Here is a 56,329-nt window from a genome sequence, read left to right on the forward strand (position 1 = left end):
GACCCAGCGGTCGGGACGAAAAGCTGGCAGCAATCAAACAAAAAGCGGAACATCCGCCTTGACACACCAAATCCCCATGTGAGCAATCCAGACTGGTTCCGCGGAGGCATGCTGGATTGCTTCGCTGTGCTCGCAACGACAACGGATGGAGATAAACTGCGTCTGCTGCTTCCCGATACGGAAATGCTGTAGTCTAACCGACTGACGCCAGACTTTCCGGGGACTCGACATCGATGCCGCACGACTCTCACGCCCGAAGCGCTTGGCCGCTATTCCGGTCGCTCGCGGCCTATTCGCTGCCTGGCGATCTCATGGCGGGGCTGACGCTGGCGGCCATCGCGATCCCCGAGCAGATGGCCACGGCGCGGCTCGGCGGCTTCGCGCCGCAGATCGGCTTCTTCGCCTTCATGGCGGGATCGCTGGGCTTTGCGATGCTCGGCGGCAACCGCTTCCTGTCCTGCGGCGCGGATTCCACGATCACGCCGATCTTCGCCGGCGGGCTCGCGGCGCTGGCCGCCGCCGGCTCGCCAGACTATCAGGGCCTCGCAATCGCACTGGCGCTGATGGTCGGCGCGATGATGCTGGCCGGCGGCGCGTTCCGCCTCGGCGGCATCGCCAATCTGCTATCGGTGCCGGTCATGGTCGGCTTCCTCGCCGGCATCTCGGTCCACATCATCGTGTCGCAATTGCCGGGCGTGCTGGGTCTGGAATCGCCGAGTGGACCGACGCTCGATCGCATCGGCGTGCTCGCAAGCGAGCTCGGCCGCAGCAATCCCTTCACACTATGCATCCGCTTCGGTGTGCTGGCCGTGGTCTTCGTCGCCGAGAAGCTCAGCGCAAAAATTCCGGGCGCGCTGATCGGGCTCGTCGCCGCGACCTTGGCCACAATCGCCCTCAGCCTCGAGAGCAAAGGCGTTAGCGTCGTGGGCGTCGTGCCCGGCACGCTGCCGCGGCCGACCTTCCCCGACCTTGCACCGGAGCAATGGGTGCGCCTCGTGCCGCTGGCCTTCGTGATCACGGTCGTGGTGATGGTGCAGACCGCCGCGACGACGCGCTCGTTCCCGTCCGATCCCGACAAGCCCGCCGATGTCGATCGCGATTTTCTCGGCGCGGGCGCCGGCAGCGTACTGTCAGGCCTGTTCGGTGCGTTTCCGGTCAATGCCAGCCCGCCGCGGACGGGCATTGTCGCCGAGACCGGCGGACAATCGCAACTCGCGGGCCTCGCCGCGGCTGCCATCGTGCTGGCGCTGCTCGCGTTCGGAACGGGGTTGCTGCAGCACGTTCCGGACGCAGCCCTCGGCGGCATCCTGCTGTTCGTCGCGCTGCGCATCATCCGCGTGAAGCAGATCGTCACGATCTATCGCCAATCCCCAAGTGAATTCCTGCTGATCGCTGCCACCGCGGCGCTGATCATCGTGCTGCCGATCCAGCAGGGTGCGTTCCTCGGCATCGTGCTGTCGCTGCTGCACGGCATCTGGAGCACGACCCGCGCGCGGCTGGTCGAGTTCGAGCGCGTACCGGGCACCACGATCTGGTGGCCGGCGCATCCGCACATCACCGGCGAACGCATCGTCGGCGTCGCCGTGATCGGGCTGCAGGCGCCGCTGTCCTTCCTCAACGCGCCGGGCTTCCGCAGCGACGTGACTAAGGTGCTCGGCGCGACGCCCCCGCAACTGCTGGTGCTGGAGGCAAGCGGCATGGTCGAGATCGACTTTACCGCCGCGCAGATCCTGCTCGACGTGTTCAGGGCGTGCAGCGAACAGGGCGTCACGGTCGCGCTGGCCCGGCTGGAATCGGTGCGCGCACAGGACGCGTTCGAGCGGTTCAAACTGTTCGAGGCCCTGCCCCGGGAGAACGTCTTCCACAGCGTCGACGAGGCCGTGCGCAAGCTGGCGAAATAATCCTGCTTACGCCCTCCGATCCTCATCTTGAGGAGCCCGCGAAGGCGGGCGTCTCGAAGGATGGCCACGGGCGAGATCCGGGCCTTCATGGTTCGAGACGCGCCAAGACGCGCTCCTCACCATGAGGGTCTGGATGCAGTGGAGATCGCGAAAGCTGCCATCACTGCACCAGCGTCGGGTGATCGCGCTGTATTGTTTCGCGGATCCAGCTGGCATGGATCGCGCGAAACAGGATCTGCGCGGTCTTGAGGTCGCCCGCTTTCATGCAGAGATCGACGATGCGACGGACTGCGTCGTCGCGCATCAATCCATCGGAGACCTTCATCGCGATTTCCATCGCGACTTTCGCCGCCCGCTCGTAGCGCACGCTCTCGTGCTTGTCGTTGCGCGCGGAACCTACCGCGCTCGCCGCAGCGGCGTCACAGATCGCACGGATGCGCTCGGCGGCCTCGATGTCGCCGAGCGGCCGCTCGATCGCTTCGTCCCAGACGTCCTGTCGCGTCTTGCGCGCGAACCACTTCATCGCCCCGCCACCCATGGTTTTCCAGCCGCCGCATCGTCGCGCTTCAAACCGCGCCCAGCATAGAGAACCGTGGTGAGATCGGCGAGGCGGTTTTTTCCGACACACTCCGCGGCTCGCGACATGTTCAGGACGTCCGACGCGGCCCGATCGCCTCGAACTGCGCCTTCTGCTCGTCGTTCAACGTGGCATAGAAATCTTCGAGCGCAGCGCGCACCGATTTGACGCCATCCAGCATCAGGTCGAGCCGCTTGTGGATCGCGGCCATTCGCGCTGGCGGCGTCATCACGTCGTTGGGCTGGCAAGCCGCCTTGAGCGATGCGCTGACCTTCGCGCTGGTATCCTGGAGCACCTGCAGCGCAGCGCGCTGGGTGCCGTCGGGATGAAGCCTCGCCTCGATGTCGGCGCCGGGCCAATCGAGTGCGGCAGACGCTCCACAATTCTGGACCAGCGATCCACCGGCATTGTTGGAAGCCGTCGCGCGACGCTGATCCTCGGCCAGCGCATTGAAGCGCGCCTTCTGCTCGTCGGTGAGCGAGCCATAGAATTTATCCAGTGCGGGCTGAACGAGATCCACGGCTTTCTCCATCGCCTCGATGCGCTGCTGCATCGCCGCCAGCCGACCGGGCGCCGTCGCCGCGACCTGCGCCGGACAGGACGCGCGGATCATCTCCGCCGCCTGGATCGAGGCATTTCCGAGATCGTCGAGGCTTGCCCCTTGCGCATCGGTCGGCTGCACCGCAGCTGCGATCTGGTCGATCGGCAGACCGACGATTTCGCGGCGGTCGCTGCCGCAAAGCTGGTCGAGCGCAACGCCTCGCGCTTGCCGTCGTCCCTGCGGACGTTGCGGCAGATAGGCCGAGAGACCGTCATAGCCATAGGGCCCGAAGATGCCGGCATAGACGTCGGGATAGCCGTAGCCCCAGAAGCCGAGACCGTCGCCCCAGATCGTGTAGTCGTAGAGGTCGTTATAGGCGAACGGCCAGAACAGCGGTCCGACCCAGCCATAGCCGCCCTCTGCATGTTGCCACCATCCGCTGCTTGCGCCATGCCAGCCGGCGAGTGCGGCAGCGGCTGCGATCTGGGCCCGCGCCGCCGGATTGCTGATCAGACGGCCGTTGCGGAAGGCGCTGGAGTGCGCGTTGAGCGCATTGCGGAAATTCGCGGGACGCACGGCCGCATTCCGCATCTGACCGAAGTTCGGGCCACCATGTCGGGCTCCGGTTGCGAACCGCATCCCGCGATGCCCGCCGCCACCATGCGCGTGCCCGAAACCGTGACCACCGAAATGGCCACCACCATGATGACCACCTCCATGATGACCACCTCCGTGACCGCCGCCATGACCACCTCCGTGACCACCTCCGTGCCCACCACCGCCCTTGCCCAGAGCCGTGCCCGCCAGCATGCAGGCCAGCGCCATCACGGCAATTCCAATGACCGGTCGCAACATCGCATCCTCTCGCAGAGCCGCGCCATTGAGGCATCGGAAGTCTACGGGAATTGGAACCGGCGCGGCTGCGGAAAGTTCCGCGACCGCGACGCGGCAGGCGCGCTAGACCTCCGGCACAATCTTGCCGGGATTGAAGATGTTCTGTGGATCGAGCGCCTTTTTCAGCGCCCGCATCGCGTCGATCGCCTCGGGGCCGAGTTCCGCATTGAGATATTTCTGCTTGCCCTGGCCGATGCCGTGCTCGCCGGTGCAGGTGCCGTCCATCGCCTGCGCGCGCTCGACCAGGCGATGCATGAACTCCTCGCCGCGCGCCATCTCATCGGAATCGTTGGTGTCGCAGACCAGCGAGCAGTGGAAATTGCCGTCACCGACATGGCCGACGATCGGCGACAACAGATTGAGGCGCTTGAGATCTTCCTCGGTCTCGTTGACGCAATCGGCCAGGCGCGAGATCGGCACGCAGACGTCGGTCGCGACCACGCCGATGCTGTCCCCGGGCCGCAGCGCCTTGACGGACCAATAGGCGTCGTGCCGCGCCTGCCACAGTTTTGTGCGATCCTCCGGCTTGGTGGTCCAGGAGAAATCGCCGCCGCCGTACTCCCCGGCGATCTCGGCGAAGGCCTTGGACTGCTCGGCGACCTCGATCTCGCTGCCGTGGAATTCCATCAGCAGCAGCGGCGTCTCCGGCAGCGTCAGCTTCGAATAGGCGTTGCAGGCCCGCACCTGCGCGGCGTTGAGCAGCTCGATGCGCGCCACGGGAATCCCGGTCTGGATCGCCAGGATCACGGCCTGACACGCCCCGTGTACAGTCTCGAACGACACCGCACCGGCCGCGATCGTATCAGGAATGCCGCGCAGACGGATGGTCAGTTCCGAGATGATGCCGAGCGTGCCCTCGGCGCCGACGAACAGATGCGTCAGGTCGTAGCCGGCGGATGATTTCTTCGCGCGCGTGCCGGTCGTGATGATCTCACCGTCGCCGCGCACCACCTTCAGCGCCAGCACGCTGTCGCGCATGGTGCCGTAACGCACGGCGTTGGTGCCGGAGGCGCGCGTCGAGGCCATGCCGCCGAGGGAAGCGTCCGCGCCGGGATCGATCGGGAAGAACAGGCCCTGATCGCGCAGATGCTCGTTGAGCGCCTTGCGGGTGACGCCGGGCTGGATCACGCAGTCGAGATCCTCGGCATGGACCGCCAGCACCTTGTTCATGTCGCGCAGGTCGATGGAGATGCCGCCGGCGGGTGCGTTGACCTGGCCCTCGAGCGAGGTGCCGGTGCCGAAGGCGATGACGGGCACGCCGTTTTTCGCGCAGATCCGCACCACGTCCTGAATGTCGGCAGTCTCCTGCGCCATCACCACGCCGTCCGGCGGCTGGTTCACAATCCATGTGGTGGTATGGCCGTGCTGCTCGCGGACGGCCTGCGAGGTGATGAGGCGGTTGCCGAACCGTGCGGCAAGCTGCTCCAGCGCACTTGCAAGGGCTTTCGGCGCCGGCCGCGGCGGATTATTGGTGATGGTCGTACCCACGGACGTTCCTCCCGACGAGACGAACCGTGGCAAAGGACATCTCACCGGTCAAGTCAAGCGGCCGGGCGCATAGCTGGGGAAGGAAACATGCCGGAGACTGCTGCCACAGTGCCATTCCGCGCCTCGATCATGCAGATCGAGCCGCAATGGATCGACTACAACGGCCACCTCAACATGGCCTATTACAACGTGATGTTCGACCGCGCGGTCGACCAGATGTGGCTGACGCTCGGGATCGGGCCGGGCTACATGAAGGAGCGCGGCGGCTCGACCTTCACCGCCGAATGCCATGTGCGCTACTTGCGCGAAATCCACCTCGGCGATCCCGTGCAGGTGTCGGTCTGGCTGCTGGAAGCCGACGACAAGCGACTGCACACGTTCCAGGAGTTGCGACACGCGACCGAAGGCTGGTCGTCGGCGACCTCCGAAAACATGTCGCTGCACATCGACATGGGCTCACGAAAGGTGGCGGCCTTTCCACCAGACGTCCGCGAGCGCATTGCGGCGGTGGTCAAGGCCCACAGTGCCGTGCCGCGGCCCGAGGGCATCGGCCGAAGCGTGGCGATGCCCTCGAAGCGGTAGTGCATGATCCGGAAAAGTGCGAAGCGGTTTTCCGGCAAGATCATGCACCAAATCGAACCGCGCTAGACCCTGGTACGGCCGCGGGCCAGTCCGACAACAGCCGAGACCAGGAACAGCACGACCGCGATGAAGAAGATGATCTTGGCGATTTCGATCGACGCGCCGGCGAGGCCGCCAAAGCCCAGGATACCGGCGATCAGGGCGATAACCAGAAACGTCACAACCCAGCTAAGCATGATCCGAACCTCTGTTTCGATGTCTGTCTGCGATCGGCGCGGCTGACGCGCCTCACTTGCAGGACCAATCGCCAACTCGGAACAATGGTTCCGGGCCGCTGAAGCCGGAAATTCGCCTGACCGACAGGAACAAATTGGCTTTCCACGCACGTGGAAAACCCTTCCCCGCCGCCCCATATAGGGATCGATCCCTGTTAAGAAGGCTCCCCTTTCACCACCCCGCGGTGCCAACGTGGGGCCAAATGATTCGCATGACCGAGCCGAGCAAGATCACGTCCCAGAGCGTCCCCGACCACCAGCCCGCAGCCGGCGGCATCGCCGCGCGCGCGCGCGCCTCGGTGGGACCGAAATATCTGTCCGGGCTCAATCCGGAGCAGCGCGAGGCGGTAGAGACGCTGGACGGCCCGGTTCTGGTGCTGGCCGGCGCCGGCACCGGCAAGACCCGCGTGCTGACCACACGCATCGCCCATATCCTGAGCCAGGGCCGCGCGCGCCCCGCCGAGATCCTGTCGGTGACCTTCACCAACAAGGCCGCCCGCGAGATGAAGCACCGGCTCGGCCAGATGCTCGGCCATGCCGTCGAAGGCATGCCGTGGCTCGGCACCTTCCACTCCATCGGCGGGCGCATCCTGCGCACCCATGCCGAGCTGGCGCAGCTCAAGTCGAACTTCACCGTGCTCGACGTCGACGATCAGGTCCGGCTGCTCAAGCAGCTCCTGCAAGCCGACAATATCGACGACAAGCGCTGGCCGGCGCGCATGCTGGCCGGCCTGATCGACGGCTGGAAAAACCGCGGCCTGACACCGTCGCAGGTGCCGTCAGGCGAAGCCGCCGTGTTCGCCAACGGCAAGGGCGGCAAGCTCTATGCGAGCTACCAGGAGCGGCTGAAGATCCTGAACGCCGCCGATTTCGGCGATCTGCTGCTCGAGGACATCCGCATCTTCCGCGAGCACCCCGATATCCTGCGGCAGTACCAGCAGCGCTTCAAATTCATCCTGGTCGATGAGTACCAAGACACCAACGTCGCGCAGTACCTGTGGCTGCGGTTGTTGTCGCAGGCGCCATCGAAGCCAACCACACCCGCTGTCATTCCGGAGCGGCTCGTAGAGCCGAACTCTGACGTGCAATTGCACGTCGGAGAATCCAGAGATGAGTCCGACAATCGAGATTCCGCGCCTTTGGCACATCCCGGAATGACGACTCCTTCCCCCGTCAAAAACATCTGCTGCGTTGGCGACGACGACCAGTCGATCTATGGCTGGCGCGGGGCGGAGGTCGACAACATCCTGCGCTTCGACCATGATTTCCCCGGCGCCAAGGTCATCCGCCTCGAGCGCAACTACCGCTCGACCGGCCACATCCTCGCCGCCGCCTCGCACCTGATCGCGCACAACGAGGGCCGGCTCGGCAAGACGCTGCGCACCGAGGACCAGGACGGCGAGAAGGTCACGGTGACGGGTTCTTGGGATTCGGAAGAGGAAGCCCGCGGCATCGGCGAGGAGATCGAGCAGATCCAGCGCCAGGGCGACAAGCTCAACGAGATCGCAATTCTCGTGCGCGCCTCCTACCAGATGCGCGAGTTCGAGGATCGTTTCGTCACGCTCGGCCTGCCCTATCGCGTCATCGGCGGCCCGCGCTTCTACGAGCGCGCCGAAATCCGTGATGCGCTGGCTTATTTGCGCGTCATCAACTCACCGGCCGACGATCTCGCCTTCGAGCGCATCGTCAACACGCCCAAGCGCGGCCTTGGCGACGCCACCGTGCAGATGCTGCACGACCACGCCCGCAAGCGCCGCATCCCCTTGTTCGAGGCGGCGCGCGCCATGGTCGAGACCGACGAGCTGAAGCCGAAGGCGCGCGGAAGCCTGCGCGAGGTCGTCGCCCAGTTCGACCGCTGGCGCGCCCAGCGCGAGGTCACGGCTCATACTGATCTGGCCCAGATCGTGCTCGACGAGAGCGGCTACACCGAGATGTGGCAGAAGGACCGCTCGGCGGACGCCGCGGGCCGGCTCGAAAACCTCAAGGAGCTGGTGCGCTCGATGGAGGAGTTCGAGAACCTGCAAGGGTTTTTGGAGCACATCTCGCTGGTGATGGACCGTGACAGCGGCGCCGATGAGGACGCGGTGTCGCTGATGACGCTGCATTCGGCCAAAGGCCTGGAATTCGACAACGTGTTCCTGCCCGGCTGGGAGGAAGGCCTGTTTCCGAGCCAGCGCACGCTGGACGAACAGGGCCGCGCCGGTCTCGAGGAAGAGCGCCGACTCGGCCATGTCGGCATTACCCGCGCCCGTCGCCGCGCCAAAATCTATTTCGCGACCAACCGCCGGATCCATGGCACCTGGTCGACCACGATCCCGTCGCGCTTCCTCGACGAACTGCCGGCGGCCAATGTCGAGATCACGGAATCCAAGGGCGGCTCGGCCTGGGGCGGCACCGGCGGCTACGGCGCCTCCCGCTTCGACGACATGGAGGCGTTCGGCTCCACCTATTCGACCCCGGGCTGGCAGCGCGCCCAAGCCAATCGCAATCGCGGCGGCGGCGGGGGCGGCAATGGCGGCCGCGGCAGCTTCGAGGAACAGGCCTCGTCGTTTTCGTCCCAATCGTCCTCGCCAGATTTCGGCAGCTTCTCCTCGCGCCGCCGCGGCCCGATGACGATCGAGGGTGAGCTGGTCGCCAAATCCACCGGCACGACCTCGGAATTCTCCCTCTCCGACCGCGTCTTCCACCAGAAATTCGGCTACGGCCACGTCACCAAGATCGACGGCAACAAGCTCACCATCCATTTCGACAAGGCAGGCGAGAAGAAGGTCGTGGACAGCTTTGTGCAGCGGGCGTGAGCGATTGCGGCGCGCTCACTAAGCGCTAGTTGGCCCGGACTAGTTTTACGGTCAGATGATTCTTTGGGGGAACGTCATGCTGACCGCGAGCCGCGATATCATTCGGCGCCTGGAACGAGAGGGGTGGAAGCTCGTGCGTGTTACCGGCTCCCACCACGTGTTCAAAAGCCCCGTCTCAGGGGAAACGCTCGTCATTCCGCACCCCAAGAAGGACTTGGGAAAGGGATTGGTCCGTGCCATCTATAAGGGCGCGGGCTGGAAGCCCGACTGAGGTCGAAATGGCTCACTACATTGCCATCATTGAGGACGCCGGTCCGGACCACGCCGTTGGCGTATGGTTTCCCGACCTGCCCGGCTGCATTTCTGGCGGCGACGATATCGACGAGGCCTTGCACAATGCGCCGGAGGCGCTCGAGCTCTATGCGCAAGACCTGAACGAGGACGGCCGCCCGCTTCCCCGGCCGAGAACCCTAACCGAGCTCAGGGCCGATTCGAACGTCGCCGACGATCTCAGGAACTACATGGTCGCCCTGATCGAATTGCCGGCCCGCGCAGACGCTGCGGAGTGAGGACTGTTCGCCGCACTGGCCGGCCTGTCGACAGTTCTGGTCCGAACAGCCCTTGACCATCGCGAACTTCCCCGTATCAGATGCAGCCATGGTCCGGGGCTCCATTACACTGATCTTGCTGGCATTGGGTATGCCGTCGCTTGCGGCGGCGGAGACCATGAGCTTTGGCGATTCACTCGGGCTCCTGGCCAAGAGTTGCGGTGCGGAAATCGTTGCCAATTGCCGCGGCGTCAACCCGGACTCGACCCGCCTGAAGGAGTGCCTTTCCCGCAATCGCGACGTGCTCTCGCAGCAGTGCCAGGGCGACTATCTCGGCGCCTTCGATGCCATCCAGAAGCGCGTTGCCGCCCGCGTCACTGTGGCGAACGTCTGCCAGCGCGAGATCGTCAAGGTCTGCGGCGGCTCGACCAAGGAGACCAGCAAGGCGATCCCCTGCCTGATCTCGACGCCCAAGGGCATCAGCAACAACTGCCTGAAGGCGGTCGACGACGCGGGATATCGGTGATGCGCGCGAACATGCTTTCCACCGCCGGAATTGGCATCGCGCTCGGTCTTTCCCTGCTCGCGGGCGCGGCAGAAGCGCAGACGCCGCCGCCGACCCGCGACGACATCGTCGCCAAGCTCAACCATTTCGAACAACCCGCTGAGATCGATATCCCCGCGCTGAAGGTGCAGGTGATGGAGCGGGCCAAGGCCAGGATCAAGAACGATCCGGGTCCGGTGAACCGGCCGCTGATCGCGCCGGATCTGGCCAATTTGCCGACCTTCAACGCGCAGATCCAGTTCGACGCCGACACGCCGATCATCCAGCCGGCGTCCTACCAGGCCGTCGGCCGCATTGCCGACGCGCTGGTCCATGCCTCGCTGCTGCCCTACACCTTCCTGATCGTCGGCCATGTCGAATCCAACGTGAAGACGCGCGAGGCTAACGCGATCCTGAGCCAGCGCCGCGCGGACGCGATCCGCGACGTGCTGGTGAACACGTTCAAGATCTCGACCAAGCGGCTGCATCCGATCGGCCTCGGCGAGGAGCAGTTTCTCGACCGAGCCAGGCCGACCTCGGCCGTCAACGGCCAGTTGCAGATCCAGACCTTTGCCAAGCTGCCGGAGGACGAGCCTGCGCGCCCGGCTGCGGCGCCTGCGCCTGCGACGAAAAAGCCGGCCAGGAAACACTGAGCGCATGCGCCCCGGCGCCTGACGGAACCCTTTGAAGTGTTGCCGTTTTGTGACCTGTCTCACAGCGCGACAGACCGGCTTTGCGCGACAATAACGCCGGTTTGTGCACCGCGCTATCAGGTGCTATAGGCTTTTTTCGCCCTTCCCGACCCCATGCTGCACGAGACCGAGATGGCCAGTTATTTTCAACGCCAACTGGCCGACTACGTCGAATATCATCGCGATCCCTGGAACTGCGCGATGCACGTGGTCGGCATCCTCCTGCTCTTCACCGGCGCCGTACTGCCGCTGACCCTGGTGCACGTCCCGCTGTTCGGGATCGAGGTGAGCCTGGCCGTGATTTTTGCCCTTCCCGTGCTGGTCTATTGGCTGATGCTGGACGCCGGGATCGGGCTCGGCATCCTCGCCTCGATGATCGTGCTGCTTTCTGTCGCAACCGCGATCGGCAATCAGGTCTCGATCGTCATGATGTGGTCGATTTTTGCGGTGCTGATCGGGTCTGGCGTCGCATCGCAGATCGTCGGTCACAAGGTTTTTGAGGAGCGGCAGCCGTCGATGGTTGACCACCCCGCCCATTTCTTGCTCGGACCGATGTTTGTCATGGCGAAATTATTCATTGCATTGGGCTTCCGTCGCGACCTTGCCGCGATTATGGCGCCTCTTCCGACCAATTCCCTTTCAACCCGATAGTTCTAGACGCGAAACAGCAACCTTCTGCATGGCTCTCGTACTGGTTACCGGTGGCAGCGGCTTCATCGGACATCATCTCGTAGAAGCGCTCCGCGCCCGTGGGCAGCGGGTGCGTGTTCTCGATGTGCGTGCGCCGGCCACGGCGAATGCCGACGTTGAATATGCCCATGGCTCGGTGCTGGACGGCGCCGCGGTCGATGCCGCGATCGCGGGCGTCGATCAGGTCTATCACCTCGCCGGCCTGCCCGGCATGTGGGTCGCCGACAAGCAGGCCTTTCACGACGTCAATTGCCGCGGCACAGAGATCGTGCTCGCGGCGGCGATGAAGCGCGGCGTCTCCCGCTTCCTGCACTGCTCGACGGAATCGATCCTGTTCCCGTATTCTGACCTGGGCGGTGTTCCCGCCGAAGAAGCGCTGCAGCCGGCCGATGCGATGCCGGGCGCCTACACGCGATCGAAATCGCTGGCCGAGCATTGCGCCGCGAAGGCCGCGGCTGAAGGTTTTCCGCTGGTGATCGGCACGCCGACCATGCCGATCGGTGCTGCCGACCACAATCTGACGCCGCCGACCGCGATGCTGTGGTACTTCCTCCAGAAGAAGGTGCAGCCGCACCTCAACTTCCTGGTCAATCTCGTCGACGTCCGCGACGTGGCCATGGGCCTCGTGCTGACCATGGAACGCGGCCGCATGGGCCAGCGCTACATCCTCGGCGGCGATTGCGTTCCGCTCGGCCAGATCCTGCGAATGATGTCCACGATGAGGGGCCGCCGGCAGTTCCCGGTCGTCGTTCCCGGCAAGATTGCCGAGCTCTCCGCGATCATGCTCGAATATCTATCCGATCACGTCACGCGCCGGCCGCCCAACGGCACCGCCGAGGGCGTGCGCATCGCGCTCGCGGCGAGCGACCTCTCGATCGACAAGGCGCGCACCGAGCTCGGCTACTCGCCGCGCCCGGTCGAGCCGGTCCTGCGCGAAACCATCACCCATCTTCTCGCCCGCGGCGGCGCGCTTGCCTCCAGCGCCATCGAGCATCACGCGCTCTCCTCGCGCGCCAGCTGAGCTGCCGCCAACCCAAAGAACCTTTCCGCATGTCCTTCGATTTCAGCAAGCTTCTCTCTGTCGCCTGGGGTGGTTGGACCACGACCTGGCCGACGCAACTGCTCGCCCTGATCTGGCTCGCCTGGCTCGCAAGCTGGGTCGGCGCCTCGTTCTGGCAAGGCCGCACCCAGAAGCAGGTGATGACGCTGGAGTCCGGGCGCTATCGCATCCCGATCCTGGTCGGCGGCATCCTGTTCACACCGTGGACCGCGGAAGTGCTCGGTGAGAAGCCGCTCTGGGTGTTCAGCAATACCGCTGTCTATATCACGGCCCTGATCGTGCTGGCCGGCATCTCCTTCACCTGGTGGGGACGGCTGCATCTCGGACAATTCTGGTCCAACACCATCACTCACAAGCAAGACCACCGCGTCATCGACACCGGCCCGTACGGCATCGTGCGCCATCCGATCTACACCGGCCTGATCCTCGGCATGCTGGTGACCGGCATCGCGGTCGGCACGGTGACTGCGATGCTCGGCGCGATCCTGATCTCGCTCGGCATGTGGCAGAAGGGCCGGATGGAAGAGGTGTTCCTGTCCAAGGAGCTCGGCGAAGACGCCTACGGCGCCTATTGCCGCCGCGTGCCGATGATCATCCCGTTCCTGGCGCCGCGGTGAAGTAGCAGACCGCGTCCACCATTTTCTCTGCCAGCGTTAGTGCCAACTCCGTCATCCTGAGGCGCGAGGTTTGCGATGCGCATGCATCGCGAGCCGAGCCTCGAAGGATGCGCGGCCAAGATGCAGCCGGCCGGCCATCCTTCGAGGCTCCCCATGCGTCGCTTCGCGCCCCATGGCTCGCACCTCAGGATGACGGTGATGGATTAGCGCGCTCTGAACATTCCGCCGAGGAACTGCCCTCCTTCCAGCCCGTTGACGCCTCGACACCTGCACTGACCGCAGAGCATCGAGCATGTCCGACGCCTACGATTATTTTCGCGAGCACGCGATCGCCGCCGTCCGCAAGGCGCGGGCACTGCCGCCCGGGCAGTCGAAGCAGAAGCAGCGCACGGTGGCGCGAGTCTATCAGCTCCTGTCCAGAGAGGCTGCGCTCGCGCCGAACATCCATCATCTGGATGATTTTCGCGCTGCGCGCGGGCTGGAGCGGCAGATCGGCCGCTGATCTCCGGGCACCGCCCGTCGGCATTCGTCCCATGCAAATTCGAACGGCTGCCATTCCACGGAAATAGAGCCCGACGGCGTGCCACACAGGTTGACGTCTGCCCCGTCAGCCAGTTGGATGCGCGCGCAAACAGGGGCTTCTCATGACTTTTTCCAGCATCTTTGCGCAGTTCGTTGCGCTCCTCGGTGGCATCGCGCTGCAATGGCGGAAGCTGTCGGGCACCGTGCCCGCGCCGGCCTGGGGTCAGTCGCCCGCCATTCCCCAAGCAAAGCCGCAAGGCGCCATCCCGACATTGAAGATGCCGACGGCGCGCGGCTGGAGCGAGGGACAGAAGCCGACCGTCGCTCCCGGGCTCAAGGTCAATGCGTTCGCTACCGGCCTCGACCATCCGCGCTGGATCGAAGTGCTGCCCAATGGCGACGTGCTGATTGCGGAAGCGACGCAGATCGCGGGCGCGCCGAGGTCGGTGTTTCATTACGCGATGCAGGCGACGATGCGGCGCGCCGCCGCGCTCGGCGTCAGCGCCAACCGCATCACGCTGCTGCGCGACAAGGACGGCGACGGCGTCGCGGATTATCGCGGCGCGTTCATGGAGAACCTCAGCCAGCCGTTCGGCATGGCGCTGGTCGGCGACACCTTCTATGTCGGCAACACCGATGGCGTGATGGCCTTCCCGTACGTGGCGAACGCCGACCGCATCACCGCGCCGGGCAAGCGCCTCACCACATTCAAGCCGAACGGCCACTGGACGCGCAGCCTGCTGGCAAGCCCCGACGGCAAGAAGCTTTATGCCGGCGTCGGCTCGCTCAGCAACATCGCCGAGATGGGCATGGAGGTCGAGCAAGGCCGCGCCGCGGTCTACGAGCTCGATCTCGTCGCCGGGACGCACCGCATCTTCGGTGCCGGCCTGCGCAATCCGGTCGGATTGGCCTGGGAGCCAAACACGAACGTGCTCTGGACCGTCGTCAACGAGCGCGACGGCCTCGGCGACGAGACGCCGCCGGACTATCTGACCTCGGTGCGCGACGGCGGCTTCTACGGCTGGCCCTATTGCTACTGGGGCAAGACGGTGGACGATCGCGTGCCGCAGGATCCGACGCTGGTCGCCAAGGCGCTCACGCCGGACTATGCGCTCGGCGGACACACCGCTTCGCTCGGCCTGTGCTGGATACCGGCGGGTACACTGCCCGGCTTCCCGGACGGCATGGCGATCGGCCAGCACGGCTCGTGGAATCGCAGCAAGCTGTCCGGCTACAAACTGGTGTTCATCCCGTTCGAGAACGGAAAGCCCTCCGGTCCCGGTCGCGACATCCTGTCGGGCTTCCTGGCCCCGGACGAGAAGGAATCCTACGGCCGCCCGGTTGGCGTCGTGATTGGCCCCGATAAGAAGTCGCTGCTGATGGCCGACGATGTCGGCAACGTGATCTGGCGCGTGACGGGCGCTTAACGGTTACGTTCCAACGCTGAGCGTGGCGCGCTGCTTGCGGAGCAGCGCGATCACGGACAGCGCCGTGATCAGGCCGGTCTTGGGATTCTCGGACGGGATGTTCTCGATCGACATCGAGAACCGCGCCGAATCCGCCTCGACCTCGAGGCGGTGAACGTTGCGTGTCACGGTCGGGTCGGCCCAGATCTGCACTGAGGTGCGATCCGGCCCGACACCCGCGAGCGACAGCGCGACCGCGACGTTGAGATTGGCCGGAAAACCCTTTGCAGCCACGCGCGCGGAGCCTTCGAACAGCTTGAGCGGCTCGCGCAGATTGTCGATATCGATATTGTTCTCGACTATGAACGGTGCGCCCTTCAGCCCGTCGATCGGCTTGCGCGTCACCATCTTCACCGAATGAATGGTGCCGATGGCGGCAGCGTTGACGGCGTCGAGGCCGATCAGTGCGCCGGTCGGCACGAGGATGCGGCCGCCATTGGCGCGGGCGAGGTCGACGAGATCAAAATTATCGAGCAGCCCACCGACGCTGACGACGACCGCGGCCTTGCCGCGCTTCACCGCGGGCTCGACGATCGCGCGCAACTGGCTGCTCGGCGCGCATTCGACAACGATGTCGGCGGCGTCCCCGAGCTGATCGATCGGCATGATTTGCGGCGAATGACGCAGGCCGGAGAGGAATGTCTGATGCTTTGCGGGATCGCGCACCGCCACGGCAGAGAGAGTCAGGCCCTCGATGCCCTGATCGAGCGCGGTTGCGATCTTGGTGCCGATCGAGCCGAGCCCTGCGATGGCAACCCGCAATTCGTCCGAAGCTCGCCGTTCAGTCATCGCATCCACCCTCTCGCCAGCCGATGTCATACCCGCTCAGGCGCCGCGCGCATAGCTGCGCAGGCGCGTCTCGAGCACCGACAGCATCGCGTCGCGGGCCGGGTCGCGCGAGCCGCGCAGCCATGCGGCAGCGAGCGGCAACCGGCCGACGGGGCCGATCTGCTTGGGCCGCAGCGGCACGAAGCGCACGCCTGATACCGCCATCCGCGTGGTCCAGCGCGGCACGATCGCAACCCCGAGCTTCGTTGCGACGAGATTGATGATGGTCTGCTTCTCGTCGGCGACCTGCACGATGCGTGGCGTCAATCCGGCCTGCTCGAACAGTTTTATCGTGAGGTCGTGGCTGTGCGGCCGCGAGCGGCGGTCCGGCACCAGCATCGCCTCGTCGGCGATCTGGGACAGCGTGATCGCCTTGCGTTCGGCGAGCGCGTGGCGCTGCGGGAACGCCACGATGGCTGTCTCCTGCAGGAGATCGCGGAATTCGAGCCGCTTGTCCCGCTGATGGGGCGGACGCACGAAGGCGAGATCGAGCGCGCCCGTCAAAATCTTTGGCAGCAGCCGCACCGTCTTGTCCTCGAGAAGCTGCACCGCGACCTCCGGATGCTTTGCGCGAAAATCGCGGAGTAACGTCGGCAAAAGTCCTGCTGCGGCACTGTCGATGGCACCGACCCGGAGTTTTCGAGCAGCCCCCGCGCGCGAGCGATTGCGCAGATTGCTCTCGACCGCCTCGACGCGGGCGAGGATGGCACGGGCATCGCGCAGCAGAGTCGCGCCATCTTCCGTCAGCGACACCGCACGCGTCGTCCGCGCGAACAGCCGCGTGCCCAGATCCTCCTCAAGCAGCCTGATCTGGCGGCCGAGCGCGGAAGGCAGCATCTGGAGATGCTGCGCCGCGCGGCCGAAATGCAACTGCTCGGCCGCCGCCACGAAGCATCGAAGCTGATGCAATTCCATTCCCTATCCTCTCGTCCCGCTCCCCCGAGACGATTATATCATTTTTTTGTATAAACCAGCGCCAATTGAGTCCCGGGCCTTCCTCCGCCTAGGCTCCTTGTCGGCATGGACCACCGGGTCTGCCGATAACGAGAAAAACGGGACAGGGAGGCTGGGATGGCGAGCGAGATTCAGACGCGCGTGCTGCGCAAGATCACATGGCGCATCGTTCCGTTCATCATGCTGCTCTACTTCGTGGCCTTCATCGACCGCGTCAATATCGGCTTCGCTTCGCTGACGATGAACAAGGACATCGGCCTGTCGCCGACCGTCTACGGTTTTGGCGCCGGCATCTTCTTCTGGGGCTACTTCCTGTTCGAGGTGCCCTCCAACATCATCCTGCACAAGGTCGGTGCGCGGATCTGGATCGCGCGGGTGATGATCACCTGGGGCATCGTCTCGGCCGCGATGGCCTTCGTGCAGGGCCCGACCAGCTTCTATGTGCTTCGCTTCCTGCTCGGCGTCGCCGAGGCCGGGTTCTTTCCCGGCATCATCCTCTATCTCTCCTACTGGTTCCCGGCGCGCCAGCGTGCCGCGGTGACCGCGCTGTTCATGGCGGCGGCGCCGCTCTCGACCGTGCTGGGCTCGCCAGTCTCCGGCGCGCTCCTGGAGATGGACGGAATGCTCGGCTTCAAGGGCTGGCAATGGCTGTTCGTGCTGGAAGCGTTTCCGGCCGTGCTGCTCGGCTTCGTCGTGCTGGCATTCCTCACCGACCGCCCGGAGAAAGCCAAATGGCTCGCGGATGACGAGCGGCGCTGGCTGGTCGAGACCATGAACGTAGAGAGCACCAGCAAGGCTGCGACCTCGAAGCATAGCATCTGGCGCGGGCTCGCCGATCCGCGCGTGCTGGCGCTGGCGCTGATCTATTTCGGCACTTCGGCCGGGCTCTACACGCTCGGCGTCTGGGCGCCGCAGATCATCAAGCAGTTCGGCCTGTCCACGCTCCAGGTCGGGTTCCTCAATGCGCTGCCGGCGAGCGCCGCCGTCGTCGCCATGGTGCTGTGGGCGCGGCATTCGGACCGCACGGGCGAACGCACCTGGCACGTCGTGCTGGCCTGCCTGCTCGCGGCCGCGGGACTTGCGTTTGCCGGACTTGCGACCGGCGTCGTGACCGTGCTGGTCGCGCTGACACTCGTCAATATCGGCATCTCCTCGGCAAAACCGCCGCTCTGGAGCATGCCGACGCTGTTCCTGTCGGGCCCTGCGGCCGCAGCCGGCATCGCCACGATCAATTCGATCGGCAATCTCGGCGGCTTCGTCGGTCCCGCCATGATCGGGTGGATCAAGGAGCAAACCGGCAGCTTCGTCGGCGGGCTCTACTTCGTCGCCGGCCTGCTCGTTCTCTCCGCGGTCCTGACCCTGCTATTGTCGCGCGTGAAGACCGCGCCCGTCGAACTCGTCACACAATCCCATTGATATCTGAAACGGAGCACCCCATGCGCACCCATTCGATTGCAGCGATCCCCGCCGACGGCATCGGCCCCGAAGTCATCTCCGCCGGCGTTCGCGTGCTGGAGGCGCTGGCCAAACGCAGCGGCGATCTCGCCTTCAACATCAAAACCTTCGACTGGGGCTCGGACTATTACAAGAAGCACGGCCTGATGATGCCGGCTGACGGCCTTGCCGAGCTCAAGAAATTCGACGCGATCTATTTCGGCGCGGTCGGCGCGCCCGACGTGCCCGATCACATCACGCTGTGGGGCCTGCGGCTGCCGATCTGCCAGGGCTTTGATCAATACGCCAATGTGCGGCCGACCAAGATCTTGCCGGGCGTCGCCTCGCCGCTGCGCAATGTCGGCGTCGGCGATCTCGACTGGGTGATCGTGCGCGAGAATTCGGAGGGCGAGTATGCCGGCATGGGCGGCCGCGCCCACAGGGGTCTCCCCGAGGAGGTCGGCACCGAGGTCGCGGTGTTCACCCGAGTCGGCGTGACGCGGATCATGCGCTACGCGTTCAAGCTCGCGCAGTCGCGGCCGCGCAAATTCCTGACGGTCGTGACCAAGTCGAACGCTCAGCGGCACGGCATGGTGATGTGGGACGAGATCGCCGCCGAGGTCGCGGCCGAATTCCCTGATGTCACCTGGGACAAGATGCTGGTCGACGCCATGACCGTGCGCATGACGCTGCATCCCAAGAGCCTCGACACCATCGTGGCGACCAACCTGCACGCCGACATCCTCTCCGACCTCGCCGGCGCGCTGGCCGGCAGCCTCGGCGTGGCGCCGACCGGCAACATCGATCCGGAGCGCCGCTTCCCCTCGATGTTCGAGCCGATCCACGGTTCGGCCTTCGACATCACCGGCAAGGGCATCGCCAACCCGGTCGCGACGTTCTGGACCGGCGCGCAGATGCTGGAGCATCTCGGCGAGAAGGACGCTGCAATTCGATTGATGGCGGCCGTCGAACGCGTCTGCGCGGCCGGCGTCCTGACGCCCGATGTCGGCGGCAAGGCGACGACACGGGAAGTGACCGACGCCGTGATCGACGCGATCCACGGATCGAACGCTTAAGATCGCAGCCTCTAATTGAGGTTAGTCTTGCGGCAGATTCGCTGCACTTCTCCCGCTTGCGGGGGAGGTCGACGCGCGAAGCGCGGCGGGTGAGGGCCCTCTCCTCTCGGGGTTCTCGATCGCGGAGGCACCCTCTCCCCACGCCGCTCCCGCACGGGAGAGGGAGCGCACCGCCGCCGTGGTCGCGATGAGACCAGGCTTCTACCTCCGCCCAGCAGGCGGAGTTGCCATCGCCGCAGCCGGCGCGGGCGGCGCCAGATGGCGCGGGACGATGATGGACTGGCCGGGGGTGAGCTGTGCGTTCTCCGCCAGCGAATTGCTCTGCGCGAGCGACCACAGCGGCACGCGATTGGCTGCGGCGATACTCTCCATGGTGTCGCCCCGGCGCACCGGTAGACGCACGCCGCTATCCCACAATTCGACCAGCGTATTCGCAGGCACGAGATAACGCAGCGGCACGGCATCGATTTGAGTCTGGGGCGGGATCCGCGGCAATTGCGTGACCATCTCGATGATCTGACGATGAATGTCGTCGGACTTCTCGATGTTGATGTGCGAGACCCGCGAATTCTCCTTCAGGTCGTAGCTCGCATAATGACCGCGATAGCCCGGCACGGCCACCACGTTGCCACCGCCGAGCACGCTGTCGGAGAGGAAGATGTTGATGAAGCGCTCGACATTGAGCGGCACGTCGCCGGTCGCATGCGCGGGATCGATGGTGATGACGAGGCTGATCGGGATGTTCTCCTTGGCCGCCATCTCGGAGATGACGATCGAGCACAGCCCCCCCATCGAATGCCCGATCAGCACGATCGGCGCCGGTGCCTCCTTGTAGCTGGAGATAGCGCGGTCACCGATCCATCGGCAGATGGTGAATTCATAGACGTTGGCCGAAAAGCCGGCCTGCGTCAGCTTCTCTTCGAGCCGGTCCATACCGGTGGAGAAGAACGGCCCCATGGCGCCGCGGAAGAGGTAGATTTTCGGCGGCGCCAGTGGCTCGAACGGTGGGGGCGGTGGCGCGGCGGGCGCGGCCGCAATGGGCTTCGATTTGGCGGGTGAGGCAACGGCCACGCCGGGGCTTAGGGCGAGCAGCGCAACCGCTGCCAGCACGACTGGTCGCCTCAAATCCATCATCAGTCCAGCAGTCCCACCACGAGAGGCAGCAGCCTCCCCCGGGGGCTTAATGACCACCGATTGGGTGGATTTTGGGGCACGGAACCGGCCCCTGCGGAAACTCGACCACGCGCCTCGCTTTTGCCGGGGCCGTCCGCGAGCTTAAAGCGGCAGAATCAAGCTGCACCACAAACCGGAGCTGGCCCGCAACGCGTTCGAGGAAGGGCTGCGTTATGATTCGCCGGTGCAGACGTTCTTTCGCACCACCTCGCGCGATGTCGAGATCGGCGGCGGCGTGATCCCCGCACACCGCAAGGTGCTGCTGTTCATGGCCTCCGCCAATCGCGACCCCGCGCGCTGGGACAGACCAGACCGCTTCGACGTCGAACGGCTCGCGACCGGGCATGTCGGTTTCGGCGCCGGCATCCACGCCTGCGTCGGCCAGATGATCGCACGTCTGGAGGGCGAATTGATCTTCAGCGAGCTCGCAAGGCGCGTGAAGACCATCGAGCTCACGGCAGAGCCGAGGCGCAGACTTAATAATTCCCTGCGTGGGCTTGAGAGTATGCCCGTGCGGGTGACGGCCGCCTAGAACGGATTGACGTAATTGGTGATCGCAATCTGGCGCAGCAGCACCTTGCGGATGATATGCGCCAGCTTAACGTGTTCGGTATGAATCGCCGCATCGCCGGTGCTGCCGGCCGGCAGTGCTGCGCAGTCGCTTCGTCGAGCGGTCCAGAGCGTGCCGTCATTGTCGAAAGTCGCGATGCGCTGCTCGACGGGGATAAGTCGCCGCCGCCTTGCGTCGCGACGCGCGTGACGAAATCGGTAATGGACCTTTTGACCGCGCCGTCGTTCCAGGACGGCAGCGGATCAGACTGGGCGAGCGCGAGAGGGGCCGCGACGACGACCAGCCACGCCACGAAGAAGGCTTGCCGGACGCCAACACGGAGCAACGCAAACATTGAATCGTCCAGTCGAATTCGAGGCCACGCAAAACGAAGTCATCCGGCCCGCCCGTGGGCGAGCCGGATTCGATGCAGCGTCGCTTATTTTATCCCGCGCTGCTGAAGCTGCTGCTCGATGAGCTGATTCACGCCCGAGCGGATCTTGTCGATGCTCTGCGCCCGTTGACCGGCCTTCGCCCTGTTGTCCTTGATGTCGTCGAGTTGCTCCTCGAGGATCGTTGCCGGCACGAAACTCGGCGGGAACGAGCGTGGCGGAAACTCCTTGAACGTCATTACAAAGGCGCCGACGTCGTCCATGGCACCATAGACCTGTCCGACGTGGTTCAACTGCCAGTCCCAGAAGGTGTTGGACGTGATATCGGCGCGTTCGAATGGATCCTGCAACAGATTGAAAATCTTCTGCAGGCGCAGTTTGGTGAACGGTTCCGCCCACACCTGCATAGTGCCCGGAGATCGCTGTTCGGCGTAGACGTACTTGTAGTCGCCCTTGCGCAGCGCCACCAGCAGGCCGTCGTCGTCCGCATAGAAGAACTTGTCGCGCGCGCTCTTGGTCCCGTTGTTGTTTCCGGCGGTACCGCTGACACCGCGCAGGAAAGCGGTCTGGTCGAACCCGTCGAGGTGCACTTTGTAATTGACGCCGTTGGCGGTGTAACCGGCCTTGAGTTTGTTGACGATATCGGGCTCGCCGGCCGCCGCGCAAAGCGTGGGTATCCAGTCGTTGTGGCTCATCAACTCGTTGGTAACCGTGGCGGGCTTGATCACGCCGGGCCAGCGGACCAGACATGGCACCCGGAAGGCACCCTCCCAATTGGTGTTCTTCTCCGAGCGGAACCAGGTCATGGCACCGTCCGGCCACGAGTTCATGTGGGGGCCGTTGTCGCTCGAATAGACAACGATGGTGTCGTTTGCGAGCCCCATGTCGTCCAGCGCCTTGAGCAAGCTACCCACGGTGTCGTCGTGCTCCAGCATGCCGTCGATGTACTCGCTGTCGCCGTGGGTGTAGCGGCCCCGGTGATCGGTGCGCACATGCGTGCGAAGATGCATGCGCGTTGCATTGAACCAGCAGAAAAATGGCTTGCCTGCCGATTTCTGCCGATTGATGAAATCGATCGCCGCGGCCGAGGTTTCGTCGTCGATCGTTTCCATGCGCTTCTTGGTGAGCGCTCCGGTATCTTCGATGGTCTGCTTGCCGATCTTGCCGAAGCGCGGATCGACGGTGGGATCGTCGCGGTCGGTCGCCTTGCATTTTAGAACGCCCCGCGGGCCAAACTTGGCGAGGTAGGACGGTTCCTTCGGATAGTCCGGCAGTTCCGGCTCTTCCTCGGCGTTGAGATGGTAGAGATTGCCGAAAAACTCGTCGAAGCCGTTCACGGTCGGCAGCGACTCGTTGCGATCGCCGACGTGGTTCTTGCCGAACTGCCCGGTTACATAGCCGAGGTTCTTCAAGAGCCCGCCGATCGAGGGATCGAGCTGGCTCATGCCCATCGGGGCACCGGGAAAGCCGACCTTGGTCAGCCCGCTGCGGATGCCATGCTGGCCGGTCAGAAAGGCGACGCGACCCGCCGTGCATGACTGCTCGCCATAGTAATGGAGAAACTTGATCCCCTCACGGCCGATGCGATCGATGCTCGGCGTCTCGTAGCCCATCAGGCCATTCGAATAGGCGCTGATGTTCGCGACACCGACATCGTCGCCCCAGATCACCAGAATATTGGGTTTGCGGCCGGACGCCGGCGCAGCAGGCGCCGGTGCCGGAGCGGCCGGCGCGGCTTTCTGGGCTTGCGCCAAGGCACTGGAAGTCAGCGCCGCCGCTGCCACCAGGGTGGATGTTCCAAGCAGGATATTGCGACGATTGACGGCACGGCTACCGGTATCGTCGGTGACGCCTTCGCTATGGTTTTTATTCTTATCTTCGCTGGACATTTCAACTCTCCGCTGGTTGCACGACGGCAAAATCAACAGGTAGGTGAGCTCCTGACGACGCACCTGAACCCGAGGTGGCTGGTGGAGGTATCGATCGCCTCGGCATGCCGCGCCGCCGGGCGATAACGGCGGCAATAGTTTGGCGCGCACAGATGCGAACCGCCCTTGATCACCTTGCGCGGAATTTTGATATTCGGTTGGCTATGGTCGAAGCTCGCCTCTTCGCGACCGCCGCGCGGGTTTTCCGGAATGCAACACGACTTCGGCGCGTCGGCCTCGTGCTTCGGAGAATACCAATCGGCCGTCCATTCCCAGACGTTGCCGATCATGTCGTGGACACCGTAACCGTTCGACGGAAAAGCCGTCACCGGCGAGGTGCGCTCGTAGCCGTCGGCGTTGAGGTTCTGTCCGGGAAATTCACCCTGCCAGGTGTTGGCCATATGTGCGCCGCCGGGCAGAAATTCGTCACCCCAGGCAAACTCGGCGCCGTCGAGACCGCCACGCGCACAAAATTCCCATTCGGCCTCGGTCGGCAGATCCTTGCCCGCCCATTGCGCGTAGGCGAGCGCGTCGGAGAACGACACATGCACGACCGGATGGTGATCGAGCACATTGATGTTGCTCTTCGGCCCATAGGGGTGGCGCCAGTCGGCGCCTTTCATGAAATCCCACCACTGGCTCCAGTCGCGCAAATTAGCCACCCGTGGCGGCGGCGAGAACACCAGCGAGCCGGCGTAGAGCATGTGCGGCAGCGCGCCGGGATAATCCTTCGGGTCGGGCGGAATCTCGGCAAACGTCCGGTGGCCAGTCGCCCTGATGAATTCCTTGAACTGGAGGTTCGTCACCGGTGTGCGGTCGATCCAGAAGCCATCCACCGTCACGAGGTGGACCGGCGCCTCTTCGGGATAATGATGGTTCGATCCCATACGGAACGTGCCGCCGGGAATCCGAACCATCTCATTGGTCCGGCTATCCTGCAACGGTCGTTCGTTCAGCCCGATCTCGGTACGCAGCAACGTCATGGGCACCGGCTCCAGACGATGGCCCGCTACCGGCAGTAATCCCAGAAGCCCTGCGTGCGCGACGGGTCCGTGTAGTACCAGCACATGCCAGGAGCGGGAGCAGCGCCCGCCCAAGCAGCGGCCGTAGCGGCGGTTACAAAGCCGATCGCAGCGCCGGCAGCGATGGCTCCGCCCCTGGGCCAATAGTACCGACCGGGCCGTGCCCAGCGTACGCCGCCACCGGCATAGCCCGGACGCACTACGGCGCCCCGGCGCACCACGGTGCGGCTTGCCACGCCGCCGCGCGGCCCTACGACGGTGGTCCGGCGCACCGCGCCGCCACCGCGACGCACAACGACGTCGATGAGAGAACTCTCCTGCTTGATCTGGTATCCCAGCACACCGGCTGGGCCGGCATTGATGGCGGAGGCCGTCGGCCCGGTGACCGCAAGGACCGTCAGGCCAAGAGCGATTGCTACGCTCGAACGGCGGATTACCGTTATTTTTACAAGACTTCTTACGACCGATCGCATTTCAGACGCCCTTCCATATTTCAGTCTTAAGTTGAACCACCGCGCGTATTGGCCAGTATCCTTTCCCGACTTCTTTTGGATTGCCATGGGTTTTCAGCGTAACAGAAGTCCGCGAGCATGTGATGTACGATTTGTGCCATTTTTTAGCACTCGCTCTAAAATTGAGATGTCGTTGTCGCGTCGGAATGTCGCATAGAAATAACCGGACTCCGATTTGCGATCATGCATTGCGCCTTGGGGAATCGAGGTAGGCAAATGCGACATCGTGTTACCGCCGCACTTGCGGTCGGCGCGCTGCTTTGCCTGAACGATGCACCGGCCAACGCGGCCGAAGGCGGCATCGGCGCCTACCTATGGGATCGCGCTCGAACGGCGCCGGAGTGGGCAGTAACCAAATATCTCAGCAAGCAATTCACCATCGGCCTGGTCGGCTATTATTACCAGCAACTCACGCCCGACACCGGCACGGGCCGCGGGCCTTGGATCGTTCGAGGGACGGGTGGTCGCGCTCGGCGGCGCCATTGGCTACACGTTTGAAATCGGCAAGCTGCCGGTCTCGACGCGGCTCAAGGTCTTTCGCGAGTTCGACGCCGTCAACCATCTGGAGGGAACGGCGGGCTTCTTCACGGTGTCGTTGCCGCTCGCCATCGATGCCTCGGTTTCATCCGCCACCACGGGGAAAGCCATCAAGGCGAGGTTCTGAGGTCGGACAGAACCGATGGGGCAGTCCACACCGATACAAGTCCGCGGTCCGCGGCTCTCAGAGAAACATCGTGCAAATCGACCGCGGACGCATGCGCGGTCAACTCACCCACACCCGCACGCGACGAGCATCACGGCAGGTACGAAGGAGGCGCGTCGCGGTCATCTCGTTTTCGTCGGGCCGGTGGCCTTTCTTCAGCGAAGGCGATTGTGTGACGTTCGCTCCGCTATCCAAAACGGCGATCCAGCTAGTTCCTGGCCGGAGCCATTGCCGCCGCCGACCGTGCCGGCCTGGGCCTGCCGGGCTCGGCAACCGGAGCGGGTGCGCGCGAGTGCATGATTGCGGCGTCGATCTCGGCAATCACGCGGCGCTGGATCGCCTCGTTCTTGTCGATCGAGATGTGGCCGACGCCGGACCCGCGGACGTCGACATTGTCGAGCTTGCCGCGGAAACCGTCCGCGCGCTTCACCGGTTCGCCGGGGCCGTCGCCGATATAGATGTTGATGTAGCGCTCCGCGCCGGTCGAGAGCTTGGTCTTGAACACGGAGTCGAGCCCGATCGCGAGCTTCACGGGAACGCCAAGACGGTTGAGCTTGGCGATCATGTCCGGCAGCGCCGTCGCGCCGGAGGAGTGCCCGACCAGCACGATGGTCTTGAGCCGCCCGGCCTTGTAGGCGATGGCGGCTTCATCCGCGAGCGAGGACCAGGACACAAAATTCGAGACGGTCACCGGGATGCCCTGCGCCTGGAGCCGGGCGCCGATCGTGTCCAGACCGAGCGAGAAGATGTTGAGCACGCCGCGGAGCAAGTAGACATGCGTGGTCGCGGCCGCGGACTGGCTCGGAGCCGCGTGGGCGGTGGTCGGGCTCATGGCAACAGCTGACAGCAGGAGCAGGCTCATCGCCCACACACGGAGAGCGGACAACTGGCTGGTGCCGGCGGTGTGACGGCCGTTCGGTCTCATCGATCTTTTCCCCGGGGAATACGCTTCGCGATTGGCCGGAATCGTAGCCATGGCCTGCTCGCAGACGCAACAAAGAGCCGCGTGAACGACGATCTTAGCAGCAAGCCGTGACCATCGCGCAACACTTGCCCGAAACCTGCCACGGAAGGGCCTGCTTTGAGACCATCTTTCTCTCGGCAATTGCAGCCGGGCAAGGGCATTCCTATCTGAGGGCTCCGCTGACCCGCCCTTCCCGGCTGGTTCCAGCCTCCCCTCCCCAGCATTCAGCCCCTCAGACTTGCGGCCATCATGTCCTCCATCATTTCCGTCGCCAATTTGTCGAAGACCTATGGGTCCGGCTTCAAGGCGCTCAACAACGTCAATCTCGACATCAAGCCCGGCGAAATCTTCGCATTGCTCGGTCCCAACGGCGCCGGCAAGACCACGCTGATCTCGATCATCTGCGGCATCGCCAATCCGAGCGAAGGCAAGGTTCTGGTCGGCGGCGAGAACATCCAGACCTCCTATCGCAAGGCGCGCTCGCTGATCGGGCTGGTACCGCAGGAATTGCATACCGATGCCTTCGAGAGCGTGTGGGCGACCGTGAGCTTCTCCCGCGGCCTGTTCGGCAAGCCGAAGAATCCTGCGCATATCGAGAAGGTGCTGAAGGACCTCTCGCTGTGGGACAAGAAGGACAGCAAGATCATCACGCTCTCCGGCGGCATGAAGCGCCGCGTGATGATCGCGAAAGCGCTGTCGCACGAGCCGCAGATCCTGTTCCTGGACGAGCCCACCGCCGGCGTCGACGTCGAGCTGCGCAAGGGCATGTGGGAAGTGGTGCGCACGCTTCAGCAATCCGGCGTCACCATCATCCTGACCACGCATTACATCGAGGAAGCCGAGGAGATGGCCGACCGCATCGGCGTCATCAACAAGGGTGAGATCGTGCTGGTCGAGGACAAGGCCACCTTGATGCAGAAGCTCGGCAAGAAGCGGCTGACGCTGCATCTGCAAGGCAAGCTCGATGCGCTGCCGGAGAGCCTTGGCCAGTACGAGCTCGACCTCTGCGATGGCGGCGCGACGCTGGTCTACGACTACGACACCAAGGGCGAGCGTACCGGCATCACCAGCCTGCTCGGCGACCTCCGCACCGCCGGCATCCGCTTCAACGATCTCGACACGACCCAATCGTCGCTCGAGGACATCTTCGTCGACCTCGTGAGGGCGTCATGAACTACCGGGCTGTTCGCGCCATCTATCTGTTCGAAATGGCGCGCACCTGGCGCACGCTGCTGCAAAGCATCGTCTCGCCGGTGGTCTCGACCTCGCTGTATTTCGTGGTGTTCGGCGCCGCGATCGGCTCACGCATCAGCCAGGTCGAGGGCGTCAGCTACGGCACCTTCATCGTGCCGGGGCTGATCATGCTCTCGGTGCTGACGCAGAGCATCGCCAACGCCTCGTTCGGAATCTACTTCCCGAAATTCACCGGCACGATCTACGAGATCCTGTCGGCGCCGATCTCCTATTTCGAGATCGTGCTCGGCTATGTCGGCGCGGCCGCGACCAAGTCGATCATCCTCGGCCTGATCATCCTCGCCACGGCCGGCCTGTTCGTGCCGCTGCACATCCATCATCCGGTCTGGATGCTGGCCTTCCTGGTGCTGACGGCGGTGACGTTCAGCCTGTTCGGTTTCATCATCGGCATCTGGGCCGACGGCTTCGAAAAGCTGCAGATGATCCCGATGCTGGTGGTGACGCCGCTGACCTTCCTCGGCGGCAGCTTCTATTCCATCGACATGCTGCCGTCCGCCTGGCGCACGGTGGCGCTGCTCAATCCGGTCGTTTATCTGATCTCCGGCTTCCGCTGGAGCTTTTACGAGATCGCCGATGTCAGCGTGTCTGTCAGCGTCGGCATGACGACGGCGTTCCTGATGATCTGCCTGGTCCTGATCTGGTGGATTTTCCGGACGGGATATCGGTTGAAGAATTGACCCTGGCCGTCATTCCGGGGCGCGCGCGCCCCGGAATTGCCAGCGGCTACCGATAGCAGTGGAAGCGGTGGTACCCGTCGTAATAGCCGCGGCAGCGTCGATGGCCGCGATGGGGAATGCCGAACACACCCTCGACCGCGCCAACGGCACCGCCGACACCGGCGCCGACGACGCCTCCGACTGCACCGCCCACCGGGCCGGCAATACGATTGCCTTCATAGGAGCCTTCCTGGGCGCCGCGCACGATACCCTGGGCGTGGCCAGCTTGCGGCAGCGACAATAGCGCGAGGAGGATGGCGGCGGCTGCGAGCAGCAGGCGGAGGGGCAGACCCGCCGGCAATGACGCGGCGGCGATGCGGGCTTTGTTCATCTTCAATCCCAAGGAAAATATAAAGGGTAACGGCGGCGGGCGCCGCCAGTCGAGCGTGGCCACAGTCAACGCACCGAGCGGCCAAATGGTTGCGCCATTGTGACGAATTGTCGGCGTTGTGAACGCATCCCCGCTCGCGAAAATGTCAGCACCGCCGCTGGCTTTGCGGCACAAAGCGGCCTTGCTTACGCCGGGCGTCCCGTTAACGATGGGCGAGGCAGGCCGCTGGAACGAAAGCCGGATTGCAGGCATAGTGCACGCCGGGGACGGAGAGCCGCGGCGCCTAGCGTGAACAGGCCGGAGGCCAGAAGTCAGATGCGTTCGTTTTTTATTGTTTTCACCTCGCTGATGCTTTTGACCGCGGGCACCGCGCAAGCCAAGGTCGAGATCACCATCGACAAGGACAATCAGCAGATGACCGTCGCCGTCGACGGCGTCGCCCGCTACCACTGGCCGGTGTCCACAGGCATCCCCTCGCGCGAGACGCCAAACGGCGCGTTCCGCACCTTCCGCATGGAAGAGGATCACTACTCCAAGGAATTCGACGACGCGCCGATGCCGCACGCGATCTTCTTCACCAAGGTCGGGCATGCCATCCACGGCACGGACTCGGTCGGCCGGCTCGGCTCGCCCGCCTCCCACGGCTGCGTACGGCTGTCGCGCCAGAATGCCACGACGCTCTACGCGCTGGTGCAGCAGCAGGGCGTGCTTAACACCACGGTGACGCTGACAGGATCGGCGCAGGTGGCGCTCGCGCGCAATCCGCGCGGCCGCAACCCCACAGCGGTGGCCCGCGCACCGCAGCCGGCCGAAGAGCAGTACGCCACATCAGGCGATCCCGTGAACCTGACGCCGCCGGCCGCACCCGCCCGCCGCTACATGCCGCAGGACGACAATTACATCTATCCCGCCGACGGGAGTGACAACGGCGCGCGCTATCCCGCGCCGCGCGCGACGAGCCGCCCGCTCTACGACGCGCAGGTCTATCAGCAACAGCCGCAGCAATACTACAATCAGGGCAACGGCCAGCAGGGCAACTACTACCAGCCGCAGCCCCGGCAGGTTTATCAGCCGCGCGGCTATTACTACCAGAACTGACGCTATCTGAACGCGGCGTTGCCGCGCTCGACGATTTTTCGCGCCGCTTGGACGAAGGCACGGGCGACCGGCTCGAGGAGCTCGGGCCCGGTCGCGGCGAGATCGTCCGACGGCGTGTGGAAAGTCCGATGGCGGCCGGCCATGCCGAGGAAATTGGCGTAGCCCGCCGCATGCACGTCTCGTAATTCGCCGACCGCCTGCTTCTCAGTCACCAGCCGTTTTGCGTCGACCTTGGCGAAGGCTTCATCAGTCAGCGCGACGGCGGATTTGCTCAGCACGAGATAACGCTCCTCCTCAGGCCGATCGGTGCCGGCGCCCTCCGCGAAGGCGTAGCAGGCGTTCGATGAGCCGAAGTGAATCCACGCCAGTGTTTCCTTCGGCGCGGGCGCTCCGTTCTTCAGGAACAGCTCCATGCCGCCATGGCCGATCTCATGGCCGATCTCATGGCCGATCTCATGGCCGATCTCATGGCCGGCGGTCGCGATGAAGACGACATGCGCCGGCCATTTTTCGGCAGCGACCGTGCGCGCCAGCGCAAGGAAGTTGGCAATGCCGGGGCCACGTTCGCACACGCAGCTGTACAGCCGGTCATCGGCGTCGAAACGACGATGGTCGGCCGCCCGGCGCCGATCTCGGCGATGATATTGCGGCTGGCGACATCACGCTCATAATGGCCTTTGACGTCCAGTGTCACTGGCGCGCCTGACGCAAGCGCCCGCTCGAACGTACCGCGCGCCTTGGCGCCGACCACGACCACCGGCACCGGCCGAGGCGCATCTTCCTGCGTGACGTTGTAGGCGAAACGGTCATCCGCGGGATTGCCGATCGTCAGCAGGATGGCCGCCGGCTTCTTCGCCGCGGCCTCCGTGATCGCCGTGCGATGGACAGGACCGAGATAGGCGCCACGATCGAACGGCAGATCGAGCAAAAGGATTTTTCCGCCGACATCACCGTCGCGGGCGAGCGGTGCGGCGAGGTGAAAGCTCGCTCTGTCCTCCGGCGGCCACCAGAACGGCGTCGCCTCGACAGACGTGCCGGCCACTTCCGCGCTGCCCTGCTCGACGACATACTGCCGGCCAAGCACGACGGGCTGGGATCTGACCTCGAATCCGGCGGCCTTGAGCTCGGCGGCGATCCACTCGCCGGTGGCGCGATCGCCGGGCGAACCGAACCGGTGCAGACCTAAGGACGCATAACGCGTCACGTCTTCATAGAGGCTCGCACCCGAAAGCACATCCTTGGCTGCCGCCTGCCCGGCCATAAGAACCGCCACGATCGCGATGAACATATGCCGCATGTGGGTTGCTCCCGGTGCCGATCATTTTTTCTTGGCGGCCAGTTTCGGCCCTCCGCGGCCGTCGTCAACCGCCCTCGACGAATCAAATCACTGCCGCGCTGGATGGACGCGGGCAGGATCCGACAGGAACCGCGGGGACAGAAGCGCCTCGCAATCGGGCCCAAGCGCGGAAATCGCGCCAGCCTGTGCACGGATTGAGCACTCGGACGACGCAGGAAAGCAACAGTCCCCAACCTTCAACGCTGCGGCGTTCCGGCCAAATTGACAACCAGTAGGTCGCCCGTATTGTCATTCTGATTGTTTCTGGGACATGACATGACACGCGAGCAGATTTCGGATTTCTGCGTTACCGCCCTGGCGAATATCCTGCGAATTTCGAGGGACCGAGTTGACATCGGCACGAAATTCAATCGTCTCGGCCTCGATTCGGCGATGTTGGTCTACCTGATGATGGAACTCGAGGAGAAGCTCGACCTCGAACTGTCGACGGACGACTTTTACGACCATCCGACCGTTGAGGCCTTGTCGCGATTTCTCGCTGACAAGCGTGCAATCCGCCCCGCCGCCTGAGGGCGGCTGAAGTCGGCGCAATCCACATGGAAACCTTCCGCTCGCTGGTGGCACTGCTGGCCCGGCGTGCGGCGGAGCAGGCCAGCGACCGTGCCTATGTCTTCGTCTCCGATCGCGGGACGGAGGAAGCTGTGCTCACCTTCCGCCAGCTGCATGACTCCGCATCTACGCTTGCGTCGCGCCTGACCGCGGCCGCACGGCCCGGCGACCGCGCCATCCTGGTGTTTCCGCCGGGCATCGAATTCATGGTGGCGTTCTTCGGCTGCCAGATGGCCGGCATCATCGCCGTGCCGATGATGATGCCGCGGCGAAACAGCGCGCGCGATGCCAGCGCCGCTATCCTCGCCAATTGCACGCCGGTGCTGGCCCTGACCAATTCGGCCGTCGCGCTCCCTGGTGAACTGAGAGCACGCTTCGCGCAGGAGAACATTCGCTGGATCGAGGTCGATCTCGCCGTGGCCGACGGTGAGACATTCGAACTTCCCGAGCCGGCGCCTGACGACACCGCCTTCCTGCAATATACCTCCGGCTCTACCTCCGAGCCCAAAGGCGTGATGGTGAGCCACGCCAATCTGCTCGCCAATCTCGAGATGATCCGGATCGCGCTCGGCAACACCCGGCAATCGACTTACGTCAATTGGGTGCCGCTCTATCACGACATGGGGCTGATCCTGAACGCGCTGCAAGCACTCTATGTCGGCGCGACCTGCGTGCTGATGGCGCCGAACGCGTTCATGCAGCGGCCGCTCGGCTGGCTGCGCGCGATCTCGCACTATCGCGCGGAAGTCGCGTGCAGCCCGAACTTCGGCTTCGACCTCTGCGTCAACCGCTTCCGCGCCGATCAGATGGAGGGCATCGAGCTGTCCTCGCTCAGGATCGCGCTGAACGGCGCAGAGCCGGTGCATGCGGGAACCATCGAACGGTTCATCCAGACATTTGCGCCGCACGGCTTCGATCCGCGCGCGATGTATCCCGCCTACGGCATGGCGGAAGCGACGCTCCTGATTTCCGGCGGACACCGCGGCGGCGGTCATGTCACACGCAGCGTGAGCCGCACGGCGCTTCAGGCGCACGCGGCGGAGACGCCTTCCGATGCGGAAGACACGCAAGTCGCCGTCGGCTGCGGGCGCGCACTCACCGGCGAGCGGATCGCCATCGTGAACGCGGACGACCGCACACGCCTGCCCACCGACCGCGTCGGTGAGATATGGGTGAATGGCGCCAATATTGCCCGCGCCTATTGGCGCAACGACGAGGCGACGCGCGAGGGGCTCAATGCGCAGATTGCCGGCGAAGGCGGGCCGTGGCTGCGCACAGGCGACCTCGGCTTCGTCGACGTCACAGGCGAACTGTTCGTCACGGGTCGGATCAAGGACCTCATCATCATCCGCGGCATCAACCACTATCCGCAGGATGTCGAGCGCACGGTGCAATCGCTCGACGGAGCTTTGCGCGAAAACTGCGGCGCGGCGTTCTCGGTGCAGGACGAGAGCGGCGAAGAGACGCTCGTCATCGTCCAGGAGATCGAGCGCACCGCGCGCCACTCGATCGACACCGATGCGATCAAGGGCCAGATCCGCGAGGCTGTCGCCGACCACCACGAGCTCTCCGCGCGCCACATCGCGCTGATCCGTCCCGGCGCGCTGCCGAAGACCACCAGCGGCAAGATCCAGCGCAAGCTGGCGCGCAGGCTCTGGCTCGACGGTGGCTTCGAGGGGATCGGCTGAGCCGGCTCAGAAATCGATCTTCGCACCCTCCCCGTCGCGCAGGCTCGCTGCGATTCCCTGCTCGAGCTTGCGCGCGAGGATCGCGCGGTAGTGGATGAAGTCGGCAAAATTGGAGCGGTCGCGCGTGAGATCGTTGTCGACGCGATAGCTGATGAAATTGCTGCGCGGCCGGCCCGCGACCACCTGTTTCAGTGCGGCGTCGCAGGCGCTGCGCTCCAGGGCGGTTTCCGTACCGGGCTTCGGCACCGTGGTTGCGAGGGTCGGCGGCACGATGATCACGACGGGCACATCGACCGGCAATATCCTGACGGTATCTGCCAGCACAGCGATCTCGGGAAATGTCGCCCGCATCCCGGCGGACAAGGACGGCGCCGGATCCCTGGGCCAGCCGACTTCCTTGAATTGGCCCGGCGGCCAGATATCCTCGTAGCTGACAAAGCCGTCGGGGTTCATCCGTGGTCGCCGGCCGAGCCCGATACTGATCCGTTGAAAAGCCTGCTCGATCGCCTGCCAGGAGATCAGACGTGCAGCGTAAGTGACGACGCTTCTGTCATAGAGCCAGTCGGGAAACGGGACGCCGCCGACCTCCTTCGCCCGCGCATGCTCGCACCAGCCGGGGTCGGCCACGATCACCAGTGCGCCGACCTCCCGGTGATTCCGGAGGAAGAAGTCCAGCACCGCAAGCTCCTGGCGGGGAAATGCGCCGGTCATGTAGAGCTGCACGAATCGCAGGCCGGTCGCACGCGACAATTCCGTCGGCTCGATCATCTGCGCTGTCGAATTGCCCAGGATCGCAGCATTGAAATCCGGATTCCTGGCGCGGCTCGCGGCCGTGATTTGGGTGAGCCGATTGTCGACGCCGTCGATGCCGAGCAGGCCGAGCTTGCCGCTGTCATAGGGATCGACCGCCACCATCAGTGCGAGCACCAGCAGCGCAGCGCCGATCAGCGTGCCCAGGCACGCGAGCAGGCTCCGGCCCCAGCCGGGGTCGGTCTCAGAACTTGAAGTAGACGAAGTCATGGAGATCCCGACCACCCATGTGGAGCAGCAATGCGAATAGCCCAAGACCGAGCAGACCCGCGAGCCACGGATTGGGACGGCGCGTGAGCACCGCCACGATGTCCTGGCTCGCCGGCAGCAGGAAGGCGAACAGCGGCGCTGCAATCAGCGGCCACAAATGCTTTCCGCGCTCGAGCGGCAGCGGCGAAACCAGTCCGGCAAACACATGCCAGGCCGCTTCCACCGATCCCGCACGGAAGATCACGCCGGTCGCGAGCACGAACAGCACGGTAAGCGCCCAGCCGAGCCATGACGGCAAATCCGGGCCATAGCGGCGCCACAGCGTGCAGGCGACCAGCGCAAGCCCGTGCAGCACGCCCCACAGCACGAAGGTCCAACTCGCGCCGTGCCACAGGCCGCACAGCGCCATCGTGATCATCATCGCGGCGAAAAACTGGACGGGAAGCCAGCGCCGCGGCAGCAGGCGCAGATTGACCAGCGGATAGAACACGTAATCGCGCAGGAACAGCATCAGGGTGATGTGCCAGCGCTGCCAGAAATCCTGGATGTTGGTCGAGCGCAGCGGCGCATTGAAATTGTACGGCAGCTGCACGCCGAACAGCAGGCCAAGGCCGATCGCGATGTCGGAATAGCCGGAGAAATCGAACAGGATCTGGAAGGAGAAGCAGAAGGCGAGCCAGGCATCGCCGCTCGGGAGCGACCCGTTCGCTGCCTGGGTGTAGATGGGATCGAGCAGATGCGCGATGCCGTCGGCGATCACGACTTTCTCGAACAGGCCGATCGCAATGAAGCAGGTCGCGACGCAGAATTGACGCTGCCAGCCCGGCACGTAGACCTGCCTGCCGAACTGATGCATCACCTCCGACCAGCGCGCGAGGGGGCCGGCGATCGCCTGCGGGAAGAAGGCGATGTAGAGCGCGTAGCGGTCGAGCGCATAGAGCGGCGCTCTGCCGCGCTTCAGATCGACCAGATACATGATGTGGTGGAAGGTGAAGAAGGAAATGCCGAGCGGCAGCCCGATGTCGAGCGCCGGCAGCGTCATACCGAGCACGAGGCCGAGATTGGCGAGAAGGAAGTTGGCGTATTTGAACAGCGCCAGCACCGCGAGATCGAGCACGATCACGAGCGTCAGCAGCGTCGGCCACTTCACGCGCCCATAGGCGACCGAGGCAAGCCAATTGATCGCGATCGAGCCGATCAGGAGCAGGATGAAGGACGGGCTGCCCCAGGCATAGAAGGCGAGCGACAGCGCTACCTGCACACCGATGCGCAAATGCGGATAGGGATCGGCCAGGCGGTAGATCAGCAGCGCCGCCGGCAGGAAGACCAAGAGAAAGGGATAGTCGTTGAACAGCATGGGTTCAAAGCTGAGCCATCGCCGGCGTTGCGCCGGCCGATGATGCTCAGCCCGTTTCCAGGTCGGGCGTCGCGTCGCCCGGCTGCCGCGACATGCGCCGGGCGATCTTCGCCTCGCTGGGCACCTTGACGTCCCAGGCTAGTCCGAGCGCTTCCAGTGCGCGGATGAAGATAAAGCCGGGATCGAACTCGAACCAGCGCAGGCCGAAGGCCGCGGAATACGGAAAGGCATGGTGATTGTTGTGCCAACCCTCGCCCCAGGCGAGCCAGGCCATCACGCCGAGATTCCTGCTGTTGTCGTCACGGGTGACGAAGGGCTGCACGCCAAAGCTGTGCATGATGGAGTTGATGGCGGACATGGTCTGCTCGACCACGAACATGCGCACCACGCCGCCCCAGAGCAAGCCGGTCAGCGCGCCCCACAGGCTCATGGTGGCAAGGCCGCCGATCGCGGCCGGCAGCACCAAGCCGAGACCGACCCAAGTGTAATAGTAGCTGTTGACGGCAACCAGCCTGCGATCCGCCATCAGATCCGGGACATAGTGCGCGACGTTGGGATAATCGTGCGCGATCATCCAGGTCAGGTGCGCGTGCAGGAAGCCGCGCAGGCGGCCGAACGGGCCGTCGCCATGCAGCCGCGGCGAATGCAGATCGCCATCGTGATCAGACAATTCATGATGCCGGCGGTGCATTGCCGCCCAGGACAGCATGGGACCGCGGCCTGCCATCGATCCCATCACGGTCAGGATCGCGCTCATTGCCGTAGAGGTCGTGAAGGCGCGGTGGGTGAAGAGGCGGTGATAGCCGACGGTGAGGCCGAGGCCGGTGACCAGCCAGAAGCCGAAGAACAGGCCGAGCTCCATCGCGCCGATCGGGCGGTAGAACAGAAGGGCCAGTGCCACCAGCGTGCCGGCCAAGGGCAAAACGTCGAAAAGGATGAAATGCCGCCGCTGCATCCGATGAAAATGCCGGCTGCGGATAATGCGGTGATCGCGTTTCTGTTGCACGTCGGGATTCCAGGGCAGCTTCCATGAGTACATACCCGCCGGGCGAGCGCAACCCAAGCCACCCCCAAGGTTTCAACAGGCGCGAAAGCCTATAGAATGGACGCGCCGCGCCGAAATGCGTTCAGATTCGGCCCTTTTCCGCTTGCCCTGCGAGCCACCATGCCATCACGTGCTGCGACAATCTTGACCGTGCTGTTACTTCTCATTGCGGGAAAGGCCATGGGATTTGATTCGGGATTTGATTCGGGATTCGACCTCGAGGCCCATCGCGGCGGGCGGGCACTGCTGCCGGAAAATACTCTTCGGGCCTTCGCCAATGCGCTGTCGATGGGCGTGGGCACGCTGGAGCTCGACGTCGGCATTACCGCCGACGGCGAGGTCGTCGTCTCGCATGAGCGTGGGCTGAATCCCGATCTGGCGCGGGATGCGAGCGGCACCTATGTCGCCCCGCCCGGCACGCCTTTCGCAAGATTGCGTTTCGCCGAGGTCAGAACCTACGACGTCGGCCAGATCCGGCCAAACAGCCCTTACGCCAAGCAATTCCCCAACCAGCGCGCCGTGCCCGGGACACGCATTCCGACCTTGAGCGAGTTGTTCACGCTGGTGCGCAAATCCGGCAACACGCGCGTGCGCTTCAACATCGAGACCAAGATCGATCCGAACCATCCGGACGAGACGCTCGATCCGCAAGCTTTCGTCACCAAGCTGCTTGGGCTGATCGAAGCCGAAAAATTCTCCGACCGCGTCATGATCCAGTCGTTCGACTGGCGAACCCTGCAGCTCGTCCAGCAGCGGGCACCGAAGATGCCGACGGTGTACCTGACGCTCCAGCGCGGCTCGGGCCAGACGGTGGCGCTGGACAAGGCGACCAACTGGACCGCGGGATTCAGCCCGGCCGACCACGGCGGCTCGCTGCCGCGAACGATCAAGGCTGCGGGCGGCGCGATCTGGTCGCCCTATTTCGGCGATGTGACCACAGCGCTCGTCTCGGAGGCGCACGGGCTCGGGCTGCGCGTCGTGGTCTGGACCGTCAACAAGCCCGAAGACATGGCGCGCATGATCGAGATCGGCGTCGACGGCATCATCTCCGACAAGCCTGACCTGCTGCGACAGGTCGCGGGCGAGAAGGGAATTGCGTTGCCCGCGGGGACACCGGTGGAGCCGTAGAAGCGGCCCCTACTCCCCGTCCCGCAAACGCCGGTACAGCGCGCCCAGAATATTGGAATAATCGTCGGTCCAGACCCGCACCCTGTCGTCAGCTTCGGTCTGCTCCCAAACTTTCGACGATGCGAGCCTGCCGACATCTTCCTCCTCGCGGGCGGAGATGACGACGTCGGTCGAGAAGATGTAGTCACCATCGCGGCCGGAATCCTCGTTGTAGACCCAGCTCTTGAGATCGTTGGCGTCGGCGATGCCGACCACGACAGTCTCGAGATCGAGGTGCCGGTTGGAGACGTGCATCACCACGGCGCCGTGCGGAGCGAGCTTGTCCTTGTAGATCTTCATCGCCTCTTCGGTCGCAAGATGGATCGGGATGGCATCCGACGAATAGGCATCGACGATAATGAGATCGTAGGCACCGTCGGGCTCCTTCGCGAAGGTGAGGCGGGCATCGCCGATCACCGGCTTCAAATCCGGCAGGCAACTCGAGATATAGCGGAAATTCTTCGGATCACGGGCGGCATCGACCATGGACTGATCGATCTCGAAGAATGTCCAGCTCTCGCCGGGCTCGGCGGCGCAGGCGAGCGTGCCCGATCCGACGCCGATCGCGGCGACCTTCAGCGGCACGCCCTTGCGTTCCCGGATCGCGCTGACGGCCTGACCGATGCCGCCGTCCTTGTGATAATAGGTGATCGGTTCGGGCCGCCCGGTGACCGGCGTGCCGTCATTGTTGAGGAAGCGCTCGGCGCCGTGGATCGTGGTACCGTGCATCAAGACGTGGAAATAGCCGCCGGGCGTCACCACGATCTTGTGCACGCCGAAGAAGCTGCGCACCGTGGTGACGCGGCCTTCGTCCGCCGGATAAATGCGGATCAGCGCCAGCGCCAGCGCGACGGTGGCGAAGATCTTCCAGCGGCCGGCGTTGACCGCCAGGACCAGCAGCGCGGCGAGCACGCCAATGCTGCCGGCCACCCAGACGCGGTGATCCTCGAACCAGGCCGACAGCCCCCCCGCCGTAATGGACGGCGCAACGAGCACGACGGCGAGCGCGGCCAGCGCCAGCCAGTACCATTTGACGATGCCCGCCAGCCGCTCGCTCGCGGGCGGCCGGCACAGCGCGGCAAGCGCAACCAGGATCGGATATTCGGCGATCCAGGAGAAGGTAAAGGGCGCAACGAGCCCTGCAAACAGGCCGCCGACCATGCCGCCGAACGACAGCGCGACATAGAATCCGGTGAGATATTTGGCGGCCGGCCGGGTCCGCGCCAGTTCGCCGTGGCAGGCCATGGCGATGACGAAGAAGCACAATTGATGGCCGCCAAGCGTCAGCAGCAGGTTCTGTTCGCCGCCGAACGCCAGCAGGAAGACAACGCCCGCGATGGCGACCGGCTGGAGCATCAGCATCCATTTGTGCGGCAGCAGCGGCCGCGACTGGAACACCACCACCCAGGTCAGGAGGTACAGCGACAGCGGCAGCACCCACAGCAATGGCGCCGCCGCAACGTCGGTCGAGATGTGCGCGGTGACGGCGATGAGCAGACCGGACGGCACTCCAGCGAGAAAGATCCAGCGCAGCCGGGTCAGGAAACCCGGCGCCGGGGCATTCAGATCCTCGGTTCGCGCATCGACCATTGCGAGCTTCGGCGAGCGCAATAACAGCACACCGCATGCGGCGATCAGGAGGATCAGAATGCCATAACCGCCGGTCCAGAGCCGGTTCTGCGTGTGCAGCGTGAACATTGGCTCCAGCAGGAACGGATAGGATAGCAGGGCGAGGAAGCTGCCGATGTTGGAGGACGCATAGAGGAAATATGGATCGTGTCCGGCAGGATGCCCGGTGCGGACGAACCAGGCCTGCAACAACGGATTGTTGGCTGCGAGCGCGAAGAACGGCAGCCCGATCGAGATCACGAACAGGCCGAGCAGCCAGATCGCGTAGCCCGAAGCGGGCGGATCGCCATAGGCGGAGGCGATGCCGAGCGGCAACGTGACGAACGCCGTAATCAGCAGCAGGAGATGCACCACCACCGGAACGATGCGGTTCCTCACCTGCATCAACAAATGCGCATAGGCGTAGCCCGCCAGCAGCAGCGACTGGAAGAACACCATCGCCACCGACCACACCGCCGGGGAGCCGCCGAGCCGCGGCAGCACCATTTTCGTGAACAGCGGCTGCACCGAGAACAGCAGTAGCGCGCTGACGAAGATCGCGGCGGTGTAGACCGTCAGCAGCAGCCGGTTGCGTGACGAGGACGGCTGCTCCGTGGCGGCGGGTTGCACGATCGAATCCATGGAAGCTCCAGCAAAAGCGTTTTCCAGCGAAATGGGCACCGGTTCGCGCGCGAAAACGCGTCGGATAACTCCCCCGGCGGGCACCGGGCGCGCGCAATGGAGCACAAGGCGCCTGAACGGGCAATAAAGCGTGTCGTGATGTTGCAGCGGAGAATGCTTGATATACAGATGTCATTCCGAACCTGGTCGTTCAGACCGTCCCGGAATGAACGTGGAACAGCTTGGCGCCTTCATGATCGAAACCGACATCATCATCATCGGCGCTGGCCATAACGGCCTGACCTGCGCGGCCTATCTCGCGATGGCCGGCTTGCGCGTGCGCGTGGTCGAGCGCCGCCAGGTGGTCGGCGGGGCCGCGGTCACGGAGGAGTTTCATCCGGGCTTCCGCAATTCGGTCGCGGCCTACACCGTGAGCCTGCTCAATCCGCAGGTGACCCGTGACCTCAAGCTGGCCGAGCAGGGCCTGCGGGTCGTCGAGCGGCGCGCGCAGAATTTCCTGCCCGCGCCCGACGGGAGCTATCTCCTCACCGGCGAAGGACGGACGAAGGCGTCCGTCGCACGGCTGAGCGCCCATGACGCAAACGCGCTCGACGGATTTTCGCGAGAGCTGGAAGAGATCGCCGACGTGCTCAGGCAATTCGTGCTACGCGCGCCGCCCAATATGCTCGACGGTTTTGGCACGCCTGCGATCCGCGAGGCCGTGAATGCATTCCAGAGCGCCAACATCCTGCGGGGGCTGACGCTGGAGCAGAGCCGCAATCTGCTTGATCTCTTCACCCGATCGGCCGGCGAGATGCTGGACGAACGTTTCGAGCACGATCTGGTCAAGGCGCTGTTCGGCTTCGACGCCATCGTCGGCAACTATGCCAGCCCCTACGCCGCGGGCTCGGCCTATGTGATGCTGCATCACGCCTTCGGCGAGGTGAACGGCAAGAAGGGTGTCTGGGGCCACGCCATCGGCGGCATGGGCGCGATCACGCAAGCCATGGCGCGCGCCGCGCGCGACCGCGGCGTTGTGATCGACACCGATGCGGGCGTGCGCGAGGTCATCGTCGAGCGCGACCGCGCGGTCGGCGTGGCGCTGGAGAACGGGACGACCATCCGCGCCAAATATGTCGCGGCCAGCGTCAATCCGAAGCTGCTCTATACGCGGCTGATCGCCGCCGATGCCCTGCCCCAAAAGTTCCTCGACCGCATCCGGCACTGGAAGAACGGGTCCGGCACCTTCCGCATGAACGTCGCGCTGGACCGTCTGCCCTCCTTCACGGCGCTGCCGGGCGACGGCGATCATCTCACCTCAGGCATCATCCTGGCGCCCAGTCTCGGCTACATGGACCGCGCCTTTCTCGATGCCCGCGCGCACGGCTGGAGCCGAGAGCCTGTCGTGGAAATGCTGATCCCCTCGACGCTCGACGACACGCTCGCGCCCGCAGGGCAACATGTCGCGAGCCTGTTCTGCCAGCATGTCGCGCCGGAGCTTCCCGATGGAAAGTCGTGGGACGACCATCGCGACGAGGTGGCCGACCTCATGATCGCGACGGTGGACAAATACGCGCCGGGTTTTGCGACAAGCGTGCTCGGCCGCCAGATCCTGTCACCGCTCGACCTTGAACGGCAGTTCGGCTTGTTGGGAGGCGACATCTTCCACGGCGCGCTGACGCTGAACCAGCTGTTCTCGGCGCGGCCGATGCTAGGCCACGCCGATTATCGCGGGCCCCTGAAGGGCCTTTATCACTGCGGCTCCGGCGCCCACCCCGGCGGCGGCGTCACCGGCGCCCCCGGCCACAACGCCGCGCAGGCGATCCTGAGGGATCACCGGTCGCTGTTCGGAAGCCGTGGATAGGCCTGTGGACGAGCTGTGGACAGGCTGTTGGTAGCGCGGTGAAAGAGCGGTGGGTTGCCCGTCTCGGCCCGCCGGGCCAAGCCGGGCACAAGTCGGTGGAAAATCTGGGGATGAGTACGGGATAAGGCCGTGGACAATGTCCGGAGAACGAGCGGATAGCCTGTGGGCATCTCCTTCGAAAACCAGTCCCCAAAACGACTTCGCCCGCCAGGGGCAATCCCCCGACGGGCGCTGGTCGAAATCAGTCTTATGAAGAAAGTAACGCCGCTAAAAAATGGGAGGCGGAAATTACTTCAAGGAGGTGCTAATCGAGGTGAACTTCTCGTTCATCGTGGTACCCAGGCCGTTCACCACGGTGATGATTGCCAGCGCGATACCGGCTGCGATCAAGCCGTACTCGATTGCGGTTGCACCCGAATCGTCGGACCAGAACTTCAAAATCATGCGTTTCAAGTCTCGCCTCCATTTCCATTTCAAACTGTGTTGGTTGGCCTCAACGTCTGGAAATATAAGGAGCACAACCTGCGGTCGGGTTAACTCCGAGATTGCAAGTTGTGCGAAAAATTGAGAACAAAAGTTCCAAAAATTGAACCGGACGGAAACCTAGGGATGCAGCCTTCCCCCACCCATCGCGCCAGCTTTTCGATCGGCAGCGAGATCGCCGCCAAGCGGGTTGTGGACGTGCTCAACGAGGTGTTTTTCGAGGGGGATGCGGCGGTCGCCGCCTTCGAGCAGCCGAACGGACAATGGGACGTCGCGCTGCATTTCGCGGACGCGCCGGACCAGGCATGGCTGCGCGAACTCATTGCAACTTCAGCAGGAATCGAGTTCGTGGACACGCTCGCCTTCGACACGATCGAGGCCAAGGACTGGGTCAAGGCGAGCCTGGAAGATCTCGTCCCGGTGCCGGCCGGGCGCTTCGTCGTTCATGGCAGCCACGACCGCGACCAAGTGACGCCAAACAAGCTCGCCATCGAGGTCGAGGCGGCCCTCGCCTTCGGCACCGGGCATCACGGCACCACGCGCGGCTGTTTACTGCTGCTTGACCATGTCCTGAAGAGCTCCCGGCCAAGGAATCTGCTCGACCTCGGCACCGGGACCGGCGTGCTGGGAATAGCGGCGGCGAAGGCGCTGCATCGCACCGTGCTGGCCTCCGACATCGACCCGGCCTCGGTACGGGTAGCAGCCGAGAACGCCTCCCTGAATGAGGTTGGTCACCAAATGCGGCTGATCTGCGCCACCGGCTTCGCCGCGCCTGATTTTGGCAGATGCGGCCCGTTCGACCTGGTGCTGGCCAACATCCTTGCCAATCCGTTACGGCAATTGGCGGGCCCGATGACGGCCCACCTCGCGCCCGGCGGACGCGTCATCCTCTCTGGCCTGTTGACACACCAGGCCCCCGCCGTGATCGCCGCCTACCGCGCGCGCGGCCTCGTGCCGCTGAAGCATTTGCGGATCGAAGGGTGGAGCAGCCTGTTGCTGCGGAAGCTTTCGTAGGGTGGATTGGCGCTGCGTTCGGCGCCGCGCTACTTCGCAGGCTTCTCGTCACGGCGCGTCGATGCGCGCAACGCCCGCTTTGCGCGGCGTTCGGCGAAACGGTCGATCATCTGGCTGAGGAGGCCGCGCGGCTTCTTCGGTGTCGCCGCAACCGGGGCGCGGCGCACCGGCGGCGGAATCTTCTCAAACGTGAACGCTGGCATCGTGTGTCCCCTCGCCGTTGAGATGAACCACTTGCTCGAATTTCCCTGTTATCCGGACGAAGCGCAACTGCTGCATCCTGTACTCCACTCAATTCGAATGGAACTTGTTCAAGCACAGTCCATGCCAGATGCGGCCTCGAATGCGTCTACATTGCGGACTGATCGTCATGATCCTAAAGTGATCCACCATGTTCGAAGCGCATTTCCAGACATTCGAGGAGCCCGAGGCCGGTGTCGCATTGACGGCCCGGCTGGCCACGCTCCGTGAAGAGCTCTCCCGCCGCAAGCTGACCGGCTTAGTGATCCCGCGCGCCGATCAGCAGCAAAATGAGTATGTGCCGCCCTCGGAAGAGCGTCTGGCCTGGCTGACCGGATTTACGGGCTCAGCGGGATTGGCGGTGGTGCTAACGCACGAGGCCGCATTGTTCGTCGATGGCCGCTACACGATCCAGGCGGCCAAGCAGGTCGATGCAAGGGCCTGGGCCGTGGAATCCCTGATCGATCCCCCGCCGGAAAGCTGGGTATCGGCACACCTGAAGGCAGGTGACCGCCTCGGATTTGATCCGTGGCTGCACACTTTTGCGGCAGCCGAGCGTTTGTCCACCGCCTGCGCCAAGGCCGGCGCCGAGCTGGTCGCCGTCGACAGCAATCCGGTCGATGCGATCTGGCAAGACCGGCCGCAGCCGCCAATTGCGCCGGTCGCGGTGCACGGGATGCAACATGCCGGCGTCACTGAAGCCGAGAAGCTGACGCGGATCAGGAGCGAGATCGGCAAGCTCGGCGCCGAGGCGCTGGTGCTGTCCGACAGCCATGCCGTGGCCTGGGCCTTCAACATCCGCGGCGCCGACGTCGCGCATACGCCGCTGCCGCTGTCCTATGCGCTGGTGCCGAAGGACGGACGGCCGACCATCTTCATCGACCACCGCAAGCTCTCCAACCTGACCCGCGACCATCTCGAGCAGTCCGCCGACGTGCGCGAGCCCGACGCGATGGCACCGACGCTGATGGCGCTCGCCAAGAGCGGTGCATCGATCGCACTCGACAATGCGACTGCGGCCGACGCCCTCAGCCGGCTGATCACGGGCGCCGGCGGCAAGCCGGTGCGCGGCAGCGATCCGATTGCGCTGCTCAAGGCGGTCAAGAACGCGACAGAGATCAAGGGCACGCAGACGGCGCACCGGCGCGACGCCGTGGCGCTGGCGCGCTTCCTCGCCTTCATCGACCGCGAGGCGGCAAGCGGCAAGCTCACCGAGATCGACGCGGTCGAGGCGCTGGAAACATTCCGCCGCGACACCGGCGCGCTGAAGGACGTGTCATTCCCGACCATATCAGGCACGGGCCCGAACGGTGCCATCGTGCACTACCGCGTCACCCGCAAAAGCAACCGGCGGATCGTCCCCGGCGATCTCCTGCTGATCGATTCCGGCGCGCAATATGAAGACGGCACCACCGACGTCACCCGCACCATGGCGGTCGGCGACCCCACCGGCGAGATGCGCGACCGCTTCACGCGCGTGCTGCGCGGACACATCGCGATCGCACGCGCGATCTTTCCCGACGGCACCACCGGCGCGCAGCTCGACACACTCGCGCGACAATATCTCTGGGCCGCCGGCGTCGATTTCGAGCATGGCACCGGCCACGGCGTCGGCAGCTATCTCTCGGTGCACGAAGGACCGGCGAGGATTTCGAAGCTCGGCACCACACCGCTGAAGCGCGGCATGATCCTGTCCAACGAGCCCGGCTACTACAAGACCGACGGTTTCGGCATCCGCATCGAGAACCTCGAACTGGTGGTCGAAGCCGACATCAAGGGCGCGGAGAAATCGATGAACGCGTTCGAGACTCTGACCCTGGCGCCGATCGACCGCCGGCTGATCGATGTCGGCATGCTGGGCAAGGACGAGCTCGACTGGCTCAATGCCTACCACGCGCGTGTGAGGGCCGAGGTCCGGCCGGCGCTGGACGAGGCGACCAAGGCCTGGCTCGATCAAGCGACGGCGGAACTAAAGGCGTAAGCACGCCGTCCCGAAGCCGCATGGCACCACGCGATTTGCGCAAGGCTGCTTTCGCAAGGGAGCTCTCATTCTGGCGCGAACCGCGCCGAATTCGTCGCCATCGCGCCGTTATCATAACCGTCCCGGAATCCGTATAGCCGCATTCCGAAACGCCGATATCCGTCTTGCGCGAGCACGCTACAGTCCGATTCGAATTTCCACGAGACGGACGCGCATGCACGGCATGATCAGCAAGCCGCCGGAAACGGCGAAGAACATCGCGACCTCGCGCCTGGTGTTGCTGCTGCTCGTCGTCATGACCGGGATCGCGCCGATCTCGCTCTATATGCTGGTTCCGGCGCTGCCGGTGCTGGCGACAACATTTGGCAGCGACATCTCGGTCGCGCAGATGACGGTGTCGCTCTACATGGTCGGCATCGCGCTGTCGCAACTCATCATGGGCCCGCTGTCGGACCGGTTCGGGCGGCGCCCGGTGCTGCTCGGAGGACTGGCGCTGATGGTGGTCGCCAGCATCGCCTGCATCTTCGCGGAAACCCTGCCGCAGCTGATCGCCGCGCGCTTCTTCCAGGCGCTGGGCGGCGCCGCCGGCATGGTGGTGAGCCGCGCCATCATCCGCGACATCTACGCGCGCGACCGCGTCGCCTCGATGATCAGCCTCGTGGTCGCGGCGCTGATGATCGGACAGATGGTCTCCCCGCTCACCGGCGGCCTGATCGAGACCGCATTCGGCTGGCGCGCGATCTTCTACGCCATCACCGTCGCCGCGATCATTGTCGCCGTCGGCATCGCGGTCGCGCTCCCGGAGACGCGCCGCACCCGCGCCGCCGGCAGCGGCTTTCGCGGCGACGTCGGCATTCTCATTCGCAACCGCGCCTTCGTCGGCTACGTGATGTGCCAGGTGCTGGCCTCGCAGATCATCTTCACCTTCGCCGGCGGCGGTCCCTACATCGTGGTGACGCAGATGGGCAGGACCAGCGCCGAATACGGCGCGTGGTTTGCAACGACGGGCTTTGCGTATCTCGTCGGCAATCTGCTCTGCGTGCGCTTCGCGCCCAGGCATTCGCTGGAGAAGTTGATCTGGTTCGGCCTCGCGCTCCAGCTTTGCGGCAGCCTTTTGAACCTGCTCTGGAGCTTCACAGGCTGGAACGAGGCGCCGGCATGGCTGTTCGGCACGCAGATGATCGTGATGGCCGGCAATGCCTTCGTGATGGCGAACTCGGCCGCGGGCGCGATCAGCATCCGCCCGGACGCCGCGGGTACCGCATCAGGCGCGATGGGCTTCCTCCAGCAAGGCATCGGCGCGCTGATGTCGCAGTTCGGCGCCTATCTCGGCGGCCATTCCGCGACCACGCTACCGCTCACTTCCGCCGTGCTGGCAATCTCCCTGCTCTGCGCCTGCACGATGATCTTCCTCGTCCCCCGCCGCGAGGTGGTGGTGAGCGAGACCTTGATCGAGCAGGCGGAGGAGGAAGAGAGCGGAATGATGTGAGGGGGCGGTATGCCGCCTCCCCGTCATTGCGAGCGAAGCGAAGCAATCCAGAATCTTTCCGCGTTGACAGTCTGGATTGCTTCGCTTTGCGTAACTGCCCAGGTGGCCGTTTGTATTCTCTTGACTGACCACATGTGTTTGTGAGTCAAGGTATGGGTGACGCCGCCAAATTCCTCATTGTCTGTGGACGCCCTGCTGGCCCTGATTGGGGAGTTGCAGGAGCGCAACCTGATGTTGGAGCAGCAGAACGCATTGCTGACGGTGCGTGTGGCCGATCTGGAGCGTCGGCTTGGTCTGGACAGCTCCAATAGCAGCAAGCCGCCTTCGAGCGATGGACCGGGCCAGGCTTCTCGCCGGACACAGAGCCTGCGTGAGCGAGGGTTGAAGAAGCCCGGCGGCCAGCCCGGCCATGCAGGCAAACACTTGAAGCGGTCCGAACGGGTCGATCATACGATCATGCATCGCCCTGTCAGATGCGGGCGCTGCCGAATGGCGCTGGATGCTGGAACTTGTCGGCAGCCGTCAGGTGTTCGATCTGCCGGCGCCGGCGCCGCTGCTCGTCACGGAGCATCAGCTTTATCGTTGCAAATGCAGCGGCTGTGGCGCGGTCACGACAGGATCGTTTCCACCCGAGGTAAGGGCGCCGGCGCAATATGGCGTCCGGTTGGCCGCTGTGGTGACCTATCTGTCGGCGGGACAGTTTCTGCCTGAAGATCGGCTCGGGCAAATCCTCTCCGATCTGTTTGGCGTGACCATCTCGGCCGGCACGATCGGACAAATGATCGCCCGGGCTGCCAGCCGGACGCAGGATTTCGCTGCGGCAGTCTGCGAGCAAATCCGCCGGGCACCGGTCAAGCATTTGGATGAGACCGGGTTTTGGGTGGGCGCCACGCCGCAATGGCTGCATGTCGCGGGCACCGCCGGGATCAATGGGCTGGTGCATTATCGCGTCTCACCCAGGCGCGGCGAGGTGCTGACGCAAGCGGCGCATATCGTTGTGCACGACCATTGGACATCCTATTTTCAGATGTCCGGTGTCACGCATGCGCTGTGCAATGCGCATCACCTGCGCGAGTTGACGGCGCTGGTGGACATCGATGGCGAGGCCTGGGCCCGGCGCATGCGCGGGTTGCTCCGCTGCCTGTGCCACGAGGTCAATCTGGCGTCAGAGCATCCAACCGACCAGACAGGCGCGCTGCGTCCCAACAGAATCCGCGCCGCCGAGCGACTTTATGACCGCATTATCCGCGCCGGTATCGCCCGGCACGAGGCGCTACCCGCGCTGCCTCGCGACATCAAGCGCGGGCGGATCAGACGGCGCACGGGCCATAATCTCCTGTTGCGCCTCAAGTTACATAAAGCGGCGGTGCTGCTGTTCCTGCACAACTCGGCGGTGCCGTTTACCAACAACGAGGCCGAGCGCGATGCTCGGATGATGAAATTGCGGCAGAAGATCTCTGCCGGCTTCCGCACCTCACAAGGCGCAGACAATTTCGCCACGCTTCGCACCCTGATCGGTACCGCTCGAAAGCGCGGATGGAACATGCTCGAAACATTGTCCCGATGCCCCACACAACTCATCCACAAACTCAGCGTCGCCTAACCGAGCAAACGGACCTGGGCAGTTACCGCTTCGCTCGCAATGACGAAAGAAAACCTCACTCCCCGATCAGCGTCAACCACTCGTCCTCGGTCAGCACCTTGACACCATGCTTGTTGGCTTCCGCGAGCTTGGAACCCGCTCCGGGGCCGGCGACGACGAGATCGGTTTTCTTGGACACCGATCCGGACACCTTTGCACCTAACCGCTCAGCGGTGGCTTTGGCCTCGTCGCGTGTCATCTTCTCCAGCGAGCCCGTGAACACCACGGTCTTGCCGGCGACAGCGGAGTTGCTCTTCGGCTTCTCGGCGTCGATGATCTCGATCTCCTTGGTGAGCCGCTCGACGATGCCGCGATTGTGGCTCTCGCCGAAATAATCGGCGATGCTCTTGATCACGGTCTCGCCGATCTGGTCGAGCGCATCCATCTCGGCCATCGCCTCCTCGTCGCCCTTGGCGACCTTGAGGCTGGCATCGTGGAAGGCGTCCCAGGAGCCGTAGCCGCGCGCCAGCGCCAGCCCTGTGGTCTCGCCGATATGGCGCATGCCGAGCGCGTAGATAAAGCGCTCCAGTGCAATCTTCCGACGGCTCTCGATCGCGCCAAACAGATTTCGCACCGAGGTTTCGCCGTAACCTTCGATGTCTTCCAGCTTGAGTTTTGCGTTGCGTTTTTCCAGCGTGAAGATGTCGGCCGGCTCCTTCACAAAGCCCTCGTCGAAGAAGTACCGGAGCTGCTTCTCGCCAAGACCGTCGATGTCGAAGGCGCGGCGCGACACGAACAGCTTCAGATGCTCGATCTTCTGATAGGGGCAGGCGAACTCGCCGGTGCAGCGAGCGCGTGAGCCCTCCTCTCCCGCCGCCGTCTCCTCGCGCGTGACATGGGTGTGCAACGGGCACGGGCACTTCTTCGGAAACTGGAATTCCTTGGCAGCCTTCGGCCGCTTATCGAGGACGACGTCGACCACCTGCGGGATGACGTCGCCGGCGCGCTGGATCACGACGGTATCGCCGATCCTGATGTCGCGGCCCTCGCGCAGCACCTCGCCCTTGTTGCCGATGCCCTTGATGTAGTCCTCGTTGTGCAGCGTGACGTTCTGCACGATCACGCCGCCGACGCCGACCGGTTCGAGCTTGCCCACCGGCGTGAACGAGCCGGTGCGGCCGACCTGGATCTCGATGTCGCGCAGCACCGTCATGGCCTGCTCGGCCGGGAATTTGTGCGCGATGCCCCAGCGCGGCGTGCGCGAGACGAAGCCGAGCCGTTCCTGCCAGTCGATGCGATCGACCTTGTAGACGACGCCGTCGATGTCGTAGTCGAGTTTTGCGCGCTGCTCCTCGATCGAATGATGGAAGGCGAGCAGCTCCTCGACGGAGTGACAGAGCCTGGTCAGCGGGTTGGTCTTGAAGCCGCAGCGCTCGAACCAGTGGATCATGCCGCTCTGCGTGCCCTCCGGCATCGCGCTCATCTCGCCCCAGGCATAGGCGAAGAAGCCGAGGGGGCGCGAGGCGGTGATGGTCGGATCCTTCTGCCGGAGCGAGCCCGCGGCCGAGTTGCGCGGATTGGCGAAGATGGTGCTGCCTTCAGCCTTCTGCCGCTCGTTGAGCGCGAGGAAGGCCTTCTTGGTCATGTAGACCTCGCCGCGCACCTCGCAGATTTCGGGGACGTTGCGGCCCTTCAGCCTCTCGGGCACGTCTTCGAGCGTGCGGATGTTGGCGGTGACGTCCTCGCCTTCCGCGCCGTCGCCGCGAGTCGCCGCGGTGACGAGTTCACCGCCCTCATAGCGCAGCGACATCGAGAGGCCGTCGATCTTCGGCTCGGCGGAGAAATCGATCTTGTCGTCGTCGAGCTTCAGGAAGCGCACGATCCGGCCGACGAAGTCGCGCAGATCCTCTTCTGCAAAGGCGTTGTCGAGCGACAGCATGGGGACGGCATGCCGCACCTTCTTGAAGCGGCCTGACGGTGCAGCACCGACTTTCTGCGACGGCGAGTCCGCGCTGACGAATTCCGGAAAGCGCTTCTCGATCGCGTTGAAGCGCTGGCGTAGTGCGTCATACTCGGCATCGGTGACGGTGGGCGCGTCGTCCTGGTAGTAGCGTTCGTTATGCCCCTCGATCTCGAGCGCGAGCCGCATGTGCTCGACCTTGGCCTGCGCCTTGGTGAGGTCGGCGACGTCGGGAAGCGGTTTGGATTTTGCTGCTCTGGCCATGGTGCTTGGATACGACGGAGCGGGCGGGAGGGTAAAGGCGGTTACAGTTTCGTACCCCGGACATAACGTTCTGGGTCCCCGCTCGCGCTTGCGCGCGTCCGGGACACGGGGCCTACGCCGTCGCCGCCTTGAGCAGCCGGTCGGCGGCAGCCCTCGCCTCGGCCGTGATCTCGGCGCCGGCGAGCATGCGGGCGATTTCCTCGCGGCGGTGGTCGGCGGCCAGAGCATTGACGCGGGTGGCGACGCGCTTGCCCTTGTCCAGCGCGTCCTTCGAGATCAGCAAATGCTGGTCGGCCCGGGCGGCGACCTGCGGGGCGTGGGTGACGGCCATCACCTGGACCTTGCCGGCGAGCCGCGCCAGACGCCCGCCGATCGCGTCCGCGACCGCGCCGCCGACGCCGGTGTCGATCTCGTCGAATACCAGGGTCGGCGCCGAGCCGCGGTCGGACAGCACGACCTTGAGCGCCAGCAGGAAACGCGAGAGCTCGCCGCCGGAGGCCACCTTCATCATCGGCCCTGGCTTGGTGCCCGGGTTGGTCTGCACCCAGAACTCGACGCGGTCGAACCCTTGCGGACCCGGCGTGGCCTCGTCGGTCTGGACCTGGGTCATGAACTTTGCGCGTTCGAGCTTGAGCGGCGCGAGTTCGGCATTGACGGCCTTGTTGAGCTTTTCGGCCGATTTCTGCCGCGTCATCGACAGCTTCTTGGCGGCGGCGGCATAGCGGGCGTCGGCCTCGATCGCGGCCTGCTCCAGCTTTTTCAGCCGCGAGGCGCCGGCATCGATCAGCACGATTTCCGCGGCATATCTGGCGGCGAGCGCGGCAAGCCCGTCGACCGGCGTCGAATGCTTGCGAGACGCTGCACGCAAGGCGAAGAGCCGCTCCTCGATGCGTTCGAGTTCCGAAGGATCGAAGTCCGTCGCGGCCAAGGCGGCCTGGAGATGCTGGTCGGCCTCTTCCAGCGCGTTGATCGCGATGTCGATCGCCTTCACCGCCGGCTCGACCAGTGCTGGCGAACTGGCGCCGCGGCGCTCCAACCGTCGCACCGCGGCCGACAGAGTCGCGACCGGCGAATGGTGGCCGCCGACCGCTTCCTGCGCTTCGCGCAGGTCGGAGGCGATCTTCTCGCCCTGCATCATGGTCGTGCGGCGGGAAGCCAGCGAGGTCTCCTCGCCGTCCCTGGGCGCGAGCTGCTTCAATTCGTCCGAGGCGTGGCGGAGGTAGTCCGCTTCGCGCGCGGCGCGCTCCATGCCGGCGCGATGTTCCTCCAGCGCGGTGTTGGCGGTGCGACGTGCATCCCAGAGCGCTTCGACGGCCGAGACATCTTTTTCGAGACCGGCGAAGGCGTCGAGCAGGCGGCGGTGGGTGGCGGCGTCGACCAGGGCGCGCTCGTCGTGCTGGCCGTGGATCTCGACCAGGGCGGCGCCGACCGCCTTCAGCGTCTGCACGCTGATCGACTGGTCGTTGATGAAAGCGCGGGTGCGGCCGTCGGCGAACTGAACCCGGCGGAGAATCATCTCGCCGGTATCCTCCAGCCCGTTCTCCGCGAGGATCTTCGCGGCGGGGTGATTTTTGGGGATATCGAACACGGCAGTGACCTGCCCCTGCTCCGCGCCGTGGCGCACGAGGCCGGCGTCGCCGCGGCCGCCGAGCGCCAACGCAAAGGCATCGAGCAGGATGGATTTGCCCGCACCGGTCTCGCCGGTCAAAACCGCGAGGCCCGTTGCGAATTCGATATCGAGCCGTTCGATCAGGACGATGTCACGGATCGACAGACGCGCGAGCATGGAATTCTATTTCCTAGCCGAGGCCCATTTTCTTGAAGGTCTTGCTAATCCAGGACCCCTGATTCTCGCTCGGTTCGAGACCACCGGATTTTACAAGATTATAGGCGTCCTTGTACCAGCGGCTGTCAGGAAAATTGTGCCCGAGCACGGCGGCGGCCGTCTGGGCCTCGCCGACGATGCCGATCGCCATATAGGCCTCGGTCAGGCGGTACAGCGCCTCCTCCACATGGCGGGTGGTCTGGTACTGCGTCACCACGGCCTTGTAGCGGTTGATCGCCGCTGTGTAATCTCGCTTCTGCGCGTAGTAGCGGCCGACATTCATTTCCTTGCCGGCGAGCTGGTCGCGCGCACCCTCGATCTTGGCCTTGGCCGAGGTCGCATATTCGGATGTCGGATATTTGCGCACCACCTCTTCCAGCGAGGCGATCGCCTTCTCGGTGCGGGTCTGGTCGCGGCTGATGTCCGGGATCTGGTCGTAATGCGAGGCGGCGATCAGGTATTGCGCATAGGCCGCATCCGGGCTGCCGGGATGCAGCGTGACGTAGCGGGTGGCCGCGCCGATGCAGCTGTCATAGTCGCCGGCCTGATAGGACGAATAGGCGGACATCAGCAGTGATTTGCGGGCCCAGTCGGAATAAGGATGCTGGCGGTCAACCTCTTCGAACTTCTTGTTCGCCGCCTTCATGTCCTTCTTCTCGTTCATGAGGTACAGGCCCTCATTGTAGATCTTGTCGGCGGGCTCCTCGACGAAGGTGTCGTCCTTGGCGGTGAACTTGTCCCAAAGCGCGCCGGTGCCGCAGCCGCCCAGCGGCAGCGCGAGTACGAAGAAGGTAGCAGCCTTGAGCGATCCACGGACTCGAGACGAGACCTGGAGATATCCGCGCGTCATACGCTGTGCCGACATGAGTATTGCCCTGACGCCCTATGGTGCGGTGTCCGCCAGCCCATGAACCGCGTCATGGGCGCGAAAAGTAGCCGTGGTGCCTGCCATGCGACTACGCCGGTGTAATCGAAAAACGATCTTGAACCAACCGGATAGGCAGGCATTTCGCCCGGATTAAGGCGACCGCGCCGCAATCCTAGCCGATCTTCGTTACCAGGAGTTTCCCGGGGTCGGCGGGTACAAGTGGCCGCGACGAGAGGTCGGTCAGGACACGTCTCTCTTCAGGAAACGTCCGGCCCGTAGGCCGCGGCGATCCGGCCGCCGACGATGCCACGACCGACTTCGCCCACGGGACGCGCGGTGGTGCGGCGGGCCGCCTCGCCCTCGACCACCCGCCAGGCGGTCCGGTCGGCGAGCAGCGCGGTCAGGACGGCGTGGTTGAGCTTGTGGCCGCCACGGACCGAGCGATAGGCGCCAAGCAGCGGCAGACCGGCCAGCGCAAGGTCGCCGATCACGTCCAACACCTTGTGGCGGGCGCATTCGTCGGCGTAGCGGAGGCCCTCGGTGTTGAGCAGCCGCTCCTCGTCGAACACGACGGTGTTGTCGAAGGAGGCGCCGAGCGCATAGCCGGCGCTCCAGAGCCGCGCGACGTCGCACATCAGACCGAAAGTCCGGGCCCGGCCGACTTCGCGGCGGAAACGTTCCGGGTTGAGGTCGAAGGCGTAGCTCTGCTGGCCGATGACAGGATTGGTGAAGTCGATCTCGACCTCGGCGCGGAACCCGTTGGCGTAGGGCCTGATCTCGCCGAAGGAATCGCCGACCTTGACCGAGATCGGCTTCAAAACCTGAATGAAGCGGCGCTGTGCCGATTGGGTCACAATGCCGGCCTGATCGATCGCTGCAATGAAGGCCGCGGCGCTGCCGTCCATGATCGGCACTTCCGGCCCGTCGATCTCGATAATGGCGTTGTCGACGCCCATGCCCCGCAGCGCAGCAAGTACATGCTCGGCGGTGGAAACCAGCGGGCCGCTGCGATCGCCGAGGACGGTGGCGAAATCGGTCGCGATCACCTGCTCGGCGGTCGCCTGAACTTCGCGGTCACTTCCCTCGAGCCCTGTGCGGACAAAAATAAAACCCGCGTCGACAGAAGCGGGCCCAAGCGTGAGAGTGACGGGAAGACCGGAATGAACGCCGACGCCTGCCACGGAGGCTTGCGCACGAAGCGTTGTTTGCCGGCTAAATTTCATCAGGAACCGCCCCACTACGACCATCGCGACTTATACTGAACCCGACTAACCGGCCAAGGCCGCCCGCGCCGAATCCGTATCCCCAAGTCACGGCAAACCATAGTCACTGCCTCAAACAGCGCCAACTCACGCTTTTTTACCGATTGTTACCCCAAACCTGCCGTATTCGCGCCAAGGCTTAACCAAATTAGAGCGAAGTTCGGGACCGTTATCGGCAGTTTTACTGAACCATCGAATACGTAATTAATGATTTAAAATCAGCTGCTTGGCGACGCAATCCGGATATGTACCGGACAAAAGCAAAGGTCCCGGCAAGCTTCCCGCCGGGACCTTTTTTCGTCTGCCTTATTGTAACAATCCTCAGGTCGCCTGCCGCCGCAGGAAGGCCGGGATATCAAGATGGTCGTCTCCCTGTGGCGCCGGGGCAACAGGCGCGGGACGGCCATGCATGTCCAGGCCCTGCGGCGCGGGACGGCGGGCATACTCGGACACCGGCTCGCTGGACGCGATTTGCTGCGCCACGGTCTTCTGGGACCGGCGATCGGGCAGCGGCGGCATCGCGGGACCGGCGGTACGAGCCGCGATCGGTGCCTCGCTCTCCTCGTCGCGACGGCCTAGGCCGACATTGGCGAGGCGCTGGAGCAGCGACAGGCGGGTCTTCTGCGGGGTCTCTTCTTCAAGCTCGCCGCGGGCCTGGCGAAGCTCGGCCTGGGCCGGCATCGGCAGTTCTTCGATTCGCGGCATCCGCGGTGTGCGGACCGGCGCACGCTCCGCCTGCGGCGGGATGAAGGTTTCCGGCGTCATCTGCTCATGCATGGCCATCGGCGCCTGCTCAGGCTCCGGGAACAGCGTGGGCTTCTGCGCGATCGGGCGCACGGTGACGTCGCCATAGGTCTGCATCGGGGCGGGAGCCTGCGGCACGTCCGCAACGGCGGCAGCGATGGCGGCGAGCGCCGCGCGCTCGACGTTCGCACGCGGAGCCATGGGAGCGGCG

General features: G+C 64.5%; 52 protein-coding genes and 4 pseudogenes (1 of these 56 cut by a window edge). 29 read left to right on the forward strand and 27 right to left on the reverse strand.

The window, feature by feature from the left end; genetic code table 11:
* Together ABIB06_RS14515 and ABIB06_RS14520 are read left to right on the forward strand one after the other, a co-directional pair.
* The coding region (locus ABIB06_RS14515; RefSeq protein ID WP_354049383.1) for a hypothetical protein at positions 1 to 192 on the forward strand (192 nt) is incomplete at its 5' end.
* 41 nt (positions 193 to 233) lie between these two features.
* Positions 234 to 1,901, forward strand: a complete 1,668-nt coding sequence (locus ABIB06_RS14520) for a SulP family inorganic anion transporter (protein ID WP_354049382.1) — start codon at positions 234 to 236, stop codon at positions 1,899 to 1,901.
* Between the two features lie 160 nt (positions 1,902 to 2,061).
* Here the strand turns inward: ABIB06_RS14520 and ABIB06_RS14525 are convergent, their stop codons facing one another.
* The 3 genes from ABIB06_RS14525 to ABIB06_RS14535 all read right to left on the reverse strand — a co-directional run bounded on the left by ABIB06_RS14525 (position 2,062) and on the right by ABIB06_RS14535 (position 5,401).
* Positions 2,062 to 2,424, reverse strand: a complete 363-nt coding sequence (locus ABIB06_RS14525) for a hypothetical protein (protein ID WP_354049380.1) — start codon at positions 2,422 to 2,424, stop codon at positions 2,062 to 2,064.
* A 124-nt stretch (positions 2,425 to 2,548) separates the two neighbouring features.
* Entirely contained in the window at positions 2,549 to 3,874 is a 1,326-nt protein-coding gene (locus ABIB06_RS14530) for a Spy/CpxP family protein refolding chaperone (RefSeq protein ID WP_354049379.1), read from the reverse strand.
* A 102-nt stretch (positions 3,875 to 3,976) separates the two neighbouring features.
* Complete coding sequence (locus tag ABIB06_RS14535) at positions 3,977 to 5,401, reverse strand: FAD-binding oxidoreductase (RefSeq protein ID WP_247442442.1); 1,425 nt, start codon at positions 5,399 to 5,401, stop codon at positions 3,977 to 3,979.
* 87 nt (positions 5,402 to 5,488) lie between these two features.
* Here ABIB06_RS14535 and ABIB06_RS14540 point away from each other — a divergent pair, with 87 nt between their 5' ends.
* On the forward strand, positions 5,489 to 5,983 hold the full coding sequence (locus ABIB06_RS14540) for a thioesterase family protein (protein ID WP_354049377.1): 495 nt from the start codon (positions 5,489 to 5,491) through the stop codon (positions 5,981 to 5,983).
* 62 nt (positions 5,984 to 6,045) lie between these two features.
* On the opposite strand, the gene ABIB06_RS14545 is transcribed toward ABIB06_RS14540, so the two are convergent.
* A complete protein-coding gene (locus tag ABIB06_RS14545; RefSeq protein WP_007613448.1) occupies positions 6,046 to 6,219 on the reverse strand; it encodes a DUF1328 domain-containing protein in 174 nt (57 codons plus the stop codon).
* A 242-nt stretch (positions 6,220 to 6,461) separates the two neighbouring features.
* On the opposite strand from ABIB06_RS14545, the gene ABIB06_RS14550 reads away from it, so the two are divergent.
* From ABIB06_RS14550 to ABIB06_RS14595, 10 genes are all read left to right on the forward strand, one after another.
* Positions 6,462 to 9,056, forward strand: coding sequence for an ATP-dependent helicase (locus ABIB06_RS14550; protein WP_354049374.1), 2,595 nt, complete (start codon positions 6,462 to 6,464; stop codon positions 9,054 to 9,056).
* Positions 9,057 to 9,132: 76 nt separating this feature from the next.
* Entirely contained in the window at positions 9,133 to 9,327 is a 195-nt protein-coding gene (locus tag ABIB06_RS14555; protein WP_354049372.1) for a type II toxin-antitoxin system HicA family toxin, read from the forward strand.
* A gap of 7 nt (positions 9,328 to 9,334) precedes the next feature.
* The gene (locus ABIB06_RS14560; protein WP_354049370.1) at positions 9,335 to 9,625 is read left to right on the forward strand and encodes a type II toxin-antitoxin system HicB family antitoxin; all 291 of its coding nucleotides are present in this window, start codon (positions 9,335 to 9,337) and stop codon (positions 9,623 to 9,625) included.
* An 88-nt stretch (positions 9,626 to 9,713) separates the two neighbouring features.
* Entirely contained in the window at positions 9,714 to 10,130 is a 417-nt protein-coding gene (locus ABIB06_RS14565) for a hypothetical protein (protein WP_354049368.1), read from the forward strand.
* Positions 10,130 to 10,801 carry an OmpA family protein gene (locus ABIB06_RS14570; RefSeq protein WP_354049366.1) on the forward strand — a complete coding sequence of 224 codons (672 nt, stop codon included), beginning with the start codon at positions 10,130 to 10,132 and terminating at the stop codon, positions 10,799 to 10,801. The genes ABIB06_RS14565 and ABIB06_RS14570 overlap by 1 nt, the downstream gene beginning before the upstream one ends.
* A gap of 153 nt (positions 10,802 to 10,954) precedes the next feature.
* Positions 10,955 to 11,491 carry an Mpo1 family 2-hydroxy fatty acid dioxygenase gene (locus tag ABIB06_RS14575; RefSeq protein ID WP_354049364.1) on the forward strand — a complete coding sequence of 179 codons (537 nt, stop codon included), beginning with the start codon at positions 10,955 to 10,957 and terminating at the stop codon, positions 11,489 to 11,491.
* Between the two features lie 28 nt (positions 11,492 to 11,519).
* On the forward strand, positions 11,520 to 12,551 hold the full coding sequence (locus ABIB06_RS14580) for an NAD-dependent epimerase/dehydratase family protein (RefSeq protein ID WP_354049362.1): 1,032 nt from the start codon (positions 11,520 to 11,522) through the stop codon (positions 12,549 to 12,551).
* Between the two features lie 29 nt (positions 12,552 to 12,580).
* Positions 12,581 to 13,207 (forward strand): methyltransferase family protein, encoded by a 627-nt coding sequence (locus tag ABIB06_RS14585; RefSeq protein WP_247347659.1) that lies wholly within the window; start codon positions 12,581 to 12,583, stop codon positions 13,205 to 13,207.
* Between the two features lie 292 nt (positions 13,208 to 13,499).
* A complete protein-coding gene (locus ABIB06_RS14590; protein WP_354049359.1) occupies positions 13,500 to 13,709 on the forward strand; it encodes a hypothetical protein in 210 nt (69 codons plus the stop codon).
* A gap of 142 nt (positions 13,710 to 13,851) precedes the next feature.
* On the forward strand, positions 13,852 to 15,156 hold the full coding sequence (locus ABIB06_RS14595) for a PQQ-dependent sugar dehydrogenase (protein ID WP_354049357.1): 1,305 nt from the start codon (positions 13,852 to 13,854) through the stop codon (positions 15,154 to 15,156).
* Positions 15,157 to 15,159: 3 nt separating this feature from the next.
* On the opposite strand, the gene ABIB06_RS14600 is transcribed toward ABIB06_RS14595, so the two are convergent.
* Complete coding sequence (locus ABIB06_RS14600) at positions 15,160 to 15,984, reverse strand: aspartate dehydrogenase (protein WP_354049355.1); 825 nt, start codon at positions 15,982 to 15,984, stop codon at positions 15,160 to 15,162.
* A 36-nt stretch (positions 15,985 to 16,020) separates the two neighbouring features.
* Positions 16,021 to 16,938 (reverse strand): LysR substrate-binding domain-containing protein, encoded by a 918-nt coding sequence (locus ABIB06_RS14605; protein WP_247442467.1) that lies wholly within the window; start codon positions 16,936 to 16,938, stop codon positions 16,021 to 16,023.
* Positions 16,939 to 17,094: 156 nt separating this feature from the next.
* On the opposite strand from ABIB06_RS14605, the gene ABIB06_RS14610 reads away from it, so the two are divergent.
* Positions 17,095 to 18,393 (forward strand): MFS transporter, encoded by a 1,299-nt coding sequence (locus ABIB06_RS14610; protein WP_354049353.1) that lies wholly within the window; start codon positions 17,095 to 17,097, stop codon positions 18,391 to 18,393.
* Between the two features lie 20 nt (positions 18,394 to 18,413).
* Entirely contained in the window at positions 18,414 to 19,487 is a 1,074-nt protein-coding gene (locus ABIB06_RS14615) for a tartrate dehydrogenase (protein ID WP_247442470.1), read from the forward strand.
* A 201-nt stretch (positions 19,488 to 19,688) separates the two neighbouring features.
* Here the strand turns inward: ABIB06_RS14615 and ABIB06_RS14620 are convergent, their stop codons facing one another.
* Positions 19,689 to 20,621, reverse strand: a complete 933-nt coding sequence (locus ABIB06_RS14620) for a LysM peptidoglycan-binding domain-containing protein (protein ID WP_354049350.1) — start codon at positions 20,619 to 20,621, stop codon at positions 19,689 to 19,691.
* A gap of 157 nt (positions 20,622 to 20,778) precedes the next feature.
* On the opposite strand from ABIB06_RS14620, the pseudogene ABIB06_RS14625 reads away from it, so the two are divergent.
* Positions 20,779 to 21,192 (forward strand): annotated as a pseudogene (locus ABIB06_RS14625) (cytochrome P450); the annotation flags it as partial.
* Here the strand turns inward: ABIB06_RS14625 and ABIB06_RS14630 are convergent.
* The 5 genes and pseudogenes from ABIB06_RS14630 to ABIB06_RS14650 form a co-directional block, all read right to left on the reverse strand.
* Positions 21,189 to 21,314: pseudogene (locus tag ABIB06_RS14630) on the reverse strand (efflux transporter periplasmic adaptor subunit); the annotation flags it as partial. The pseudogenes ABIB06_RS14625 and ABIB06_RS14630 sit on opposite strands and share 4 nt — an antisense overlap.
* Positions 21,315 to 21,335: 21 nt before the next feature.
* Positions 21,336 to 21,565: pseudogene (locus ABIB06_RS14635) on the reverse strand (haloacid dehalogenase-like hydrolase); the annotation flags it as partial.
* An 84-nt stretch (positions 21,566 to 21,649) separates the two neighbouring features.
* Positions 21,650 to 23,491: an arylsulfatase gene (locus ABIB06_RS14640; RefSeq protein ID WP_354049348.1), complete on the reverse strand. Its 1,842-nt coding sequence runs from the start codon at positions 23,489 to 23,491 to the stop codon at positions 21,650 to 21,652.
* Positions 23,492 to 23,523: 32 nt separating this feature from the next.
* A complete protein-coding gene (locus ABIB06_RS14645; RefSeq protein WP_502916538.1) occupies positions 23,524 to 24,513 on the reverse strand; it encodes a formylglycine-generating enzyme family protein in 990 nt (329 codons plus the stop codon).
* A 26-nt stretch (positions 24,514 to 24,539) separates the two neighbouring features.
* Entirely contained in the window at positions 24,540 to 25,025 is a 486-nt protein-coding gene (locus ABIB06_RS14650; RefSeq protein ID WP_354049346.1) for a hypothetical protein, read from the reverse strand.
* Between the two features lie 255 nt (positions 25,026 to 25,280).
* On the opposite strand from ABIB06_RS14650, the gene ABIB06_RS14655 reads away from it, so the two are divergent.
* Positions 25,281 to 25,562 carry a transporter gene (locus ABIB06_RS14655; RefSeq protein WP_354068897.1) on the forward strand — a complete coding sequence of 94 codons (282 nt, stop codon included), beginning with the start codon at positions 25,281 to 25,283 and terminating at the stop codon, positions 25,560 to 25,562.
* Entirely contained in the window at positions 25,525 to 25,728 is a 204-nt protein-coding gene (locus tag ABIB06_RS14660) for a hypothetical protein (protein ID WP_354049342.1), read from the forward strand. Before ABIB06_RS14655 ends, ABIB06_RS14660 begins: the two co-directional genes overlap by 38 nt.
* 247 nt (positions 25,729 to 25,975) lie before the next feature.
* Here the strand turns inward: ABIB06_RS14660 and ABIB06_RS14665 are convergent, their stop codons facing one another.
* A complete protein-coding gene (locus tag ABIB06_RS14665) occupies positions 25,976 to 26,692 on the reverse strand; it encodes a hypothetical protein (protein WP_247347676.1) in 717 nt (238 codons plus the stop codon).
* A gap of 288 nt (positions 26,693 to 26,980) precedes the next feature.
* Between ABIB06_RS14665 and ABIB06_RS14670 the strand changes: the two genes are divergently transcribed.
* Together ABIB06_RS14670 and ABIB06_RS14675 are read left to right on the forward strand one after the other, a co-directional pair.
* Entirely contained in the window at positions 26,981 to 27,904 is a 924-nt protein-coding gene (locus tag ABIB06_RS14670) for an ABC transporter ATP-binding protein (RefSeq protein WP_354049340.1), read from the forward strand.
* Complete coding sequence (locus tag ABIB06_RS14675; RefSeq protein WP_247347682.1) at positions 27,901 to 28,662, forward strand: ABC transporter permease; 762 nt, start codon at positions 27,901 to 27,903, stop codon at positions 28,660 to 28,662. Before ABIB06_RS14670 ends, ABIB06_RS14675 begins: the two co-directional genes overlap by 4 nt.
* 46 nt (positions 28,663 to 28,708) lie before the next feature.
* Here the strand turns inward: ABIB06_RS14675 and ABIB06_RS14680 are convergent, their stop codons facing one another.
* A complete protein-coding gene (locus ABIB06_RS14680) occupies positions 28,709 to 29,032 on the reverse strand; it encodes a hypothetical protein (protein WP_247347869.1) in 324 nt (107 codons plus the stop codon).
* 315 nt (positions 29,033 to 29,347) lie between these two features.
* Between ABIB06_RS14680 and ABIB06_RS14685 the strand changes: the two genes are divergently transcribed.
* Positions 29,348 to 30,130, forward strand: a complete 783-nt coding sequence (locus ABIB06_RS14685; protein WP_247347684.1) for a L,D-transpeptidase — start codon at positions 29,348 to 29,350, stop codon at positions 30,128 to 30,130.
* A gap of 2 nt (positions 30,131 to 30,132) precedes the next feature.
* On the opposite strand, the gene ABIB06_RS14690 is transcribed toward ABIB06_RS14685, so the two are convergent.
* Positions 30,133 to 30,543, reverse strand: a complete 411-nt coding sequence (locus ABIB06_RS14690) for a hypothetical protein (protein ID WP_354049337.1) — start codon at positions 30,541 to 30,543, stop codon at positions 30,133 to 30,135.
* Complete coding sequence (locus ABIB06_RS14695; RefSeq protein WP_354068899.1) at positions 30,528 to 31,427, reverse strand: zinc-binding metallopeptidase family protein; 900 nt, start codon at positions 31,425 to 31,427, stop codon at positions 30,528 to 30,530. Before ABIB06_RS14695 ends, ABIB06_RS14690 begins: the two co-directional genes overlap by 16 nt.
* Before the next feature lie 315 nt (positions 31,428 to 31,742).
* Between ABIB06_RS14695 and ABIB06_RS14700 the strand changes: the two genes are divergently transcribed.
* Entirely contained in the window at positions 31,743 to 31,997 is a 255-nt protein-coding gene (locus tag ABIB06_RS14700; protein ID WP_247347689.1) for an acyl carrier protein, read from the forward strand.
* A 26-nt stretch (positions 31,998 to 32,023) separates the two neighbouring features.
* A complete protein-coding gene (locus ABIB06_RS14705) occupies positions 32,024 to 33,724 on the forward strand; it encodes a fatty acyl-AMP ligase (RefSeq protein WP_354049332.1) in 1,701 nt (566 codons plus the stop codon).
* Positions 33,725 to 33,730: 6 nt separating this feature from the next.
* Here ABIB06_RS14705 and ABIB06_RS14710 read toward each other — a convergent pair whose 3' ends face one another.
* From ABIB06_RS14710 to ABIB06_RS14720, 3 genes are read right to left on the reverse strand one after another with little or no spacing between them, the layout of a single operon-like run.
* Entirely contained in the window at positions 33,731 to 34,744 is a 1,014-nt protein-coding gene (locus ABIB06_RS14710; protein ID WP_354049330.1) for a hypothetical protein, read from the reverse strand.
* A complete protein-coding gene (locus ABIB06_RS14715; RefSeq protein WP_354049328.1) occupies positions 34,719 to 36,101 on the reverse strand; it encodes an MBOAT family O-acyltransferase in 1,383 nt (460 codons plus the stop codon). The genes ABIB06_RS14710 and ABIB06_RS14715 overlap by 26 nt, the downstream gene beginning before the upstream one ends.
* Positions 36,102 to 36,147: 46 nt before the next feature.
* Complete coding sequence (locus ABIB06_RS14720) at positions 36,148 to 37,107, reverse strand: acyl-CoA desaturase (RefSeq protein WP_354049326.1); 960 nt, start codon at positions 37,105 to 37,107, stop codon at positions 36,148 to 36,150.
* A gap of 159 nt (positions 37,108 to 37,266) precedes the next feature.
* Between ABIB06_RS14720 and ABIB06_RS14725 the strand changes: the two genes are divergently transcribed.
* Entirely contained in the window at positions 37,267 to 38,274 is a 1,008-nt protein-coding gene (locus ABIB06_RS14725) for a glycerophosphodiester phosphodiesterase (RefSeq protein WP_502916539.1), read from the forward strand.
* Positions 38,275 to 38,283: 9 nt separating this feature from the next.
* Here the strand turns inward: ABIB06_RS14725 and ABIB06_RS14730 are convergent, their stop codons facing one another.
* A complete protein-coding gene (locus ABIB06_RS14730; RefSeq protein WP_354049322.1) occupies positions 38,284 to 40,563 on the reverse strand; it encodes a spermidine synthase in 2,280 nt (759 codons plus the stop codon).
* A 232-nt stretch (positions 40,564 to 40,795) separates the two neighbouring features.
* On the opposite strand from ABIB06_RS14730, the gene ABIB06_RS14735 reads away from it, so the two are divergent.
* The gene (locus ABIB06_RS14735) at positions 40,796 to 42,406 is read left to right on the forward strand and encodes a phytoene desaturase family protein (protein ID WP_354068922.1); all 1,611 of its coding nucleotides are present in this window, start codon (positions 40,796 to 40,798) and stop codon (positions 42,404 to 42,406) included.
* A gap of 288 nt (positions 42,407 to 42,694) precedes the next feature.
* On the opposite strand, the gene ABIB06_RS14740 is transcribed toward ABIB06_RS14735, so the two are convergent.
* A complete protein-coding gene (locus tag ABIB06_RS14740; protein ID WP_502916540.1) occupies positions 42,695 to 42,850 on the reverse strand; it encodes a Flp family type IVb pilin in 156 nt (51 codons plus the stop codon).
* 165 nt (positions 42,851 to 43,015) lie between these two features.
* Here ABIB06_RS14740 and ABIB06_RS14745 point away from each other — a divergent pair, with 165 nt between their 5' ends.
* Positions 43,016 to 43,903 (forward strand): 50S ribosomal protein L11 methyltransferase, encoded by an 888-nt coding sequence (locus tag ABIB06_RS14745; RefSeq protein WP_354049318.1) that lies wholly within the window; start codon positions 43,016 to 43,018, stop codon positions 43,901 to 43,903.
* Between the two features lie 29 nt (positions 43,904 to 43,932).
* On the opposite strand, the gene ABIB06_RS14750 is transcribed toward ABIB06_RS14745, so the two are convergent.
* Complete coding sequence (locus ABIB06_RS14750; protein ID WP_247347708.1) at positions 43,933 to 44,106, reverse strand: hypothetical protein; 174 nt, start codon at positions 44,104 to 44,106, stop codon at positions 43,933 to 43,935.
* Between the two features lie 188 nt (positions 44,107 to 44,294).
* Between ABIB06_RS14750 and ABIB06_RS14755 the strand changes: the two genes are divergently transcribed.
* The 3 genes and pseudogenes from ABIB06_RS14755 (at position 44,295) to tnpC (ending at position 49,216) form a co-directional block, all read left to right on the forward strand.
* Positions 44,295 to 46,124, forward strand: a complete 1,830-nt coding sequence (locus ABIB06_RS14755; protein ID WP_354049316.1) for an aminopeptidase P family protein — start codon at positions 44,295 to 44,297, stop codon at positions 46,122 to 46,124.
* Positions 46,125 to 46,338: 214 nt separating this feature from the next.
* On the forward strand, positions 46,339 to 47,613 hold the full coding sequence (locus ABIB06_RS14760) for a multidrug effflux MFS transporter (RefSeq protein WP_354049314.1): 1,275 nt from the start codon (positions 46,339 to 46,341) through the stop codon (positions 47,611 to 47,613).
* Between the two features lie 156 nt (positions 47,614 to 47,769).
* Positions 47,770 to 49,216 (forward strand): annotated as a pseudogene (gene tnpC / locus ABIB06_RS14765) (IS66 family transposase).
* A 55-nt stretch (positions 49,217 to 49,271) separates the two neighbouring features.
* Here the strand turns inward: tnpC and ligA are convergent.
* The 5 genes from ligA to ftsZ all read right to left on the reverse strand — a co-directional run.
* Positions 49,272 to 51,419: an NAD-dependent DNA ligase LigA gene (ligA, locus tag ABIB06_RS14770; RefSeq protein ID WP_354049312.1), complete on the reverse strand. Its 2,148-nt coding sequence runs from the start codon at positions 51,417 to 51,419 to the stop codon at positions 49,272 to 49,274.
* Positions 51,420 to 51,531: 112 nt separating this feature from the next.
* Complete coding sequence (gene recN, locus ABIB06_RS14775) at positions 51,532 to 53,205, reverse strand: DNA repair protein RecN (RefSeq protein WP_354049310.1); 1,674 nt, start codon at positions 53,203 to 53,205, stop codon at positions 51,532 to 51,534.
* 13 nt (positions 53,206 to 53,218) lie between these two features.
* Complete coding sequence (locus ABIB06_RS14780) at positions 53,219 to 54,109, reverse strand: outer membrane protein assembly factor BamD (protein ID WP_247347720.1); 891 nt, start codon at positions 54,107 to 54,109, stop codon at positions 53,219 to 53,221.
* Positions 54,110 to 54,369: 260 nt separating this feature from the next.
* A complete protein-coding gene (lpxC, locus tag ABIB06_RS14785; RefSeq protein ID WP_247347722.1) occupies positions 54,370 to 55,335 on the reverse strand; it encodes a UDP-3-O-acyl-N-acetylglucosamine deacetylase in 966 nt (321 codons plus the stop codon).
* A gap of 360 nt (positions 55,336 to 55,695) precedes the next feature.
* Positions 55,696 to 56,329, reverse strand: the final stretch of a protein-coding gene (gene ftsZ, locus ABIB06_RS14790; protein WP_354049307.1) for a cell division protein FtsZ. The gene runs 1,172 nt beyond the window's last position; the window shows 634 of its 1,806 coding nt (coding positions 1,173-1,806); its start codon lies off the right edge, out of view; its stop codon occupies positions 55,696 to 55,698.

The sequence above is a fragment of the Bradyrhizobium sp. LB8.2 genome, from assembly GCF_040548035.1.
Taxonomy (GTDB): domain Bacteria; phylum Pseudomonadota; class Alphaproteobacteria; order Rhizobiales; family Xanthobacteraceae; genus Bradyrhizobium.

Bases quoted from the DNA above. Each gene is read 5' to 3' on its own strand.
- ABIB06_RS14580 (WP_354049362.1), top strand. From the start codon at position 11,520: ATGGCTCTCGTACTGGTTACCGGTGGCAGCGGCTTCATCGGACATCAT.
- ABIB06_RS14545 (WP_007613448.1), bottom strand. From the start codon at position 6,219: ATGCTTAGCTGGGTTGTGACGTTTCTGGTTATCGCCCTGATCGCCGGT.
- ABIB06_RS14780 (WP_247347720.1), bottom strand. From the start codon at position 54,109: ATGTCGGCACAGCGTATGACGCGCGGATATCTCCAGGTCTCGTCTCGA.
- ABIB06_RS14730 (WP_354049322.1), bottom strand. From the start codon at position 40,563: ATGGATTCGATCGTGCAACCCGCCGCCACGGAGCAGCCGTCCTCGTCA.
- ABIB06_RS14700 (WP_247347689.1), top strand. From the start codon at position 31,743: ATGACACGCGAGCAGATTTCGGATTTCTGCGTTACCGCCCTGGCGAAT.
- ABIB06_RS14710 (WP_354049330.1), bottom strand. From the start codon at position 34,744: ATGACTTCGTCTACTTCAAGTTCTGAGACCGACCCCGGCTGGGGCCGG.
- ABIB06_RS14650 (WP_354049346.1), bottom strand. From the start codon at position 25,025: ATGCGATCGGTCGTAAGAAGTCTTGTAAAAATAACGGTAATCCGCCGT.
- ABIB06_RS14550 (WP_354049374.1), top strand. From the start codon at position 6,462: ATGATTCGCATGACCGAGCCGAGCAAGATCACGTCCCAGAGCGTCCCC.
- ABIB06_RS14750 (WP_247347708.1), bottom strand. From the start codon at position 44,106: ATGCCAGCGTTCACGTTTGAGAAGATTCCGCCGCCGGTGCGCCGCGCC.
- ABIB06_RS14590 (WP_354049359.1), top strand. From the start codon at position 13,500: ATGTCCGACGCCTACGATTATTTTCGCGAGCACGCGATCGCCGCCGTC.
- ABIB06_RS14525 (WP_354049380.1), bottom strand. From the start codon at position 2,424: ATGAAGTGGTTCGCGCGCAAGACGCGACAGGACGTCTGGGACGAAGCG.
- ABIB06_RS14520 (WP_354049382.1), top strand. From the start codon at position 234: ATGCCGCACGACTCTCACGCCCGAAGCGCTTGGCCGCTATTCCGGTCG.
- ABIB06_RS14755 (WP_354049316.1), top strand. From the start codon at position 44,295: ATGTTCGAAGCGCATTTCCAGACATTCGAGGAGCCCGAGGCCGGTGTC.
- ABIB06_RS14540 (WP_354049377.1), top strand. From the start codon at position 5,489: ATGCCGGAGACTGCTGCCACAGTGCCATTCCGCGCCTCGATCATGCAG.
- ABIB06_RS14530 (WP_354049379.1), bottom strand. From the start codon at position 3,874: ATGTTGCGACCGGTCATTGGAATTGCCGTGATGGCGCTGGCCTGCATG.
- ABIB06_RS14585 (WP_247347659.1), top strand. From the start codon at position 12,581: ATGTCCTTCGATTTCAGCAAGCTTCTCTCTGTCGCCTGGGGTGGTTGG.
- ABIB06_RS14675 (WP_247347682.1), top strand. From the start codon at position 27,901: ATGAACTACCGGGCTGTTCGCGCCATCTATCTGTTCGAAATGGCGCGC.
- ABIB06_RS14600 (WP_354049355.1), bottom strand. From the start codon at position 15,984: ATGACTGAACGGCGAGCTTCGGACGAATTGCGGGTTGCCATCGCAGGG.
- recN (WP_354049310.1), bottom strand. From the start codon at position 53,205: ATGCTCGCGCGTCTGTCGATCCGTGACATCGTCCTGATCGAACGGCTC.
- ABIB06_RS14595 (WP_354049357.1), top strand. From the start codon at position 13,852: ATGACTTTTTCCAGCATCTTTGCGCAGTTCGTTGCGCTCCTCGGTGGC.
- ABIB06_RS14560 (WP_354049370.1), top strand. From the start codon at position 9,335: ATGGCTCACTACATTGCCATCATTGAGGACGCCGGTCCGGACCACGCC.
- ABIB06_RS14745 (WP_354049318.1), top strand. From the start codon at position 43,016: ATGCAGCCTTCCCCCACCCATCGCGCCAGCTTTTCGATCGGCAGCGAG.
- ABIB06_RS14715 (WP_354049328.1), bottom strand. From the start codon at position 36,101: ATGCTGTTCAACGACTATCCCTTTCTCTTGGTCTTCCTGCCGGCGGCG.
- ABIB06_RS14735 (WP_354068922.1), top strand. From the start codon at position 40,796: ATGATCGAAACCGACATCATCATCATCGGCGCTGGCCATAACGGCCTG.
- ABIB06_RS14655 (WP_354068897.1), top strand. From the start codon at position 25,281: ATGCGACATCGTGTTACCGCCGCACTTGCGGTCGGCGCGCTGCTTTGC.
- ABIB06_RS14645 (WP_502916538.1), bottom strand. From the start codon at position 24,513: ATGACGTTGCTGCGTACCGAGATCGGGCTGAACGAACGACCGTTGCAG.
- ABIB06_RS14640 (WP_354049348.1), bottom strand. From the start codon at position 23,491: ATGTCCAGCGAAGATAAGAATAAAAACCATAGCGAAGGCGTCACCGAC.
- ABIB06_RS14685 (WP_247347684.1), top strand. From the start codon at position 29,348: ATGCGTTCGTTTTTTATTGTTTTCACCTCGCTGATGCTTTTGACCGCG.
- ABIB06_RS14615 (WP_247442470.1), top strand. From the start codon at position 18,414: ATGCGCACCCATTCGATTGCAGCGATCCCCGCCGACGGCATCGGCCCC.
- ABIB06_RS14605 (WP_247442467.1), bottom strand. From the start codon at position 16,938: ATGGAATTGCATCAGCTTCGATGCTTCGTGGCGGCGGCCGAGCAGTTG.
- ligA (WP_354049312.1), bottom strand. From the start codon at position 51,419: ATGGCCAGAGCAGCAAAATCCAAACCGCTTCCCGACGTCGCCGACCTC.
- ABIB06_RS14570 (WP_354049366.1), top strand. From the start codon at position 10,130: ATGCGCGCGAACATGCTTTCCACCGCCGGAATTGGCATCGCGCTCGGT.
- ABIB06_RS14705 (WP_354049332.1), top strand. From the start codon at position 32,024: ATGGAAACCTTCCGCTCGCTGGTGGCACTGCTGGCCCGGCGTGCGGCG.
- ABIB06_RS14610 (WP_354049353.1), top strand. From the start codon at position 17,095: ATGGCGAGCGAGATTCAGACGCGCGTGCTGCGCAAGATCACATGGCGC.
- ABIB06_RS14760 (WP_354049314.1), top strand. From the start codon at position 46,339: ATGCACGGCATGATCAGCAAGCCGCCGGAAACGGCGAAGAACATCGCG.
- lpxC (WP_247347722.1), bottom strand. From the start codon at position 55,335: ATGAAATTTAGCCGGCAAACAACGCTTCGTGCGCAAGCCTCCGTGGCA.
- ABIB06_RS14690 (WP_354049337.1), bottom strand. From the start codon at position 30,543: ATGGAGCTGTTCCTGAAGAACGGAGCGCCCGCGCCGAAGGAAACACTG.
- ABIB06_RS14620 (WP_354049350.1), bottom strand. From the start codon at position 20,621: ATGATGGATTTGAGGCGACCAGTCGTGCTGGCAGCGGTTGCGCTGCTC.
- ABIB06_RS14725 (WP_502916539.1), top strand. From the start codon at position 37,267: ATGCCATCACGTGCTGCGACAATCTTGACCGTGCTGTTACTTCTCATT.
- ABIB06_RS14680 (WP_247347869.1), bottom strand. From the start codon at position 29,032: ATGAACAAAGCCCGCATCGCCGCCGCGTCATTGCCGGCGGGTCTGCCC.
- ABIB06_RS14575 (WP_354049364.1), top strand. From the start codon at position 10,955: ATGCTGCACGAGACCGAGATGGCCAGTTATTTTCAACGCCAACTGGCC.
- ABIB06_RS14555 (WP_354049372.1), top strand. From the start codon at position 9,133: ATGCTGACCGCGAGCCGCGATATCATTCGGCGCCTGGAACGAGAGGGG.
- ABIB06_RS14670 (WP_354049340.1), top strand. From the start codon at position 26,981: ATGTCCTCCATCATTTCCGTCGCCAATTTGTCGAAGACCTATGGGTCC.
- ABIB06_RS14695 (WP_354068899.1), bottom strand. From the start codon at position 31,427: ATGCGGCATATGTTCATCGCGATCGTGGCGGTTCTTATGGCCGGGCAG.
- ABIB06_RS14665 (WP_247347676.1), bottom strand. From the start codon at position 26,692: ATGAGACCGAACGGCCGTCACACCGCCGGCACCAGCCAGTTGTCCGCT.
- ABIB06_RS14740 (WP_502916540.1), bottom strand. From the start codon at position 42,850: ATGATTTTGAAGTTCTGGTCCGACGATTCGGGTGCAACCGCAATCGAG.
- ABIB06_RS14565 (WP_354049368.1), top strand. From the start codon at position 9,714: ATGGTCCGGGGCTCCATTACACTGATCTTGCTGGCATTGGGTATGCCG.